Source organism: Phycisphaerae bacterium (assembly GCA_019636475.1).
Classification (GTDB): Bacteria; Planctomycetota; Phycisphaerae; order UBA1845; family UTPLA1; genus JADJRI01.
Genome location: JAHBXN010000016.1, coordinates 1 through 57671 on the forward strand (window position 1 = coordinate 1; position 57671 = coordinate 57671).

A 57671-nucleotide genomic window follows, 5' to 3' on the forward strand; every position below is an offset into this window, starting at 1 on the left:
TACGCCCGCCAATGGCCCGCGACCTCCCAGGGTCCCGGTACGGACGAGGTCGCACCGGCCGTTCGACCCGTCGAACTCCGTGCGCGTCCTGAAGCCAGAGTCGCGGCAGCCAATGCGAGATCCGGCGGCGGCGCCACTTCCTCACACAGCGACTCCGCGTGCTCATCTAGAAAGTGGGTATGCAGTCGACCGGCAACATGGGCCGGATGCGTCACGACGCGGTGCAGGAACTCGATGTTGGTGGTCACACCCAGGACGACATATCGCCGCAACGCCGAAGCAATTCGCGATATCGCCTCGTCGCGTGAGCGGGCCCAGGCCACGAGCTTGGCCAGCATCGGGTCGTAATGAACCGTCACCTCCGAACCCGCCCGCACACCGCTGTCAACGCGAATGCCCGGACCCGTCGGCTCCACATAGTGCTCGATTCGGCCGGTGGAAGGCATGAATTGACGCGACGCATCTTCCGCATAAATACGGCATTCGATCGCATGACCGGTCTGTGTCAGATCATCCTGCGCAAAGGGCAGCCGTCCGCCCGAAGCAACCATGATCTGCGCCCGAACCAGGTCATGCTCGACAACCATCTCCGTGACGGGATGCTCGACCTGCAATCGCGTGTTCACCTCAAGAAAATAAAACGAGCCGGATTCATCCAGAATAAACTCCACGGTGCCGGCATTGACATAGCCGATCGCCTTCGCGGCCCGCACAGCGGCCTCTCCCATCGTTGCGCGCAACGTGTCCGAGAGTGCGGGCGAAGGAGATTCCTCGACGATTTTCTGATGCCGCCGCTGAATGCTGCATTCGCGGTCGAAAAGATGCACGACATTGCCGTGCGAGTCGCCGAAGATCTGAAACTCGATATGCCGGGGCCGTGTCACGTACTTTTCCATGAAGACTCGCGCATCGCCGAACGCGGAGTCGGCCTCCCGCCGCGCAGCATCGATGGATGACTGCAATTCGGCCTCACTGCGCACCACCCGCATGCCTTTGCCGCCACCGCCCGCCGCAGCCTTGATCAATACGGGATACCCGATGCGCGATGCAATCGACTTCAACTCGCCGAGCGTCACATCCGCGGCACCTGACCAGCCTGGCACGACTGGAACGCCGGCCGCACTGAACCGTTCCTTGGCGATGATCTTGTCGCCCATATCGCGAATGACGGATGGAGAAGGCCCGATGAACACGATTCCCGCATCGGCACAAGCCTGCGCGAAATCCTCGTTCTCCGAGAGAAAACCGAATCCGGGATGAATTGCGTCCACATGATGCTTCTTCGCGATGTCAATGATCTTGTCGATGCGAAGGTACGTCTCCGCCGACGCGGCGCCCTCCAGCGGGTACGCCTCATCCGCGCGGGTCACATGCACGCCGTGCCGATCCGGTTCGGAAAACACTGCCACCGCGGCGATTCCCATTTCCTGCACGGTTTGCGCCACGCGAACCGCAATCTCGCCGCGATTAGCGATTAGAATTTTCTTGAACATGAATCCCCTGCGTTCCGGTCGGCTCGAGACCGACACAGCCTCCTGAATTGTCCGATGGGCGCCGCGGTCAGCACGCAATTCAGATTTCGCGATCGCCAGCCGGGCGATTGAAGAGCGATCAATTGACGGAACCTGTGTGTCGAGACGCCCGACCCATCATGCCTCGACTGTCCAGCCCGGCTTGCGCTTTTCGAGAAACGCCTTCAGACCGTCCTGCCCTTCGCTGGACACGCGACGCCGCGAAATGCGCTTGACCGTCAATCGCTGCTTGCCGTCCCAGCTCTTCTTCTCCTGCACCGCCGCAAGCACACGCTTGCACTCTGCCAGCGCTTCCGGGCCGTTGCCCATCAGCGTCCTTGCCGTTTCGTCGATCCAAGCGTCCAGGCCGGACTCGTCCTCCGCCACGTGCGACACCAGTCCCAGCCGATGCGCGTCACCCGCGTCAAACTTCTCCGCGGTCAGCGCATATCGCCTCATGGGCCCCGGCCCCATCTTCTCCATCACATACGGCGAAATCACCGCCGGCAGAATGCCGAGCTTCACCTCGCTCAGGCTGAAAACCACGCCGCGTACTGCCGCGGCGATGTCACATGCCGCAACCAGTCCGACACCGCCGCCGATCGCCGCACCGTGAACGCGGGCAATCACCGGCTTCGGGCATTCGCGAATCGCTCGCAGCATTTCCGCCATCGCCGTGGCATCTGCGACGTTTTCGTCGAACGAATAATCCACCATGCGCTTCATCCAGTGCACATCAGCGCCGGCACAGAAGCTGCGGCCTTCGCCACGCAGCACCACCACGCGCACATCCACGTTGTCACCACTGTCACGCATCGCCGCCGTCAACTCATCAATGACCACCTCGTTGAATGCATTGTGCAGTTCAGGACGATCAATCGTGACTATTGCGATTCGGCCTGCCAGGCTCGTCTTCACAAATTCAGGCATGGTATCCGCCTCCTCGCCTCATCTTAGCACCAGAGCGCCCAATGATGAATACGCAGCCCGCGCGACGGCTCATCGCCCCAACTCGCAACAGGAACGCGCTCCGGGAGCACAAAAGCAGCTCGAATCGATCGACACATCCGCGCGCGACCAGGCCTTCGCAAAGCGGGCCTCGACGTCTGCGGCCTCAGCCGTTTTCCCTTGCGCCTTCAGGCAAACCGCCAGACCGTGCAGCGACCAGCCGTTCTCCGGCCAGATCTTCAGATCCTCGCGGTAAACCTGCTCGGCCTGGGCATATTGCTTCTCAGCCGTCAGAAATGCGCCAAGCGCATGACGCACCGGCTGAATCCATTCCGGCGGTTCCATATAAAGAAGATCATCCTCAATCGCTACCGCTTCGCGAAGCACCGCGAACGCTTCATCCAGCTTCCGCTCGCGATAGAGAATCTCCCCTTCCAGGAATTTATCCGCAATCTGAAGCACTTTCTCCGCAGGATTGATACCCGTCAGCGCGCCGGCCGGAACCTTCTTCACAGCCGCACGCATCGCCTTCTGCTCATTTCTTGCGGAAGCCACACTTCCTTTCGCGGCGTGCGCCACGCCACGGGTGAAGTGATACATCACCATTGATATCGGCAGGCGGCCTCGCGGCTTCGGCTCGCGCAGGATGTCATCCCATCGTCCAAAGCGCTTTTGCACGTCAAACACAATCGACATGAACGGGTCCGCGAAGGCGCCCTGATCGCGAATGAACTCGGGCGGAATGGAATCGATCATCTCTCGCGCGGCCTTGATGGCCAGGGCATATCGCCCCTCCATCATCGATGAAAACGCAAGAAAGTGGCGATTGTGTGCCATGTAAACACTATAGAAGCCCTGCTTCGGAGAAATACGGCGATACCGTTCATCGGCGGCAATGGCCCGTTCGTTCGTGTCCGAAGCCTTCGCCCACTCACCGACCTGGACGTCGATATGCGACGGCATATGAACGAGGTGCCCCGAAATCGGCACCAGATCGCGCAGCCGGTCCGCTGAAGCGATTCCGCGCTCCGGATTCGGCGACGCTTCGACGGCGTGAATGTAGAGATGGTTGGCGCCCGGATGATTCGGATTGATGCGCAGCGCATGCTCCAGAACCGCGATGATCTCTTCGGTCCGCCCCTTCGGCGAACCATCCTTGGCCCACAGATCCCACGGCTGCAGATCCATCAGTGACTCAGCGTAGAGGGTGCCGACATCCGCGTCATTCACATCCAGCTCATACACCTCCTTCATCGCCGATGCGTAGGCTTCATCGAGCGCGCGGCGATCATCAGTGTGTTCCGGGGAATAGCGCGCTGCGACCGCCTTGATGAGCTGCGCCTCGGGGTACGACACGCGGTCGATCAGCGCCAACGCCTTCTGTGCGGCCTGCCAGGCCGCCGTCGATCGGTCGGGCATCATGACAGGATTGTTGATGTGCGGCCCGTTGCACAGTGCGATTCCCCAGTAGGCCATGGCGCAATTCGGATCGAGCCGGGCGGCCTCCGTGAAAGATCGGATCGCCTCGTCATGGTTGAAGGCAAACGCCCAGGTGAGGCCTTGATTAAAATACAACTTGGCCTCGTCCACATCGGTCTGAACCCATCGCGCGTAATGGCCGATGTCTTCAAAGAGCGGAGGCGGCCCGGATGATTCACGCAGGGACTCGCGCGAAGTCGAGCATCCGGTCCAGATCACCACGGAAACAACAGAAACGACAGTGCAAAGTCTCATCAACAATCCTCCAACAGCGGAATTCCCTGCAGGCCGAACGCCCACATGATATCTCGTCTTCTGTCTCATGCGATAAACGGGGGCCAAACTCACGAAGATTCTGGACGCCCTCCGGCGACGGCGGCGCCTCTGTCAGGATCGGGTGCATTTGATTAGACTCCGAAACGTATTTAAAGCCGACTCCCTCCCGGGAGCGAATCCGAAACTGGTTGGAAGTGTGAGCTATGGGTAAAGATGCGGCAAAGATGGAAAAGATCGTCGCCCTCTGCAAGCGACGCGGTTTCATATTCCAGTCGTCGGAAATCTACGGCGGCATCAACGGCTTCTGGGATTACGGGCCGCTGGGCGTCGAACTGAAGCGAAACATCAAGGACGCCTGGTGGAACGATATGGTCCAGCACCCGCCGATCGGGCCGGACGGTAGAGAGATCAGCATGGTCGGCGTCGACTGCTCGATCATCATGAACCCGAAAGTCTGGGTCGCCAGCGGTCACGCGACTGGATTCGCCGATCCAATGGTGGATTGCAAAACCGAAGGCTGCAAGGGTCGTTTCCGAGCCGATCAGATCGCCGATGCCCAGTGTCCGCTCAAGCCGAGCAAGTGTCCGGGCAAGCATGACAAGTGCCAACTAACCGAGGCACGCCAATTCAATCTCATGTTCGAGAGCTACGCCGGCGCCATCCAGGACGAAGCGAACAAGGTCTGGCTTCGCCCCGAGACCGCCCAGGGCATCTTCGCCAATTTCAAAAATGTTCTCGACTCCACGCGCATCAAGATCCCCTTCGGCATCGCCCAGGTCGGCAAGGCCTTTCGCAACGAAATCAACCCGCGCAACTACACCTTCCGCTCACGCGAGTTCGAGCAGATGGAGATCGAATTCTTCTGCCACGACAAGGACAGCATGAAATGGTGGGAGTGGTGGCGCGACACGCGCATCAACTGGTACAAATCGCTGGGACTTGCCGGCGAGAATCTCAAGCCGCGCAACCAGGACGACAAGGAACTGGCCCACTACAGCAAGGCCTGCACCGACATCGAGTATTACTTCCCCTTCGCCGACGAGCCACAGGAACTCGAAGGCGTCGCGCATCGCGGTTGTTTCGACCTGACGCAACACCAGCAACACAGTGGCAAGGACATGAGCTACTTCGACGACGAGACGAAGGAGCGGTTCCTGCCCACCGTCATCGAGCCGTCAGCCGGCGCCGATCGCAGCACGCTCGCATTCATCTGCGAGGCATACACCGTCGACGAATCCCGGCCGTCGCCGGAGTTGATGAAGTTTCACCCGCGCCTCGCGCCGATCAAGGCGGCCGTCTTCCCGCTCGTGAACAAGGACGGCCTCCCCGAAATCGCCGAACCGCTCTACCGCGAGATTCGCAAGCGCTGGCCCGCGCAGTACGACGGAAAGCAGTCGATCGGAAAACGCTATGCACGAATGGACGAAGCTGGCACGCCGTTCTGCTTCACCATCGACGGCCAGACCAAAGAGGACGGCACGGTAACGGTTCGCGACCGGGACACCGGAGGTCAGCAGCGAATCAGCAAGGACAAAGTGGTCGACTTCCTTTCTGATCGTCTGAATGCCCGATAGCCGCGTCGCGACACTTCCGGCTTTGCGCGAATCAGGTTTTACACTCGCTCCGGCGAAGTACCGATAACTCGTTGCAATTGTCCGCCATCCATCGCTGCGATACACTCTCCCGCTCATGTCCGCTCTCATCAGCTCGGATCAAAATTCACGCGCGGTTGCACGCGCCATTCATCGCGCTCGCTTTGCCGCCACATTCACCGCGCTGGCCTGTGCCACGGCCACGGTGCCTGCATGCAATTCGCCTGCGAGGCCGTCCGGTGATGCCGCGGATGTGTCACTTTCCATTAGCGGAGTTCTTCGCCGATGCGAAACGACTTATACGGGACTGAATTCGCTCGAAGCCAGGGGCTGGCTGCGCGATTACCGATCGACAGACCGTCGCGTCGTCCCCATTCGCTGGGAACTCGCCCGTCCGGATCAATGCCGCCTGCAAATCGATATGGACATGGTGCTGGTCAAGGGCCAGAACTGGTGGTCCTACAATAATCAAAGTCAACAGTTCAAATCCCACCGCGAGTTGGGCGGATCACCGATCGAAGCGGCCGCCTATTTTCTCTCCGATGGAATTCCCTTCCTGCTGCCGGCTGCATGGCACCGCCCGAAGGTCGCCTTCGGCTCCGATGAGGCCCGCGGACCATGGCAGCTTGACGGAGTCGCATGGACAGCCAACCGTCCCTGTTATGTCGTGTCGCGTCAGGGCTTAGGCCGTGATTCCGGAAGCCGATGGACACTCTGGATCGATCAGGATCGGTTTCTGATCGTGGCGTGGACGTGGGATGTGATGCGGCCGTCAGACGACGGAACGCCTCTGATGAAAACCGTTTGGGGCTGCACCTACGAAGTCATGGTCGCCAACGCGGAACTGAATCAGGATCGGTTCCGAATCGAAAAGCCGCTGCCGATCGCCCTGCCGCGTGCCGCCCCGTCAGAATTGAAATCGCCGCCCGGCGGGTAATAGCGGGCGCGACGTACATTCGCTGAACTCGCTGATGCGCCTTTGGGAGTACAATACCCACCCATGTCGATGACCAATGCCGAACGCCAGTCACTCAAAGCACGAGCCAACGCGTTAAAGAGCACCATCTTCATCGGACGCGAAGGATTGACGCCCGCGATACTGGACATGATCCGGATCGCGCTTCAGAAGACGGATCTTATTAAGGTCCGCATCCGCGCGGAGGATGCCGAGAGCGCCAACGAACTGGCAAGATCCGCCGCGCAGGCCGTCCCCTGCGAGCTTGTCGCGCTCCGAGGCCGCGTCGCGATTCTGCACCGAATTGCGACTGACTGACGCGCCGGCTCCCCCGATTTTTTCGCCGCCCCTTTCTCTCAAGCACCCTGCCTGCCGCCCCCCCCAAGAACCCCTGTCCTCATGCGGCTTTTGGCCCACCAAGAAAAAAAATGGTAATCGCCAAGGGTTCGCCCGAATTCCGCTGCTTCTCCATTTGATGGGTCGCCTGCGAACGGCGGCATGACCGAGAACTGAAATCACCGCTGGGAGATAAAAATGAAGCAGATGTTTTTGAAGTTCACGCTGGCCGCAGCCATTACATTGATTGCCGCCGTCCAAGCTACCCGCGCCGCCGATATCGGCAGCGGATTTACCTACCAGGGCAGTCTGACGGACAACGGCTCACTGGCCAACGGCCAGTACGACTTCGAGTTCCGACTCTACAACGGCCCCTTCGGCGTCGGAACCATCATTGCAGGGCCGATCGCCGTCGGCGATGTCGACGTCGTGGATGGGCTCTTCACTGTGAAACTCGACTTCGGTGCAGCCATGGGCCACGGCGCTCGCTGGCTCGATATCCGTGTGCGTCCCGGCGCGTCAAACGGCTCGCACATGCTGCTGCTCCCGCGTCAGGAACTAACGCCGACACCATTCGCCGCAGGCCTCGCGCTACCCTACAACGCAAGCTACACGCACAACTCGCCGTTGGTCACACTCAACCAGACCGGCGCGGGCAACGCCCTCTCCCTGAATTCAAGCTCCGCCGATTGCCTCGTCGCCGCAGCCGCCGGAACGGGCGACGCCGTATACGCCAACTCAAGCGGCACCGGAATGGCGATAAACGCATACGCAAACGGGGGCGGACACGCCCTCTACGGTCAGACCACCAACGGCGGCACCGGCGTGTATGGCTATTCTCTCGGCACATCCGGTCGCGCCGGATTCTTCCGAACAGAGCACCTGAACAATGCGTCGAACGCCATCGAAGCGCAAGCCAACGGAACGGGTCACGGAATCAAGGCGACGGCACGCACCGCCAGCGCCGGCTTCTTCGAGAATACTTCGTCGAGCAACTCGGCGTCCACTCTCCGATCGCAGAACTCCGGGTCCGGATCGGCCGTCTGGGGACAGAACATTGGCACCGGTCCGGCCGCCCGCTTCAACATCTCGAATACGAGCAGCAACTCCACCGCGCTCATCGTCCGGAACGACGGCAACGGACTCGCCGCCAGCTTCGAGCGTGGCGATGTGAAAATCCAAGGGCAACTCTATGCCACCATCGGTACGGTCCTGAACCGCGCCACGCCCATCGCATTTGGCCGCTTTGATGCATTCGGAAATCTAATGAGCTCATCCGGAAATGTCACAATCTCCTACCAGCCGAACGGAACATGGCGCGTCTTCGTCGTTGGCGAAGGTGATCCGGACAAGTGGGTCATCACCACGTCGGTCGATTACTATGAAGCGAACACGGACCTCGAATATGTAGCCAAGTCCTCGCGACCGCTGGCCGTTGCGGGACAGCCGGGTAACGGAGTCATTTACATCAAAGACCAGTGCAAGAACGGCTGCAACGAGTTTCAGATCAATCACTACGTCAACTTCGTGATCTACAAGGGCGTCTAATCCGAATTCCGTAACCCGTTTCAGATCCTGATTGAGGAAGGAGAATCCCATGCACAGATTCGGAACGATGCAGCTCACGAAACTTGCCGCGGCGGCCGCAGTCGTCTCTCTCGCCGCACATCACGCCGACGCCCAGTATGAAATCCGATGGAGCACGGTCGACGGCGGCGGAGCCATGTATAGCGTCAACAATCAATTCGCGCTCGGCGGCACCATCGGACAGCCCGACGGCGGCCCCACCTCCGCACTTGGAGGAAAAATGACCGGCGGTCAGTTCACCCTGGTCGGCGGCTTCTGGGCCATGCCCATCCCCACAATCAACTGCAACTGCCCCGGAGATATGAACGGGGACGGCATCAAAAACGGCAACGACATCCAGTTCTTCGTCGATTGCTTCGTGGCCGGCGGCGATTGTACTTGTGCCGATATGAACCAGTCCGGCGGCGTCACAACTGGCGACATTTCCGTTTTCGTTGCGAGCTTACTGCAAAGCGATACCTGCCCCTAGCGGCTGTCAACCTGATACTTCGCAGCGGAGGTTTGGCCGCGGGGCAGTTCATGGCTCCCCGCGGTCCTTCCATTACAATCGGCTCGCACACTTGGTAAGCGACGCGGCGCGGCGGTAGAATCTACCTACGAGGTCGGGAATCGGGACGGTCCGTTCGTCCGACCCGTGGGAGTGATCCATGAAAATCGCCATGACTCGGACGTTTGCGCAATTCGCGGCATGCCTTCTGCTATTCACCGTCGCCACGCCGACACTTCGGACTTTCGCGGATCCCAAGGGTGACAAGAAAAGCGATAAGAAGAAAAAGGACGCCGCCCCGGAAAAGAAGCCCCCCGAAGCGCTCGGATTCAAAGTCGGCCCGCGCGATGCATCAAAATACGAAATAGACGCAGCCGCCGATGACAACGAAGTAACCTTTACTTCCAAGACCGCGAAGGAAACTTTCGTCGGCAAAACCACGCAGATCACCGGCTCGATGGAGTGCAAGCCGCGGGCATTGAAGGACGCCAAAGGCAAGTTCGCCGTTGCATGGACCAACCTAGATACCGGAAAGCCCATGCGCAACCAGCATATGATGGCCGAACCGTGGGTTGATGCCGGCGCCCATCCTGAAATCGTCTTCACCCTCGATAACATCACAAAGATGAAAGCCATCGACAAGCGGTCCACCCGGCTCAAGTGTACGCTCGTCGGCACTTTCGTAATCAACGGTGCTGAAAAGGAACTGAAAATCCCGGCCACCCTCGAATACCGGTTGCCGAAGAAAGCAAACGGAAGCGACACCGACGGACAAAAAGAAGGCGTCCACATCCAGGCCAAGTTTTCGCTCAGCCTCAAGGATTTCGGTATCACCGGACGCGGAGTCGGCGACAAGGTTGCGCCGAAGATGCAGATCGATGTCAGCCTGTTTCTTCCGATCGCCGTGGCCGAGTCACCCGAACCGACACCCCCGCCTCCGTCCGATCCGCCGCGAGGTCGCACGCGACGGCCGGGCCGCTGAGCAATAGATTTTCTGGCAAAATTGCCCCGGACAGGCCGGTTACAGACTGGTCCGGCAATTAGCGCCGCGCGCTCCAGGTCGCACGTCCTTGCTGACGCTTGGAACTCCGCCATCGTCGCCCTATCATCCTCACTGATCAGATTTCGACTCCAGCCCACGAGGAATCATTGATGCAAGACATCCTTCGCAATCTCGGCCTCGAAGCCATCAACCCCGGCGCATTTAACGGTGAGTGGATGGGGAGCGACACCCGGCTCGATTCCATTTCGCCTATCGACGGCTCGCTCATTGGCAGCGTCATGCAGGCGACGCCTGCGGAATACGAGAAAACGGTCGCCGCCGCACAGCGCGCCTTCGAAACATGGCGGCTCATTCCCGCGCCGAAACGCGGCGAGGTGATTCGGCGCCTCGGCAATGCGCTGCGCGACGCAAAACACGATCTCGGCGCACTCGTCACGCTCGAGATGGGGAAGATTCGCGCCGAAGGCGAAGGTGAAGTCCAGGAAATGATCGACATCTGTGATTTCGCCTGCGGACTCTCACGACAGCTCTATGGTCTCACGATGCACTCCGAGCGGCCCGGACATCGAATGTACGAACAGTGGCATCCGCTCGGCGTTATCGGCGTCATCAGCGCATTTAATTTCCCGGTAGCCGTCTGGTCGTGGAACGCCGCGCTCGCCGCCGTCTGCGGAAATGCGACGCTCTGGAAACCCTCCAGCAAAACGCCCCTGACCGCGGTCGCAACCACCCGGATCGCTCAACGCGTCTGCAAGGAATGCGGCGTCGATCCGGCCATCTTCAGCCTCGTCATCGGGCGCGGCGCGACCATCGGCGAGATGCTCATTGCCGATCGGCGCATTCCACAGGTCTCTGCCACCGGCTCCTGCCGCATGGGCTACCATGTCGGCGAAGTCGTCGGAAAACGGCTTGCCCGCACCATTCTCGAGCTTGGCGGAAACAATGCCATCATCGTGACGCCGCACGCCAATCTCGATCTTGCGGCACGAGCCATCGTTTTCGGCGCGGTCGGCACCGCGGGCCAGCGCTGCACCAGCACCCGGCGCATCATCGTCCACGAAAGTGTCCGAAGCGAACTGACCGATCGGCTCGTCAAGGCCTACAGGCAGGTCAGAATCGGTAATCCGCTCAACGAAGGCACCCTGATGGGACCGCTCATCGACACCGGCGCGGTCCAGGACATGATGAACGCCATCAACAAACTTCGCGCTGAAGGCGGCGAACTCCTCTACGGAGGCGACAAGCTCTCCGGGCCTGACTTTCCGGGTGGATGCTATGTCACCCCCGTCATCGCCCACGCGAAAAACGAATTCAGAATTGTGCAGGAAGAGACCTTCGCGCCGATCCTGTATGTCATCTCTTACGGCACTGCACAAGCCGACGCGAAACATCCCGCTCACTCATCTCTCGAAGAGCTGGATGAAGCCATTCGATATCACAATGACGTCCCCCAGGGACTCTCCAGCGCAATCTTCACCGAGAATCTGCTCGAAGCCGAAAAGTTCCTCTCCGCGGCCGGCAGCGACTGCGGAATCGCAAACGTCAACATCGGAACCAGCGGCGCGGAGATCGGCGGTGCCTTTGGTGGCGAAAAGGAAACCGGCGGCGGTCGCGAGAGCGGCAGCGACAGTTGGAAAGCCTACATGCGCCGTCAGACGAACACCATCAACTACACCCGTGAACTGCCCCTGGCGCAGGGGATCCGGTTCGGCGATTAGCCGCCCGTAACCGGAAACCGTCGCAGCGAGTGATGCGCCAAACCGAGTCCCGCCGATCGGGAAAATTTCCACGCGCCCAGACGCCGCGCCCACTCGATGTGTACGCGTAGCTCAAAGCGCCTCAAACCCGCCGCTTGCGCTCCGCGGTGTCCGGCTTCACCTCGGGAAACGGCGTCTCATCTCGACGCGGAGGAGCCTCGTTCACCACGGCCACGATTTCCAGCATCCGAAAGCCGATCAGGAGGTTTACGAGCTGCCCCACAACGAATACGAAATCGTGACGAATCGACGCATAAATCAGCAGAACCAGCGTTCCGAAGATGCCGAGCAGAATGAGCGGCGCCGGCAGAACCATTCGCCCTCGCCTTCGCGTGGCGATCCACTGACCGACAAGGCAGAGCAGGAACAGCCCCTGAGCGCTCAGACCCGCAATCACCCAGGGCAATTCCACGCGCGAGCCCGACGTCACGGACTCGCGGAAGTGCGTCAGATCGAATGACCCGAGCATCACCCCCGTCCCATCCGATACCGCCAGTGCATCAATCATCAAGGTGCCGCACTCCCGACATCCAGCGATTCGGCGGAACGCCGCGCAAACCGACCGGGACGATACGCCTTCAACTGCTCACACACGGCCGATTGCGAATCCGTGTTGAATCCGAAAGAAAGCATTTCTTCCATCGCCCGTTCAACAGGCCAGCCCTGACGCTCGATCCGATACAGGGCGCACAAAAGCCCCGTTCGATGCCGACCCGCCGAACAATGAACCCAGACCGGTCGTCGCGACGAATCGTCCACCGCGCGGAAAAATTGCTCGATCTGCTCATCGGTCACAGGCTGGCGACTCTCAATCGAAATGACCTCGACCGACGCGCCGGCCTCCTCGGCGTGCTGCCGCTCGTCCGGCACACTTCGGCTGGTGCCCTCGCGCGCGATAATGATCGTCTTCACGCCATATTCAGCAACCATGTGCCTGATCTGCGCCGGCTTCGGTTGGGCCGAACGATAGAGAATCCCCGCATCCACGATCGCGAAGCGTTTCGGATCACCGTAATAACGCCGACAGAGGGCGTACCCGCCCACCGTACACGCCGCGACCGCGCAAACCAGCAGCATCAGCGGAATTCGCCGAAGCCGTCGCGCAGCATCCGGCTGTTCATTCGAATTGTTCTCGACAACTTGGCTCATGCTGACCGATCAGGACGCCGGCATGGCGTATATCCGACTGCGATTATGGTACCCGGGTCGCACGCCTTCATCAAAGTTGGCGGCCTCACCGCGCCCGCCGTCGAAGCAGCACGAGAAAAATCGGCACGCCGACCATTGCCGTCACAACACCGGTCGGAAGTGCCGCACTCGATAGCGCACGCCCGCTCGCTGCGCCGATCCAGCCCGGAGCCAGTTGCGCAATCCAGTCGCACACCGCAAGAAACACCGCACCCGCGAGCGCGGCACAGGGAAGCAGGAGACGACAGTCTCTGCCGAGGATCAACACAACAATCTGGGGAACCACCAATCCGACAAATCCGATCGGGCCGCATGTCGCGACCACCGCGCCGGTCGCAAGCGACGCGAACACGATGCATGTCCCCTGCAAATTCGCCACGCTGACACCGCGCGAAGCCGCGATCTCCTCACCCATCATGTATTGATTCAGTGGTCGCGCCAGGCAGATCAGAACAATCCAGGAAGTCACGAGCAGAGGCGCGTTCAAAAGCGCGTCGTAGCTGTCAACGCTCACAACCGACCCCATCATCCACCGCACCATGTCAAACGTCTGGCGTTCGGTCGAAACGTACATCACCACCATCATCATCGCCGAACAGAATAGCCCCATCGTGACGCCCGCCAGAAGCAGTTCGGTTGTCGTCAATCGCGACAGCCCCCGCGCAAAGACAAACACCGCCGCCATAACCGCCGCCGCTCCGGCAAACGCGGAGAGTGCCACACCCGATACACCCAGCGCGCAGGCCGTCCATCCCATCTTGATTGCAATCAACGCGCCGAGCGATCCGCCGCTCGACACCCCCAGCGTGTAGGGCGTTGCCAGCGGATTACGAAACAGAACCTGAAATACCGCTCCACAAAGTCCGAGCGTCGCCCCCGCCTGCAATGCCAGCAACGTTCGCGGAAACCGAAGACCGAAGGCAATGTTGTAAGTCAGCGAATTCGACGCCGGGTCCAGCCACGACCGCCAGGCCGATGACAGACCTACGCCACTTTCCGACATCCCCACGCCGGGGCTGATCAAAAGCACCACGACCACCAGTGCCCCGCATGCCCCGATCCAGCCAAAATAGCGTCGCGGCGTCAATGGCTTCATCGAACAACCGACTCCCCATCTAGTGACTCGGAAATCGGCAACAGAACACGCTCGCCGCTGGAAACTGCCACGGCCAAATCCACTCGAACGTGGTACACCTGTTCGATCTGTGCAGGTGTCAATACCGCGTCAGGTTCGCCCGCCGCAACGCACCGGCCGTCATCCAGCAGCAGGATATGCGTGCAGAACCGGCCCGCAAGATTCAAATCATGCGTAACGACCGCCACCAGCGTTCGCGACTGATCCGCCACATTGCGAATCAGCTCGAAAATCGCCAGTTGATGCTGCCAATCCAGGGAAGCTGTCGGTTCGTCAAGCAGGAGCATCGCCGGTTCCTGGGCCAGGGCGGCAGCCAGATGCACACGCTGAGCCTCTCCACCCGACAACGTCGAAAGTCTTCGGCAGGAAAATGCCCGCGTACGTGTCATATCCATGGCACGATTGGCGACCTCACGATCCGCCGAACTCTCAAACAAGCCGAACTGCCGATGCGGAAATCGCCCCAGGAGCACGACATCCGCGACGGAAAGCGAGAAATCGCTGTCCGGCTGCTGCGGCAATAGCGCGATCCGGCGAGCCCGATCACGCGGACTCACGGCGCGCAGATCCTCGCCGTCAAACAGCAGGCGACCGCCAGTCGGCTTCCGAAGACCCGCCATCAGCCGCAGCAGCGTGCTCTTCCCCGCACCGTTCGGACCGATGATGCCCCAGCACTCGCCCGCGCGAAATTCCGCCCGCAACGGCTGCAAAAAATCCGGCCGCTCCGGAAAACCGTATGCAACGCCGTCCATCCGAAGAAGCGGTGCCGTTGTGTCATTCAAACGACACCTCCGGATGCAACAGTCCGGCCAGTCGCTCAATGGCGTCCGCGATACGAGGCGACGGGATCACCAGTTCGGCATCCGTCAGCACATGGATGCGGCCATTCTCCGCCGCCGGAAGCGAGCCCAGCCTGCGCCACTGCTCCGTCACGCGCCGAGCCAGAGCTTCGTGATCGCCCGACAAAACCGGCATGACTTCCACGATGACCTCCGGCCGCGCAAGCAGAACAGCCTCCAGACTCACTTCGGGATATGCAACCTCCAGCGATCCAAAAATGTTCTCACCGCCGGCGCGGCGGATCATCTCGTCCACAAATGTGCCCTTGCCGCATGTCGTAACCCGCGACAGCGAATCGACCGGTCGATCCGTCGTGAACAGAACGCGAGGCACCGGTCTCCCGGCGACAGTCTGTCGCACGCGCTCAATTCGCAAACGGGTGCGCTCCATCAGCGCCGCCGCCTCACGCTCTCGGCCCAGCATGTCGCCCAGTTCGCCAATCGTGCGAAACACGTCGTCGAAGCTGTTCGTCGGATCGTGGTACACGGAGATACCATGAGCGCGGCACAGACTCTCCACCGGGTCGATCCGTCCCCGAAGAACAACCAGATCCGGTTCGAGCCGCAGAATCAATTCGAGATTCGGATCGATCAGCCCGCCCACGCGCGCCGGTTCGGTGCGACCACTCGATTCCTCCCGTGCTGGCAGCCTGCAGAAATCGCTCACGCCGACGAGCGATTCGCCCGCGCCCAACGCAAAAATCATCTCCGTCGCGTTCGGCGCAATCGCGACAATGCGCGTTGGAACCGTCCTCGGACGGCCGGTCGTATCAAACTCCGAGGAATCGGAACGGCCTTCCGAAGGCCGATCGCATCCGGCGAATTGCAGGCCGAGCACGAGCAGAGCCGCCGCGCCGGCGGACGAACCCAGGCCAGGCGCACGACTTGTCAAACCAACGATCATTCCAGCCAATCTTCGAACCACGTCCATCATCGTGCAGCCATACGGACTCGTCGCGCAAAATCCCGCAGACTCGGCGAGATCGGCAGTCTGGAGCACACCCGCAAAAAAAGATGTGACCTGACCGCCGAATTCTATCACATCCGGCGACTTTCGCTTGTTCCCTGGAAGTCCCCCGGCAGGGTCGGACTGCCCCACCAGCCGGAACATTGAGCAAGCTTAGATAAACGGCGAAATTCGAGGCCCGTATCAGCATGAAACGGTGGAACGTGCCTGACGAATCTGATATTGTAAACAGAGCGGCAGCCGCATTTTGCAGGCCCATGCCGTACATTTCGCGGAACACACGGAGCGGGGAATTATGGACTCAGAAAACATCACACCAAACGCACGCACGCGCCGATCTCAGAAATTCTGGACGCTTACGACGACGCTTCTTGCCATTGCGATGTTGTCCGGACCGGCCGTCGCCGCGCCCAAGATATACTCCGACCGAACCGATCTCGCCCCGACTGCGGCGCTGCCGACCTTGCTCGTCGGCCCGATCGACCAGCAAATCGTCCAGGCCGAGGACGTCGCGGCCGAAGCGGTCGGCATGCCGATGCGCATTGCCGTTCCGTTTCAGGTGGTCATCACACCCGAAAGCGACGGATTCTGGGAAGTTCTCGAAGACGGCACTCAGCTCTGGCGAATGAGAATTGATGCCGCCGGAGCGGTTCACGTCAATCTCGGTTTCACCCGGTATCACATGCCCGCCGGTGGCGAACTCGTGGTGTTCAGTGAGGATCGAACAGAAATCGTCCGGCCCTTCACCGACGCGGACAATCAGGATCATGGCCAGCTTTGGACGCCGCTGATCCGCAGCGACGCCGTAATCATCGAACTGCACCTGCACGCCGGCGCCGATCGAAAAGAGGTCGCCCTCGAGCTCGGTCAGGTCAGCTACGGCTACCGCGGGTTTAATGCCGGTGCTGTCGTGCTGGCTGAACCGCGATCAGGCTCATGCAATGTCGATGTCGTGTGCCCCGAAGGCGCGCCTTGGATCAATGAAATCCGGTCCGTCGGCGTCTATACACTCAACGGCATCTGGACCTGCACCGGCGCAATGATCAACAACACGGCACAGAATCAGATCCCCTACTTCCTCACGGCCGATCACTGCGGCATCAGCAGCGGCAATGCCGCAACGATGGTTGTCTATTGGAACTACCAGAATTCGACTTGCCGCACACCCGGCAGCGCGGCCAGCGGCAACCCGGGCAACGGGTCGCTAAGCCAGTTCACGAGCGGCGCCACCTTCCGCGCCGATTACAGCACGTCGGACATGACGCTCGTGCAGTTGAATAGTTCACCAAACGCCGCATGGGGCGTGACTTTCTCCGGCTGGGATCGATCTGCCGGAAACCAGTCCAGCGCCGTCTGCATTCACCACCCCAACACCGATGAGAAACGCATCAGCTTCGAAAACGACCCGGTCACAACCACCAGCTACGGCGGAACCTCATCACCCGGCAACGGTTCTCATATCCGAGTGGCAGACTGGGATCTCGGCACAACCGAACCCGGATCCTCAGGTTCGCCGCTTTATAGCCCGCAGCGGCGCATCATCGGCCAGCTGCACGGCGGATCCGCCGCCTGCGGCAACAACTTGTCCGACTGGTTCGGTCGATTCAGCGTATCCTGGGCCGGCGGCGGCACCAACGCGACGCGCCTCAGCAACTGGCTGGATCCGTCCGGCACCGGCGCGACGACGCTCGACACCCTCGTGCCCGGCGGCGGCACTCCGGTCTGCGGTAACGGCATCATCGAGGCCGGCGAACAATGCGACGACAACAACACCACCTCCGGCGACGGTTGCAGTTCAACATGCCAGATCGAGGCGTCGGCCGGTGATGAATGCAACACGTGCATCACCATCACCGACGGCACCAGCTCCGGATCGACAGCCAACAACACCGGCGCCGGCAATGACACCAGTTGCGGCGGAACTCTCGATGTGATCGACGAATGGTACTGCTACACGGCCACATGCAACGGAACCGCCACCGCTTCAACCTGCAATCCGGCGACCAACTTCGATACGACGCTCGCGGTCTTCTCATCATGCGGCGGCTCCGAAATCACCTGCAACGACGATGCCGTCGGATCGCCTGCGGCGTGCAGTCTGGCCGGACAGAATCGCAAATCGCTGGTTACCTGGCCCGTCACTTTCGGCGTCACCTATTACATTCGTGTGTCCGGATACAACAGCACATCGGGCACGTTTGATCTGTCCGTGTCATGTTCCGGTGCCAATCCGTGCCCGAACGACACCATCGCGAATCCGATCGTCATTCCGGCACTGCCGTACAACGGATCGGGCAATACCTCCTCCTGCACCGACAATTACAACGAGGCATGCGCCTTCACGGCGACCGGCGGCCGGGATCTGGTCTACTCATACACGCCGCCGGTCAATCAGATCATCAACATCGACATGTGTGCGTCGTCATATGACACCAAGGTCTATATCTATGCCGGTGCCGTGACACCCGGAACGCCCGTCGCCTGTAACGATGACGGCTGCCCGGGGTCCCCGCCGGCCTCGTACCGATCCCAGCTTACAGGCGTCAATCTTGTCGGCAGCACGCAGTACTACATCATCGTCGACGGCTACAGCGCCGCCGATTCCGGCGACTACACGCTCGCCATCACCGGAACCAGCATTGTCCCCAACGACAATTGCGCGAACGCGACACCCATCGGAGACGGCACCTACAATTTCGACACAACCGGCGCGACGACGGACGGGCCGGATGAACCGGCCGCGTGCAGTTTCTTCGGATACTCCCAGGTCGGCTCCGACATCTGGTATCGATACACCGCCAGTTGCACGGGAACAGTCTCCATCGGCCTTTGCGGCAGCGGCTATGACACGAAAGTGGCGGTTTACGGCTCGTCCTGCCCGGTTGCGGAATCGTCCATCGCGTGCAATGACGACGCATGCGGCGATACCACGCGATCCGAGCTTACATTCGACGCGGTCGCTGGAAATCAGTATCTCATCCGCATCGGCGGATTCCAGTCGGCGGTTGGCAGCGGCGTAATGACGATCAGCTGCTCCGCATTCGAATGCACGGTCCCGGGCGACTGCAATGACGGCGACCCATGCACCGCTGATACATGCGTGAATAATCAATGCGTCAACACGCTGATCGATTCCGATAGCGACGGCACGCCGGATTGCGCCGACGGCTGCCCCAATGATCCGGGCAAGACCGATCCGGGCGCCTGCGGCTGCGGCGTCGCCGACACGGACTCAGACGGCGACGGAACGCCCGACTGCAATGACCAGTGTCCGAATGACCCCAACAAGATTGTTCCGGGGACGTGCGGTTGCGGGCAGCCGGAGACGCCGGCTGACGGCGACATGAACGCCGACAGCGCGCTGGACGGTCTCGATGTCGATGAGTTCGTTCATGCCCTGCTGAATGGTGCGACCACATGGCACAATTGCCACGGCGACTTTGACAGCAGCGGCGCGCTGGACCTCGGCGATGTTTCCGGCTTCGTGGCGGCCTTGCTTTCGAATTGACGACCGCTCCGCCGTGACGCGTCAGAACTGAATTTCAATCGGCTTGCTGATGGCGAGCCTGTCGAGACGCGCGGGGTCGACCTCGATTCCCAGTCCCGGCCCGGTGAGCGGCTTCCATCGGCCGCCGCATCCGAACCGCATTGAATGTGCCGTGACATCGTCACTGAGGAGGAATCTGCCAAAACTGCCTTCGGCGAATCGGACGTCCGGCACGAGTTGCAGAAACCAGCGCCCCGCCGCCGAAAGAATGCTGGTTTCGCCCACCATGCAACCAAGCTGGTAGAACAGGTTGTGACGCCGCGCGAGAATCGCCATTCGAATCGCCGGAATCAGGCCGCCATTCTTACTGATGCGGATATTGAACCACCGAACGGCCTTCCGCGCAGCGAGGTCTTCGGCGTCCTCCCAGGTCACCAACGATTCGTCGGCCATCAGCGGAATCGGCGAGGCATCGGCCAGCCGAGGCCAATCGAGCACGGCCGCACGCGGCAGCGGCTGTTCGCAACAGGTGATGGGCAGATCGCGCCAGCCCCCGAGGCGTTCCACGGCCGCGTTGTAATTCCATGCGCTATTGGCGTCGACTCTCAGCGTCGTCCGCCCGGTGCGAAGGCTCCTGCCAAGCACATCGACCGTTCTGCGAAGCCGCACATCGTCGGCCTCGTCGCCGACCTTCATCTTGAAATCGCGGATCAACCCCCATCGAACCTTCCGCACAAATCGAGCTGCACGGTCCGGATCCATGCTCGACACGACGACGCTGTATCGCGTGATTGATCGGCAACCCGGCGCGCCGAGCCACGGCTCCTCCAGATAGCCTGCGATGCCATCCAGCGAGCGACCGAACGCACGGCCATATCCATCCAGCAGCGCAAGCTCGACGGCAGCGCGGGCGGCGGTGATGGGGCGGCCGCCGTCGACCATCGGAAGATCAGCGGCGGCCTCGATCAGTTCGCCGAAGCTGGTCGGTCGCAGGTTGACAAGGATCGGCACGAAGATGCGCTGAATGGAGTTGATCACGTCCAGCGGTGACTCGCCCGTGACATAGGTTCTCGGGTGCGTCTCGCCGTGCCCCACTGAACCGTCCGCCATCTCGATTCGCACGACGATCGGTTCGGCGCAGACGCGCTCCGCCGCGGCATGGGAGAACTTCCGACGCATCGGAATTGCGAGCGAGTAGATCGAGAGGCGAGTAATTGGCAAAGGCAGCGACATCACCAGGATTGTACGGGCGAGTCGAATGCCCGACAGCAGGCCGGATCGCGTGGCATTGGCCTCTGATTTCCCTGACGGCTCAGCGCGGCGACCCGGCTTCCCTGCACCGACTTACTCGCACAAAGTCGTCGTGGAGTGAGCATCCTCGCATGTCGCTCCGCCGTTTCGACCGTCGGCGAGCAGTTTCTCCGGGACAGGCTTCACATCCCAGACGAATCCGACCAGTTCAAAGAGTTTGAGCAGATAATAGGTGGCGTCCACTTCCCACCAGTAGAAGCCCTGCCGAGCAGACGACGGATAACGGTGATGGTTGTTGTGCCAGCCTTCGCCCATCGTGACGACCGCGATGAAGAAGTTGTTTCGGCTGTCATCCTTCGTCTTGAAACGGCGCGTGCCCATCGTATGCGCGAGCGAATTCACCAGGCAGGTCGCATGAAACAGAACGACCGTCGAGACGAAGAATCCCCAGACGAGCATCTGCCAGCCGTTGGTGCCCAGACCGGGCGCCCAGAGGGCAAGCGCTTCGCCGAATCCGAAGAGCGTGACCGCGAGCATCAGCGGAACCAGGCCGTCAAAACGGTCGAGAAACACCAGTTCGCGATACTTTGCAAGATCGGGCACGAGCCTGAGATCGGTCGGATAGTTTGCGGAGTCCGTGAGCCAGCCGAAATGGCTCCAGTAAAAACCGTGCTGGAGCGGAGAATGGGCATCATCCTCCTCGTCGGAAGTGCTGTGATGCTTCCGATGCTGCGATGCCCACCAGAGCGGTCCGCGCTGGGCTGCGCTGTTGCCCCAGACCGCGAAGACGAACTGCCCGAAGCGCGACGTGCGAAACGTGCGATGCGAAAAGTACCGGTGGTAAAAGCCCGTGATTGCGAACATCCGCAGCACATAAAGCACGGCGGCGGTGATCAAGGCTGTCCAACTGAATCCGACCCAGAAAAGTCCGATCAGACCCGAGTGAAGGATGATGTAAGGGATCCATCGAACCGGATCGCTCCGCATCCTGCGACCGGCGTGGGTTTCCGGCTTGATTCGATGGGTGTCAATGAGTTCGATAAGACGATGAAGCGGACGTACAATCGAGGTCACTGTGTATTCCTATCTAAGCGTGCTTCGTCAGATCAACCGGATCGACGATTCGCCCGCACGAGATCAAAGAGGGCGAATTGGGTTAAAGAGTTTGTGTAACCACATAACAGGACTGCTATCCAGGCTGTCCTGGACAACCCCCATACGGAGGTCCGAGACCGTCCACGGCGACCGACCGCGCTGACGTTTCCGATTCACCCAGATGCCCCGGAGGCAGGCAGCCTGACGACCCCACGCCCGGTGGATACAAAGCGCGGCCGTTTCGCAGCGGCAGCTTACCGTGAGGTATCACGTTCTGGATGGATGGAAAGGGGCACGCCTCCCTGCGGCCAAACGCCGTTGATGGGTCCCGCCAATCCATTCGTGCGGTCGAATCGCGCGGGTCGCGCGACCAACATTCGTGAAGTAGAGTCTAGCGCGGCCGGGAAGGCAAGGCCCATTCATGGCGGCAGATCCTGATTCTGAGGGATCGCGTCGCGACGACCTGGCAAACTCGAAAAAAGCGCGATCGCGATCACACAACCGCGAAATTTGCGCGAAGCGAATTCAGCCACCCTCTCCTTTCGAAATATCGCTTCATCCCAATGGGCACACCCCATTTTTTATCGGAAGAACTTCCGCGTCTTATAACTTCCAGGGGTCGAAATTCGCCAGGTAAATTGCGCTAGATCGAAGGCCGATATTTCGAGGAGCGAGTATTGCGTGCGTCGCAGGCCCCGCGACCGCTCGGTTTCGCCGACCGACGCTCTGATCCGGAGCGTCAACACGGGAGGATCACCGATGAATCACCGCCGCATTCTGACCGCGAGCTTTGTTTTCGCGGCCGTCCTGATCACGAGCACGACTCCGACACATGCCCAATGGGGCGCGCTGCAGCGAACACTCTTTCGCGATCTGAACTACGGCCTGAGCCCGAATATCATCTCGTTCCCGCAGAATGGGCCCCTATTTGACTTCAACAATTTCACGCAGCGCGTGGAATATGACCGCGTCGGTGATGGTTACGCGTACGAATTCTACCGATTCTTCGGGCCGGACTCGTTCGGCGAGCCGAGTTTTCTAGATCTGGGCGGACTCAAACTCGAGCTGGGGCCGAACCCCGCGCTGGGTCAGTCACAGTACACCGGCGTTCACGGACGATTCGGTTTCAAGACCCGGCTGATTCCCGAAGTGTTCTTCCTGACGGAATCCGGTCAGCGAAACTTCAACCAGTTCAGCGGCGTCTCGAATTTCAACAACGAGCCGATCTCCTACACGGCAACGCTCAACACCGGCATCCAGGATCTCGAATGGGCCGGCAATATACAGTTCGATGCCTCCGGCAAAATCAACATTCTCGGCTTTTACGATTTTGACGCGCGAATCGTTAACGTCGGCAGCTTCACGGCCGACGGCGTGGCTCTCAAGGATGAGCAAGTGACGGACTTCGACACGGGCCCGATCAATCTGTCAGGCCACATCGGCATGGACCTGCTGGCCAGCATATTTCAGGCAAACGGATCCGAACTGGCCGGTGCAGTGCCTCGCATTTTCTCCGCGGCAGCAGGCAAGGAGCGGACCGCGGATGAACTTGTCGACGCCATGCGCGGCGGCGAAAAGCTGAGTGACGAAGAAGTGCAATTCATGATTGAGCAGTTGTTCATTCAGGCATTCAAGAACGACCCGCTCGGCTTCATCATGAATGGACCGCCTTCGACGCTGCCGGGCTTTGAAGGTCTCGGACTGGTCCTGACGCCGGGATCGTCGGACGACGGAAATGGCAATTATGTGACGGATCGCTCCGAAGTGCCGGAGCCCGGAACGCTGCTGCTGCTGGGCGCTTTGGCAGCCATCGGTCTGCAAATCCGGAAGCGCGGCGGCCTAATGAATCGACCGTTGGCGACACATTGAGCGGACGCGCCGACGCCTGACGGTGGCGCATCGCGAGCGTCCTGCCGTCGCGGAAATCGGAATCACACGCCTCGGCGTGACGCCATCACCTTTACATGAAATGAGACCCCGCTTCGTTCGCATACGAAGCGGGGTTTTTAATTTCTAATTGCGCGGCGACCATGGAATGATCCAAAGAACACTTCGCATCACCGCATAAGAAGGCCCGATCGTCGAGGACGGGAAACGGCCGCAGGCGGCTCGATGACTCGAAACCGCCCGCGGGGTGCGTCTACAATGTCTGAGATCGATCATTGACTTCGCACGGGCACCGGATTCCTTGGTGAGTCACTCGCCGTGTGCCGCACGCTCAGGGCCAATGGTCTGTCACTACTTTCGGCGTCGCTTCGGACCTGCGGCGCCCACTCCAATGAGTCCCGCAAGCGAAGCCATCATGAAACTGGCTCCGCCGGCTCCACACGTCACCGGCATTTCCACCACCGGGCCCGGATTCGGAGTGGGTGCCGGTGAAGGAAACGGACTCGGTGTCGGCGCGGGCGACGGAAAGGGAGTGGGAGTCGGACCTGGATTCGGCGTCGGCGCGGGTTCCGGTGTCCTTCCCGTGTCACCTGAGATGGCCAGGGTGTAACCGGCTGTCATTCCATCGTACGGATAGACGAGGATATACACCCGGCCCGCACCGACCTCGACCTGAACCGATTCGTAGGAACCTTCCGATTCACCGGAGCCGAGGAGATTTCCAGCTGCATCGAAGACATAGAGGTCCAGGTCGCCGCCGTCGCCGATCACTTCCACGGGAAGCCGGCCACCCTGGACGATGTCGAGGAAAAACCAGTCGTCATCGTTGCAAACGAGCCCGCTCGCACCGGCGAAGAGTTGCGCGGCCTGTTCGGGTGAATCGTTGTCCTCGAACTGATCGTCCGCGCCGTTCGGTATCGGATTGGGCGTCGGATTAGGCACCGGTGAACCGTTGCCGAAAATCTGAACGGTGTCGAACGCTCGAGCCGTCGCCTGCGATTGCATCGATCCCGCGCCGAAGATCTCGTCGGCGGCGAGGATGCAGGCGAGTCGGCAATCGACGAACTGCGAATTCTGCGTCAGATGATTCGTGTTGGCCCGATAGAAGATGGCCGCTGCGTTGTTGATGCCGATCGAATCCTGCATGCCTTGTGCGAGCAGGTAGAAGCAGTGGTTGATGATGCTGCTGTTGAGATGAACGCCGCCGTTGTCTTCGCTGGTGTTGATGTACTGGCTCATGTTTGCCGGGTTTGGGATTCCGTTGAACTGGGATACGCTATTCGGATTGGCGTAGTCCTGCATGACGGAATTCATATCCGCACCCTTCTTCCAATCACACTGGCCGCGAACATAGGCCTCTACCACTTCACCAAAGATGTCGGACATGGCTTCGTTGAGCGCGCCCGATTGCTGCTGATAGACCAGGTCGGATTCGTTCGACGTCACGCCGTGCGTCAGTTCGTGTGCGATGACGTCGAGTGCCCCGGCGAACGGCAGGCCATCACCGAAGACCATCACATTCGCCTGCGGATTCCAGAAGGCGTTTTGAAACCCCTGGCCATAGCGAACGATCGCCCTCATTGAGCCGCCCCGTCCATCAAGAGCATTGCGATTGAAAGCCGCGAGATAGTAGTCGTAGGTCTGCGAAAGGCCGGCCGCCGCACTGACCGCGTCCGGGATCGTCCAACTGTCTGGGGTATTCGAGGTGACGTGGACGAGCCGGCCGCCCTGATCGTACCAGGTGTTCTGGCTATCGAGGATGATGATCGCGCCGCGAGCGTTGTTGACGTCAGTCGGACTTACGGAGCCGTCGAACATCGGCTTTGACGAGTTGATCATGTAATAGGCGCCGTTTTCCTGCCAGCAGCCGAACTGCTGTGTCTGCCCGCGAAGGTCGAGTCCTGAGCCGTTGACGTGAGCCGTGCAGACAGTGTTGAACGCGGAAATCGCTGCGCCGGTGTGCGCGTCGATCACAACAACCATGTGCCGTGACAGCGAGGCGTGCAGTTCCAACTTGTAGGCCAGGCGTGCACCGTCGTCGCCGTTGTAGATGATCAGTTCGCTGGACTCGAGTTCCGCGTCATCCGCGGCGACGGCGATGCGCGCCAAAGCCTCGGCTTTTTCCGAGCCGAGCGTCGGCGTTGTACTCAGTTGATCAGGGGTTCTGGTGAACGCACCACTCAGCGCCTCGACATTGCCGTCGGTGTCGAGATTGACGATCAACTCTGCCGGCCAAACCGCAAGACCGTCGAACCGCTGGGCGTATCGCATGCTTGTTCGTCCGTCTTCATTCGATTTCCGGGTCTTAAGCATCAATTCGGATGTGGGGTCGGACAGGCCCAGTATCTCCTTGTGAGCCTCAAGAAAGGCAGCGGCGGTGGCGGCAGTGACATCGCCGCGAGCGTGTGCGGAGCCGGCGGCCGCACTCATCAGAACTCCGTTGGATACGCGAATCTGGCGCGGTGTCCCTGCTTGTTCGCGAACGCTAACCTCCACCTGGCCGGTCGAGCGCTGCTCCAACTCACGCAGAGCGGCTCGCTGCGATTCGGAAAATCCCGGGTGAGCCAGAACCACCGCGGCCGTGGTGAAAAATGCAGCGGCGGCGATGGCGAGTTCCATTGCCCGTCGAGCTGATTTTCGGTCCTGATGACTCATTAATCGCAGATTCATTGTCGAGTCTCCCATTTCGCTAAGGTCTCTCCGGTCAGACGCCGGTTTCGAAATGAGGTACCCATGGGACGCTTGAATCTGCCCCGCGGACCGCGAAAAACACGAGATAGATATAACTAGCTTTAATAAATAGACTTACATCGCTTCAGCATGGGATCATTCGGTTCGAGCCCGGAGATTAATTTTCGTGAGGATTTGAAAGCTATTTTAGAATGATTATTCTTAAATAGAGCCGCGATGGAGATCCGCCCAGAATGCCGCGAAAGAAAGAGTTTAATCCGCAGATCGCAATTGAACGGGCGACACACCTTTTCTGGCGTCGCGGCTATCACGCTGCGTCGATGGACGACCTCGTTAAAGCGATGGGAGTCAGCCGTCAAAGCCTGTACGACACATTCGGCGACAAACGCCGGCTTTTCCGTGCAGCACTCGCCCGCTACAGCGAGTCCGAACTGGCGAAAGAGCTGTCGCTGTTAGGACCTCGAATCGATGCGTTTGACGGGCTTGCCAAGCTGTTCGCCAACTGGACGGGATCGGCTCGGTCAGCCCCCGATCTGCCCGCCGGGTGCCTTCTCACGAACAGCCTGATCGAACTGGGCGACCTCGAGCCGGAATCGCACGCCATCGCCACTGAACTTATCAAACGCCTGGAGTCTGCGATCCGTTTCGCCCTCGAGCGAGCCGATGAGGAGGGTCGAATATCCCTTGAAGACGGCGATTTCGCCGACTTTGCCGGGCGACTCATGCTGACCCGGCACGGGCTGATGGTCGCTCGGCGCGCTGGCGTCGCTGATGGTGTTTTCCGCTCCAAGATGCGGGAGTTGATGGCCATGTTGCATCGAAGCCGCCGATTATAGAACGATCGATCTTTTATACTCAGCGTGAATCATAATTGATTATCCCGATTGACGTTGTTACGTTTCAACGCCTTGGAGGATACGCGGCCGATGTGCCCTGTGTGCAACGAACCCATGCTGGCGGTCGAACTCGACGGGATCGAGATCGATCATTGTCTGGCCTGCCTGGGCACGTGGCTTGATGCGGGGGAGGTTGCCTCCATTGCCGAGCGGGCGGGTGCGAACCCCGATGAGATCAGCGGGCTGCTCGGACATGACCAGCGAATCAGCAGCGCGAAATCGAAGCGCCGCTGTCCCCGTTGCACACGTCAATTGCGAGCCATCAAGCTCGGCCAATCGCCGGACCACCTGACGATCGATGTCTGTCCACGCGGGCACGGTGAATGGTTCGATCAGGGCGAGATATTCAAGCTGGTTTCTCTCGCTCCGTCCGGCGTTACGGGCGCGGTGGCGAGTTTTTTTGCTGAACTTTTCAAGAGCGAGTTGGAGTCTTTCAAACCGAAAGGAGCCTGACATGCCGGGTTTGGGCTGGGTCTTCGTCGGAGTCGGTGTTGTATTGATCCTGTGGGTGATCGCGGCCTTCAACGGCCTCGTGGCCGGGCGCAACCAGGTCCGGAACGCGTGGTCTCAAATTGACGTGCAACTCAAACGGCGTCACGACCTGATCCCCAATCTGGTCGAAACGGTGAAGGGATATGCCGGTCATGAAAAGGAAACGCTGGACCGCGTCATTCAGGCACGATCGCGGGCGGTCGATGCGCACGGCACCGCGGCGATTTCTGCCGCGGAAGGCGAGCTGAGCCAAGCCCTGGGGCGTCTGATGATGCTGTCCGAGGCCTATCCCAACTTGAAGGCGAATACGAATTTCCTGTCGCTCCAGGAGGAGCTCACGTCGACCGAGAACAAGATCGGCTTCGCGCGGCAGTTTTACAACGACAGCGTCATGAAATTCAACACGCGACTTGAGTCGTTTCCGACAAATATCATCGGCGGCATGTTCAATTTCGAGAAGGAAGAGTTCTTCGAGTTGACCGATTCCGCACAGCGCGAAGCCCCCAAGGTGAGCTTTTCGTGAGGCTCGTGGCGTGAATGTGGGAAGCGATCGAAAGAAATAAACGCCGTTCATGGATGCTCCTCGCGTTGATGGGGGTCATCCTACTCACGCTCGGCTATGTGATTGGTGCGGCCATCCACGTCCAGTTTGTCGCAGTCGATCACGTCCGAGGCGGTTTCCACGACTACGGCCACATGCTCGATCAGATCGGCCGGGCGGAGGATCCGGGTGACGGGCCTCGCTTCTTCGGCTGGACTCGCAACCCCCGAGTGCTCCTTAACGCAGGCGGCCTGATCGGCACCGGCGTTGCGATGGTCGTGTGGATCACGCTCGCCGGGGTCGCGTTTTTCGGGGGCGACCGGGCCATACTCTGGGCGGCGGGCGGACACGAAATCAGCCGGGAGGCTGCGCCGCGGGTCTGGAATGTGGTTGAGGAAATGACGATCGCCGCCGGCCTTCCGAAGCCGCCGCGTGTGTTCCTGATTGACGATGACGGCATGAATGCATTCGCAGTGGGTTTGTCGCCGGATCACGCCGCAGTCGCCGTCACGGCCGGCCTTGTGAAACGCATGAATCGCGATGAACTCCAGGGCGTGGTCGCGCACGAGATCGCACACATTCACAATTATGACATTCGGTTCATGACGCTCGCATCGATCATGGTCGGGAGTATTGTGATTGTGTCGGAGACCTTCCTGCGATCGGTGTGGTACTCGACTCCGCGCCGTTCGTCCAGTTCCGGCAAGAACTCCGGCGGACAGGCTCTCCTGCTGATCGTCGCGGTGATTTTCGCCGTACTTGCTCCGGTCGCGGCCCACATTCTGTATTTCGCCTGCTCGCGAAAACGAGAGTACCTTGCCGATGCCTGCGCGGCCCGCTTCACCCGCTATCCGCCGGGGCTCGCATCGGCCCTGGAGAAAATCGGACGGGCCGGCCCCACGGCGGTCGACGTGAGCAAGAGCCTTGTGCCGCTTTACATCGCTAACCCGAAGCAGCCGATGTCGGCAAGCAGCGTTTTTGCGACGCACCCGCCGTTGAAAAAGCGAATTGCGATTCTCCGGTCGATGTCGGGCGCGGGCTATGTGGACTATGAAAACGCCTTCCGCAACGCCATGGCTTCGAGCAAGGCTCTGCTGAACGAGGAATTCCTCCGCAATGAGGCGAGCGTGCCTGTGCGCAGCGCATCGGTCGAAACGTCGCAGCAAGATGAAGCGATGGAGCGGTCGCGCGAGGCGCACGATGCGCTCGATCGGGCAGCGGACTACGCCATCATTCCCTGCGCGTGCGGCGTTCGGCTGAGGCTGCCGCCGGGCATGCACCGCGATGCGGTGTCGTGTCCGCGGTGCGGCCGCGAAAATGCTGTTCCCCGCGCGCGGAGTGCATCGGCGGGCGAAACCGCCACGAAGATGACGGAGTCGACCTATCAGCGAACAACCACCGGCTGGGAATCATTTCGGTGCGTCTGCGGCAAGACGATTCAATTGAGCCCGAGTTTCTCGGCAGCCCGGGCCAGTTGCCGATCGTGCGGGCGGCATGTGAAGATATCGAGCTTGGAGAACGGATAACAGTCCACATCGTGGACCGTTGATCCAGTTCGCCCCATCCTGGCTCGTACTGAATGCCGTCGGTGGACGCACGCCCTACGGAGATCCGCCGGAGTCAACCCCGCGGACGGCGGCAACGAACCGTGCAATCTTGTCCGCCGATTTCACGCCCGGAGCATCCTCGACGCCGCTGCTGACATCGACTCCCCAGGGGCGCAGAATTCCGATGCACTCGGCCACATTCGTCGGCGTCAACCCACCCGCAACGATCAATGGCACATTGTGCCCCACGGCGCCCGACTCGCGAGCGCGGGCCAGAAGCTCCCAATCGAACAGCAAACCGGTGCCTCCGGCGGCGCGATCGGAGAACGCGTCCAGCAGAACCGCAACGGCGCCGGCATCGGCATACCGCATCACCGGATCGAGTGATGCGGCATCCCGAACACGCAGGGACTTGACCACGCGCCAACGGCGGAGTTCCCCCACAGACTGAGGCGGCTCGTCGCCGTGCAATTGAACCTCACCCAGACCAAGCGCCTCGGCGATCCGAATGACCGAAGCGGCCGGTTCGTTGACGAATACACCGACCGCCAGAACGTGCGGCGGCAGATCTTCAACGATTGCAGCAGCCTGTTCGAGGGAGACGCGGCGCGGCGACCGGGCAAAAACGAGGCCGATCGCATCGGCGCCGGCTTCGGCCGCCAAGCGAGCGTCGCGCGGCGTGGTGATTCCACAGACCTTGATGCGTGTCATGCAACAACCCCAATGTTTCCCAAGTTGAGCGGGATGCACGCTGATCTTAACATGCGCGGTGCCGTTCGCACCGGCCATGATCTCACCGCCGACGCAGCGGAGATTTGGAGATCGACCTTCAGCCTTTTCATTAAGGAAGCCACATGCCCAAGGATTGGGTCATTGCACCGCCGTGGGAAGCGCGGGACCGACTGGCGATGGCGCTGCGGGTTTCGCCCATCGTCGCGCAGGTTCTTTACAACCGCGGCATCTGCGACGAAGCAGCAGCCCGTCAGTTCCTGTCCCCCAAAATGGGTGATATGGCCGCACCGGAAACACTGCCCGGCGCGATCGAGGCGGCTGACCGGATTACATCGGCCATCGAGGCCGGCCGCAAGATTGTCATCTATGGCGATTACGACGTGGATGGCATCACGGGGGTTGCAATACTGTGGCATTGCCTGAAGCTGGCGGGCGCGAACGTCGAGTTCTATGTTCCGCGCCGGCTGGAAGAAGGGTACGGCGTAAATGCGGAGGCGATCGAGTCCATCGCCGATGATGGCGCGGGAATGATCGTCACGGTGGACTGTGGCGTGACAGCCATCGAACCGGCGGCCCGGGCGCGTGAGCTCGGCGTCGAGTTCATCATCACCGATCATCACAATGCGCACACGGACGAGAATGGCGTCGTGCAACTTCCCGATGCGATAATCGTTCATCCGGCGCTGGCAAGGAACGGCGCGAGTTCCTATCCGAATCCGAACCTCTCGGGGGCGGGGGTCGCCCTGAAGCTGGCGTGGGCCATCGCGCAGAAACTGTCGAACTCCCAAAAAGTATCGCCGGCGTATCGTGATTTTTTGATCGATGCCATGGGACTGGCAGCACTCGGTACAATAGCCGACGTGGTGCCGTTGCTCGGCGAGAATCGGGTCATCGCCCAGAACGGGCTGCGCGGCCTGCCTTCGAGCCGGCTGGCGGGAATCAAAGCGCTGATTCAATCGGCCAATCTGACGGGGCAGACTCTCGGCGGCTACGAAATCGGCTTCAAGCTTGCGCCTCGGCTCAATGCCATCGGTCGCATGGGACATGCACTGCTCGCCGTAGAGATGCTCACTCGGGCGGATGAGGCGGAGGCTGTCCGGATTGCGAAAAACCTCAATCAGCACAACGCCGATCGCCAGCGCGTGCAATCGCGCATCGCCCGGGAAGCGCGCGACATGGTGATTGCGGAAGGTCAGAATGCGGACGGCGTGCGGGGCATCGTGCTGGCGTCCGGCGAATGGCATGCCGGCGTGATCGGCATCGTCGCGAGCAAGGTCATGGAGGAGTTCGGCCGCCCCACGGTGATGATCGCACTGGAAAACGGGGTCGGCCAGGGTTCGGGTCGAAGCATCCGGAACTTCGCGCTGCACGAGGCATTCGCACATTGTCGCGAGCATCTCATTTCGTATGGCGGACACGCAATGGCCGCCGGTTTGCGAATCGAGTCCAGCAAGGTTGAAGAATTTCGCGCCGCGTTTCAGAATCGCGCGGGGCAGTTGCTGACCCCCGGCGATCTGCGGGCCAGACTGATGATTGACGACGTGGTCAGCCTGGCTGATCTGACAGAGCAGTTGCTTGCGGACTTCAATCGAATGGAGCCGTTCGGCGCGGGCAACGCGGCGCCGCGCCTTGCGACGGACTGGCTGCACCTCGCCGCCGAACCCAAAACGGTCGGCGCGAGCGGCACGCACTTACAAGTGCAACTGACGGATGGGCATCAAACCTGTCGCGGCATCGGCTTTGGAATGGGTAGACACGCGGATGACCTTCGAAACCACCGGCGCTGTCGCGTCGCATTTCAGCCGAAGGTGAACGAGTGGATGGGCAAGCGCTCGGTCGAGATGCAGATCCTGGACTTCCGGTTTCCGGATTGAGGATCGCCCTTTGCATCGGAGTCACTCTCCACGCAAATCCGAAATCTCCCTCGTTCCGCGAATCGCCGTCTCAAGCGCCGCGAATGCCCAATCATCGCACGCTGCTCAGGGCAATCACCCCATTGTCAAGACAAAAGTTCGCCTGAGGAGACGGGGCGCCGTGAACCCTCATCCTATCCAAGCGCGATTCTAACATCGCGTCCGTTTCCAATTTTATCATATCTTCACGCGACCCTGCCCGGACTCTGAACCTTCGACGAATAACCTCGACGCCGTTCCCGCGGTTCGCGAGGTGTCGCTCCTATCGTGCTCAAGATGAACCTGGACACTCACTGAGTGCGTCGCCGAGCGAGCGTCATGCGTCCCGCCGCTCTCATCAAGAAGGTCCAAGGCGGTGCGATGTATTCGCGCTGAGACGCGACGCACCAAATAAAGGATCGAGCCTGAATCGCCGCTGACTGGAGATTGTCGATGAAGAGAGTTTCGCCCGACCGTTTCGCCGCTCGTACAAGTGCCACCGCGTTTACACTCATTGAGCTGCTGGTTGTCATCTCGATCATCACGCTGCTGCTCGTGGTGCTGCTGCCGGCGCTGTCCAACGCTCGCAAGAGCGGCCAGGCCACGAAGTGCGCCGCCAATCTGCATTCTGTGGGTCAGGCCGTTTCGACCTATCTAAGCGAAAACAACGGCGTCTTTCCGCCCAGCTATGTGTATCCGGATGCCGACGGTAACTGGGGAATGGACACTCAGTTGCCGAGCAATCCGTACGGTTACATCCACTGGTCCTGGTTTCTATATTCCGGCGGTCAGGCGCCGGAGACCGCGTTCCAGTGCCCGACGATCCCGAACGGAGGCCACCCCCGAACCAATCCCGGGCGCGCGGGGTGGGAGGACGGGCAGGCCGATCAGAACGGTCAGACCAGTCCGAATCAACTGGAGGATCGACAGGCGATCCGAATGGCATACACCGCCAACGCCGCGATCATGCCGCGAAACAAGTTTACGCAGACGCTGTCCGGCGGCCAGCGCGTGAATATGCTCGTAAACGAGTCCAGGATTCATGACGGCGGTAGGACGATTCTCCTGACGGAGTTCAATAAGAACTGGAAATCGACCGGTGTCGATGCCGGCGGAGGTGTCGTGGTGAAGTCGCATCGCCCCGTCAATCCGTTCTTCCACATCAGCAGCGGATCGAATGAGTATGCCGCTGGCATTGATACGCCGGGCTTCACCTACGGCGACGAGCCTTACTTCGGCCTGCTTCCGGCGAAGCAGGTCGAGAATGCAACCGCGCTAATCGACAATCCGGGCTTGTCAGAAATCAACTCCGTCGGGCGTCATCATCCCGGCGGCGATGTCTATACCGGTGGGACGGCAAACTTCCTGTACGCCGACATGCACGTAGACAAGAAGTCGGTCCTTACAACGATGCAAACGCGTGAATGGGGACTCCGCTACTACGGACTCGACGGTTACAACCGGGTCGGTCCGCCGTGGCCAAGTCAAAACTGAACCAGCCGCAGCGCTTCGCTGGTGCGATATTCGTTGTAGCACCTCGATCATTCGGGCAGAGCCCAGAGGACGGAAGCGGTGCGCGCGCCGCGATTGGGAGGATCATTTTTCAATGGAAAGGAGGCTCAGAGCGAAGGAGGGGAAAGAAGCAACCAATCCTTCGCAGCGACCCGGACGAACGGACCACACACAACATCGTCGAAGGAAAAACTGACACCGAATCGTCGATTGACCTGTTTCGACTTTTTTCCCAGGAGGATTGCATATCGTGAGATACAACATGCTAAAAAACTGCACCCTGGTTGCCGTCATGGCGACAGTGACGACCTGCGCGACACGTACCGCCTTCGGCTCCGGCGCGTGCCTGCGAGTCAGCACCCTGACGGGTACGCCAACCTGCGTGGTCGTGGCCGACGAAGCGACATGCACGTCGGTGCCGAACAGCGTGTACTTTGGTGACGGAACGACCTGCGCGGATGTGCCGGAGGTGTATTACCATCCCGGTGGCGGCCAGATCAATATCAGCGGTGCGACGCTTTTCGCCAACTTCTTCGAATTTCCCGCGGCGACCAATGACGTGATCAACGTCGATGGCGATATCATCCCGTGCAATGGCCAGCCGTTCGTCGGATTTGCCAATCTCGACTGCGATCCGATGAATTCGCCGGACGGCATTGACCAACTGGCGCCCGGTTTCACCTGCGGTCAGAAATGGCACGGTCACTGGATTGTGCAGTATCGATCCGTCGGCTCGGGAAACGGTCTCGCGGAATTCGTGGATTATCAACTGGCCGGCATTTTGCCGTCGCGCATTCCGACTGAACTGGGAGTACTCAACGCACGACGATGGGCCGGACCCGGCATCAAGCAGGGACCGCTCTCCGGCTGCGAGGCCAACTGCTTTCCGCCACTGAATTCGGCCGACATGGACTGCAACGGCATCATCGACGGGGCCGACCTCCGAGGCTTCATCGATGCAATGCTGTCCGGCGTTGGCTGTGACATCAATCGGGCCGACCTCAACGACGACTTCATCATCGACCTGCTGGATCTGCCGCGATTCGTGAGCTGCGTTCTCGACGGCGGTCTGAATTGCGGCCGAGCGATCAATGTGAGCAACCCACCCAACTCCGCGGACACGAACGAGAGCGGCTCGCCCATCTGCCCGACAAGCGTCGACATCGCCAATATGGACGTACCGACCAAGTGGTTCGTGCTGGCGCCGGGCGGCTCGGGGTCATGGAACCGCAAGCCGACCTTTGCAGGATACGGCGACAATCCAAACGGTTCCTCTGACACCGGCTTCTCCAACAAGCTCAAGCCGCTCTCACGATCGAACAAGTCCGGTCAGCTCGTGACTCTGAACGTGGATACGGCGAACCCGGATTCGAACACTGTGTTCGACACGACGATCGCGTACTCCCCTGTCGTACCCATTGCGAACCGGGGAACGGGCCTTGAAAACGTGACGTTCAGCGAGCTTCAGTATGCCTTCGTTACCGGCCGAATGCCGAACGGTGAGAACCTGATCGTAAACTGTCGCGATGTCGGCTCCGGAACACGCAACGCCTGGAGCAACTCGATCGGCATCGATCCGAGCTGGGCCTCGGGTGACAACATCGGCAACCAGACGACGTCGTCAAGCAACACAAACCTCGGGCCCAATACACGAGCGACGCAGTGCGGCAGTTCCAGCCACTCAGAGAATGCCGCCCAGCAGCGCCGTCTCTGCCTCGGATACACCGGAATCTTCGGTGCGGATCGAGCCGCGGCCGATGCGATCGGCGGCCTGTACGAAATCCTGAATGTCCGAAAGGACGTGGCCGGCGGAACGCAGTACGTTCGATGCGACGTTGACAGTGTTCTCGACAACTCGGACGTGAATACCGGTTGGCAGATCGGAGGTTCACAGACACTCGCGACCCGTGGCGATTACCGAAGCGGCATTGATGGGAACACCAATCCTCCGATGAACAACCCGGCGGCGCGCGACTACATGATGAACCTGACGGTCAGCATTTCGAACTACGTCAATTCCGGCGCGGCGCCGGAGTTCAATTCGCCCGCCGAAATCCTTGTGAAGCAGTTCATTCTCGACGTCGGCGTGGACGCCACGCCGGAACTGACGGATCCGATGAACTACCTTCCGACCACCGGATTCGATCAGGCCATTCAGGACGACGTTCGAGCGATCAACGTGACGACCGTTCCCGCATTCGGCTCGGTCTTCCCGGGAGACGGTGGTCGGGTTCCGGTTCGCAACAACAACCCAGGCCTTTATAGCGACGGCAGTACGGCCGCATACCTTGACGGCAACGGCGCCCCGACGATCACAAGCGGTCAGCGCGTCTTTCCGCGGATGAAGATTCAGGGCGACTTCGAGGCGGACGGCGATCGCGATATTGACGACATCGCACCGATGCTCGCGGCGCTGTCCAATCCGCGCGCCTTCTCGGCGGCCGACGCGGCGAACCATCCGGGTAATTACATCATCCCGGAGATTCTGGGCGACTTTGACGGCGATGGAAACTTCAACCACATGGACATCCGCTACTTCGCGGACGGCCTGGCATTGGTCAACGGCAGCGTCAATCGCAAGGCCGGTTTCATTGAAGTGGATGAAGCCTGGGAGGCCGCGACCGCCGCAGGTAACTTCTTCTTCACGGACACGACAAAAGTCCCGACGACCACGGTCCTCATCACCGGCACTTATGACGCGGGCGATGCCCGAGGCGATGTGGCCGGCAACACCCCGTGGCGAGGCGCCCAGCCGCACGGCCATGACTTCGTGGTTAATCACGCGGACATCGAGTATGTGCGCGCGAACATCTATGCCGGCGTCTGGGGAACGAACCTCGACAACCACTTCGACAAGGACCTGAGTTGTGACATGAACGGCGACCTGCTGGTCGATTGTGCCGACGTGGTGGAGATCGTCGAGAAAATCCTTGACACGAAGATGGGCGACCTCGACCTGAACGGCGTCGTCGATTGTGGCGATATCACGACGTTGCAGGGTAACATCGGCGTGGTCACCAGCGGTGCGACCTACGCTCAAGGCGATTTGGACTGCGACGGCGACGTCGATGCCGACGACCTGGCCATCGCTTGCGGCAACTGCCCCGGCTGCGCCGGCACCTGCTGCCCTTGACGGACGATCAACCGGGCCGGTCAGAGTCGATTATTCAGGAGCGGGTCGGCGCGCTTGCCGGCCCGCTTCTTTTTTTGAAGCGCACCCTTCTTGCACCATCGACCTAATCAGAATATGAGTGTTGCCTCATGGAACACGATGTGGATCAGCGCGCAGTAACCAATAGCGCGGACTTGCTGAAGGGGTGACACGAGATGAAGGCGGTGCGGTTTCATCAACCAGGCTCGATCGAGGTGCTTCGGTATGAAGAAGTGCCGACGCCGACGCCCGGCGCGGGCGACGTGCTCGTTCGCGTCAGGGCCGCGGCTCTGAATCGCATGGACATCTTTCTGCGTTCCGGCGTGGCGACCATGCCCGGATTTTCCCTGCCTCACACCGGTGGGTTCGACATTGCGGGCGAGGTCGCGGCTGTCGGGGCGGACGTGTCGGCCGATCTTGTCGGCCGCGAAGTCGTGGTGAAGCCGCGAGTCACGGGTCCGGCTTCGCGCGGATTGCTGGACATCATCGGCACGGCGCGACCGGGCGGTTTCGCAGAGTTCGTACTCGCGCCGGCGCACTGCATCGCGCCGAAACCAACAGGATATTCATTCGAAGAGGCGGCGGCGTTTGGCTGCGTGTACCTCACGGCGTTCTACGGACTGAACTGGATCGCGAAGCTCAGGCCCGGCGAAACAGTGCTCGTGCATGCGGCCAGCAGCGGTGCGGGCGCTGCGGCGATCCAAGTCGCCAAGGCCTGCGGCGCGACGGTTATCACAACAGCCGGCAATGATGAGAAATGCGTCAAGGCCAAGGTCATGCTCGGCGCGGACCATACCGTGAATTACCGATCCGCGGACTTTCGGGATACCGTGCGCGACGTGACATGCGGCCGGGGCGTTGATGTCGTCTTTGATCCGGTTTGGGGAGATTCGGCCGCCAGAACCCAGGATGCCATCGCCCGGTATGGTCGATGGATCGTGCTGGGAATGGTCGGCGGACCGACGGGATCGATCACCGCAGCCAAGCTCATGTTCCAGGAGGTGACGATCCGAGGCATCGTAGAGTTCTACAGCGACGACCGAATTATCGACGCAGCATGGGCGCTTGCGCACCGCGGAATCGTCAGGCCGCTTATTGACCGTGTGTGGCCGCTCGAAGAACTGGCAGCTGCACAGAAGCAAATGGAGGACGGCACATTCTTCGGAAAGATCGTGGTCAGACCATGATCTCGCGACGAGATCAGTCCGCATCACCCGAGGGCGTGCCGGCGAAAGCCGATGATACCGAAGGCGGCTCGGCCACGTTGCGCAGAGTCGGGTTGTCCGCGAGAAACCGGCCCTCGAACTCAGGCTGCCAACCGAAGCTGCCGCGGCGCGACGGCAGTGCCCAGATGTTGTCACTGACCAGCGGTGCAACCCGCCGCGCCCCGAGGGCACGCCAGGGATGGGCGTGCGCCGTTCGCATCGACGATTGCTCAGTCGTCGCAGGCAGCGGAGCAAAGAGACCGTTGCCGGCCGTCGGATCGTATGCCGTGAACGAATCGAGCGGCGTCTCCATAACTTGACCTGCGACGCGATCGTATGTGAACGGCTCAACAAGCGTCATGTCATCAGCTGGCGAGATCGGCTGCATGGCTCCGGCTGTTGCTTCCGGCGCGCCGTCGGGTGTCGCGTCCCCCGTTGAATCGACAAGACCTCTCGATGCGGCAGTCGCGAATGGCAATCCGGCCGACGCCGATTCGCCCTTGATTTCTCCGCCGCTCAGGACGCTTGCGACGGATCCGTCAACGAAATCGCTGTTCGGCTGCTCCTCGCAATCGACGACGAGCGCGAAGGCGGTTGAGGCGGCGCGCTCTGCGTCGGTGACTTCTCGCGATTCATCATCGCAAGGATCAATGACGATCGCCGAATTCGCCGGCAGGACAGCCGACTCTTCGCGACCAAATCGAGGCGGACCGTCGTAAACCGCACTTCTTTCGGCACGGCGCGAGACTTCGGTGAATCGTCGAGCCCAATCAGCCAGCAACGCCTGGTAATCGTCGGCCGCCTGCTCCCACAAAAGGGAAACTTCCTCCGGCGTCATCGTGACGACATCCGATTCGTCCTGACCGTCGCAGGGATCGGCGGCGCCCCATTCGGCGCCAAACTCCGACTCACTCGCATCCAACTGCTCCGACGAATTCGACGCGGAATCTTCGGTACCGATGTAACTGAGCCAGTCCGAATCCACTCCGGCGTCCGCCAGCGTATGATCCACAACCTGAAGGGCGTAGGTGCAGGCCAGTCCGACATTCCCGGCACGGTCAACCGCCTCAACACGGAACCAAATTTCGTGATCAAATGCGTATCCCGGCAGTTCAAACGTGAATGAGCCGACGTCCGGGAGGTCCCGCTGTAACTCGATCATGCGACTCTCGTCCGATGAGAAATCGAGTAACAGGCCGATTCGCACAGGAGATTCGACGAGATGCGGATCGACCGCACGCCACGTGATCGTCACAGGTTCGCCGACCTGATACCACGTCTGCTGAGGCTCGAGCCAGACCTCCAGTGCGGGTGCGGAAGTGTCCACGTGATAGACACGCACCGGGTATGCGGGCGTATGTTCGGCGGGGTCCTGGCCCGGTCCAACGAATCGAACGCCGTAGTCGCCGTCGCAACTCGCTTCGAACGCGAAGTACGATTGGCCGCGGCCGAAATACCCTTCCCGCTGCCAGTTCCGCCCGTTGTCGTTGGTCCACCAGAGGGCGATACGCGGCGTCTCCTCGGATTCATACCCTCCCGGTTGTCGCACCATGACGAGCTTCTGATTAACAAAATAGTGCGCCGGATCGCCCGGACGCGCCATCGGTTCCGGCGCGGGTTCTTCGATCGGCCGAGTGTATTCGGGCTGGTCGTATGCCCAATCGGGATAGGTTCGTTGCGGATTGAAAGCGGCCTGATCACTGTGGGAGCCGCGGGTCGCAACCGGGACAGACTTGGCAGACGATCCGCATCCAGCGATCGCCATTCCAAGAAAAGCGGCAGACGACAGGCTTGTGAGCGTTTTCATCCGTGATTTGTTGTGCATGGCATGCATCCTTGCAATGCGGCTGTCCCCAGCTCTTGGAATTCTATTGGCGATACTATCGGACGCAACGGCTTCCGATAGATGTGCCCATATCGACACTCGCACGCGAGGCGCTTGATGCGATCTATCGCCCCAACAGAGATTCTGGAAATGGTGACTAGGAGCTGAGGCGCTTGACGGCCGTCCGGAACATTCGCAAGCCGTCCGGCTCGGATTGATCGCCCATATCAGTATTGCGACCGCCGATTCCGGCTGGCACGTGGGTCGCAAAGATACACCGCTCCGGGTGCGGCATGAGGCCAAACACACGGCCAGTGCTGTCAATGAGGCCGGCGATGTTATCAGTGCTGCCGTTCGGGTTCGACGGAAACGTCAATCCTTCACACTCGCCCGCTTGAGAAGGCTGCCGGTTTGAGGCCGACCCGGCGGGCAGGGCGTCATCGGCGGCGTAACGAAGTGCGATGCGGTCGTTCGAAGCCAAAGCTTTCGCACCTTCGCTTCCACCCGCGACGACAACCCGACCCTCACCATGCGCCACGGGCAACCGATAGATCTGCCCCTTTTCGAGAAACGCGCACCGGTCGGTCTGGGCACGCAGGGAGACCCACCGATCCTCGTATCGCCCCGACTCATTCAGCGCCAGCGTCACCCGAACGCCAATATCCGCGCCGGGGACGATTCCCATCCGCACGAGCACCTGAAACCCGTTGCAGATACCGACGACGAGGCCACCCCGATCGATAAAGGCCGCCAATTCGTCGGGCAGGTGGTTCGTGATCTGATTCGCAAGGATTCGCCCACTGGCGATGTCGTCGCCGTAGGAGAATCCACCGGGAATGGTCAGAACCTGAAACCCGCCAAGGAGCGCGGGATTCTCGCAAAGGTGGTTGATGTGAACCCGATCTGGGTTCGCCCCGACTGATTTCCATGCGTACGCGGTCTCCTCGTCGCAGTTGATTCCGGGGGCACGAAGTATGAGTACGCGCGGGGACGCCATGTCCGGAGCATAAGGCGTCCGGCCGCTGACGGTCAAAGACGATCCACGCTCGGAACGAGGTTTGCCCGGCGATCGGCGCGGCGCACGATGATCCCGTCCCCGGCATGGCGATAATCGCGCCGAGATCCCCGTTTACGGACGCGCGGCCGCTTGTTGCTTTTCGACAACACAACGGACCAGACGGCCCGACGAAAACTGCAACCGCCAGGCTGCGCGAGCAATCCATAAGTAATTCATCCCACTGGAATTATGACAAGTCTCGGAAAACCGGACGCGGCGATGATGCGCCTTGTCACCGCGTTTGCCCTTTTTCCGAATGTCATGATCGAGAAGACGGCGGACAGTGTGATTGCTTTTTTGAAGCCGAGGGCGAAAATCCTGATCCTCGCCTTTTTCACCTATCTCGCGCTGTGTTGAAGCCTGACTTCCGAGACAGACTCTTGGCACTAAACGTGATGGGACAGGCCTTCACGCAACTCTCGCACAATCCCAGAATCTGAAAACGATGCGAAAGGGCATGGAATCGATGCTGCGACGCGAGGATCGTGCGCAACTTCGATACCTCGGAGGCGCTGAACTCGATGATGCGACCGCAGCGGCGACACACCATGTGATCGTGAGGGTCCTGGCCGTAGGTGTGCTCGTAGTGGACCTGCTTGTTGGAGAAGTGCACCTCGCGAACAATGCCGCATTCAACGAGGAGTTTAAGAGTTCGGTAAACGGTCGCCTTGCCGACACGCCGCGCGGACTGGCGCATGATGAGCAGCAGTTGCTCGGCCTCAAAATGTTCCTCCATGCGCATCGCGGCGCGGAGGATGTCGCCACGCTCGCTCGTGTACTTCAGTCCACGGTCGCGGCAATACTCGCGAAAAACGTTCTCCGCTGTGTCGATTGTTTCAGTCGCGACGGCTCGGGGCATGTCTGATAGCAGAACCCGTCGCGATTCAATTGTCAAAACCGCCGATGCAATTCGGACGCGACGATCCGATTCGGGACGCCGCATGTCGCCGGACACGATCGCTTTCCCGCGGCCGCAAACGTGATTAGCATTCTGAGCATGTTGGTGCTTCATTCCACACGAGCCGTCATGGAGTCCGCACAGCACGTCTCCATCGACGACTCCGCCATCAGGACCTGGGCCGAAAAGCTGCGGCCCGGCGCGCTGGTTCCGTCGGGCCACGGCCTACTCGATCACGTTCCAGGTACGCGCGAGCAAATCGCAAACTTCATCCTGCTCGTGGACGCTCTGAACTTCTGCTTCTGGTCGCCAGACCCCATCCGGATCATCTGGCGAGGTACAACCTACGAGCGATACAATGCCATGTTTGTGTCGCTCATGCTGGCGGCCCGGAGCGACCCCCGCTGGTTTGATCCCCGATACTGGCAAGTTGTCCCGACCGAGGAAATACGACAGGTACTCAGCGGGAGCGGCCAACTGCTCCTGCTGCCGCAGCGGGAGCGAATCATTCGCGATACCGGGCGCGTGTTGCTCGACCGTTTCGACGGGCAGTTCTCAGCGGCCGTCGCATCCGTCGGAGAGCGGGCCTGGCCGCTGGCCGTGCTGCTGATGACCAACTTCGATTCCTTCCGCGACGTGGCGAATTATCGAGGCAAGCCCGTCTACTTCATGAAGCGGGCCCAGATCTGCGCGCTGGACCTGTCATCGACATGGGAGCGCAAAGGGCACGGCCCGCTGGACGGCCTTGAAGAACTGACGGCGTTCGCGGATTACCGCGTGCCCCAGGCGTTGCGGCATCTGGGCATTCTACGACTGAATGATGACCTGGCGCGGATCATCGATCAGAACGAGAGCGAACTGGATGAAAACTGCGAGCAGGAAATTGAAATCCGGGCCGCTACCATTCAAGCGGTGGACCGCATGGTCACGGCGGTGAATCGCGGTGGCGGTCGCACAACGGCGTGGGAAATCGATTGGTATCTATGGGAACTGTCGCACCATGAATCAGTGACAGCTCGCCATCATCGAACGCGGACCATCTACTACTGACAACCGGCATCCCAGCAGCGCGGCGCGCGGACATCGCCGGTGTGCAGGCTGAATCGACGGAGTCACAAATTGCATATCCGAAACCGACGCACAAATATCCCGATTGCGACCCTGCTGGCCGCGACCCTCTGCGCCGCCGGTTGCGGCGCGCCTATGGCCGGCGGCGTCAAGGAAATGGAAGAACCGCCAAAGGGGTCCGAAGAAGAAATCAAGGCGATCACCGCGGATCCGGTGATCTACATGAACAAATGCCTGACCGAAGCAAGAAGGGTAAAGTCGGCTCGGATTCAGTTCGAACGGCAGGAAAGGCTCGGACTGGTTCCCGAATTGCGTCCGGCCGAAAAGATGCGCTGCGAATTCCGCGAAGAGCCATTCAGCGTTCGCTTCACCTGGACCGACGAAAAACCGGAGTATCTGCAAGCGGTATATGTCGAAGGCCAAAACGGCAACAAAGTGTCCCTGCTGCCGCGCGTCGGCCTGTTCGGAACCAGGCCAAACGTGGTCGCCTACCCCGCTGATTTTGCGGTGACGTTCGGCAAATCCAAAAAGCCCATCACTGACTTCGGACCTCGGCTGATGCTGGAACGCCTTTTCGACCGCATCGAAAAGGCCAAACAGTTCGGCGGGGCAAAGATTCGATACACCGGACTGGCGGTCGTCGGGCCGGGCAATGAGAAGTGCCATCATATTGAGCTGCTGTTTCCCAAGCCGGACGAATTTCCCTGCAAGCTGCTCGATCTGTACATCAATATCGATACGAGACTACCGGTGGCGGTCTATTTGTGGCTGACCGAGGAGGATCGTGTTCGAACCAACAAAACCCTTGACGCCATGTATATCTACGGCCTGCTCGAACCCAATGTCCCGCTCTCGGATGATGATTTCGTGATCGATGTGGATCCGCGGGGCAAGTAGAAAACTGAGGAAAGGCATGGGGCTGACCGGTCGATCCGCGGCGAACCGGACCGCCGACTCGAACACCGGGCGAGCGTCGAAAAATATTTGCATGCTACAATCATATATCCTCTGAAAGCTTTGCGTCGCAGGGCAGCAGGGTACTCACATGACGGCATGCCGCGTCCGGAGGGCCAAAGATGCGTCTCGACTTTTTCATCCATTTCCGTCGGTACATTCCGCTTGTCACGCTGGCCGTTCTCGTCGCCAGCCCCGCCTGTGATCCGGCTGCCGTCGAGAATGCAAAGCGAGAAGCGGCTAAAAAAGCGGAGGAGGCTCGAATCGCCGCGTCACAGGCCGTGGAAGCGGCCAAGCACACCGCCAAACCGCTGATCGACCAGGGTGTTGAAAAAGCCCGGGAGTACCTTGAAGAAGGCAAACAGGTCGCCGCGGAAATAAAGGAAAAGGCAAAGCCCTACGTTGAAGAGGCGAAATCGGCGACAACACAGGCCGCCGAACGAATCGCCGGTGCAACCACCCAGGCGGCTGAAAAAGTAAAGGAACTGACGACCCGTGCGGCCGAATCAATCAAGTCGACCGCTACCCAAGCCGCGGAAGATGTGAAAGAAGCTGTCGGTTCCGGCGATAAGAACACACCGAACTGAACGTAGGTTCCAGCGATAACCCATTCATGGCTGAACACACCCGATTTCGGAGCAATCCGAATCGGATTACCAGACTCACCGCCGCTCCGAGCTCGACGTTCGCCGAATTAAACGTATCGAATCCGAGGCAGAATCAGCTACAATACGAATGGGATCTCGTGAATCGTCGCCAGCGTGCCAATCGGCTTGTGGGGGGGGGGCGCCATCCCATTATCACCGGCCAAGGCAGCGGCCAGTGTACCGTCGCGGCATCTCAGGCAGGAGTCGGCTCTGTGTCGCATGAACTCGCGATGACCAACATGAAAACGGCGCCCCGCGCTTGGGGTCGTTCCTTCGTGCTGGCATCACTTCTTCATGGCACCGTCGCGGCGTGGATGCTGTGGCGAATCGGCGTCGCATCGCCATTGATGCAACTCTCGGCTCGCACCGAGCCGCTTGTTCAGAGCGAATTCGTCACGGACGATTCGTCGCAAATCGCAGCATCGACCATTCCAGAGCCATTGGTTTCTCCTGACCGCGATACCGCAATCGAGCCGGGATTTGATTACATACGCCAGGCGGCGCAATCCATACTCACGGCCGCGCGGAAGCCGGCCGGTCCGAGCGCGCTGAGCGAGCTGGAACGCCGCGCTTCGCAGCTTGAACAGCTCAGCACTCCCGCGGAGATTGAACGAATCTCTGAGAGCATTCGGAATGCACTCGGCGTACCACCCATAGCTGTGCCGATTCACTCCGAACCGGCCACCCCGGGATTCGATTTTGATCACTGCGTCGTCACTGACTCACAGCGATTTGAGTCGCCGAAAGGCGTGGAGATCCGCGAGACGCTTCGCGATCACGACGGACGAATGCTGGTGATCGTCTATGCCCGGCGCGTGAACGAACGCACCGGCGAGGTTCAGTACACGCAGCGCGAATTCGCATCGAACAACGATCCATCACTCGAGTTCCGAATCACCCAAGAGGAATTCGAGGAGGCCGAGGCGAGGCAGCGTCCGTACCAGATCATCAATCGGTTCGGCCTGTTACGGAAGATTCACGACGAGGCGGTTCTGCCGCTTCTGGACAAATGGGGCAACGAATCGCCGTCGGCCCCGAATGTTCCCAATTCAGCGATTCCCTCGCCCGTCGATGGGCGCTGAACACGGCCCTCGGAAGGGCCGCAATCCGTGATACGGAGATCGCACTTTCAAATGCCGACTGCATCTCTCTTTGCCGATCGCATCGTCGAAGCCATTCGTTCAAGGAATTGTCCGGGGGTCATCAACCTTGATCCGGTATGCGCGTCCCTGCCCCGCCGATTCGCGGCCGCGCATGCGCCTGCCCATTGTTTCGACGAGCGTGCGGCCCTTGGCGAGGTGATTGAATACTGCCGCCGGGTTCTTCAGATCGTCGCGCCGATTGTTCCCGTGGTGAAGCTGAATATCGCGTATTTCGAGTGTTTTCGGAGTGCCGGCGTTGATGCATACTACTCGCTCATTGCCGAGGCGCATCGGCTTGGGCTGCTTGTGATCGGCGATGTGAAGCGCGGCGACGTCGGCCACACGGCAGCAATGTACGCCAGTGCCCACCTGGCGGCATTCGCTCCTGAAAGTGCCGACCGCGCTGCACCGGACGCCGTCACGATCAGCGGCTACTTCGGCTGGGACGGCGTCAAACCCTTCGTCGATGTTGCCCGGCGAGAAAACAAAGGTGTCTTCGTTCTGGTTCGGACATCGAATGAATCGGCCGCCAGCGTGCAGGATGTCCCGACGCGCGACGGTCCGCCTGTCCATGCGGTCGTGGCGGACCTGGTGACAAAGTGGTCGCACGAGTCCGGAACCATCGGCAGCGCGGGCTATGGCGCGATCGGAGCCGTCGTCGCGACGCGCGACCCGGCCGATGCCGCAGCCCTGCGCAAGTCGATGCCGCATTCCATCTTTCTCGTGCCCGGCTATGGCGCGCAAGGCGGCCGCGCGGAGGATTTCGCGCCGTATGTCGATACTTTCGGTCTGGGTGCGTTAATCGCGGCGGGCCGATCGGTGATCTTCGCGCATGAACGGCCCGCGCTGAAAGAGCGGTTCGGAGACGACTGGGAAGCCTGTGTGCAGTACGCCGCACACGAGTTCACGGCCGACCTGCGGCGCGTGCTGCCCGTTCGCTGAGCGGCCGCAATCAGTGGTTACAGTCTTTTTACATCCGCTCATCAATTGACCCGAATCGCGTGAACCGGCCGGAGAGTCGTCCTCCGGGAATAGCCGGCCGACCGCAGCCGGTTTGACACGGGAAAATCCACGGCTTATCGTCCGTTCAGCTTTCCACGCGCGCCCGTGGTCGGGCGCCTGTCAGGTCTTTTTCGTCCGAGGTGATTTCGATGAAGCTGTATTTCCTGCTGGGTTGCCTAGCTCTCGCCCTGCTCGTTTCGAACCTGTCATTCGCGACCGCGGATGACAAGACGCCGGCATCCGGTGACAAGCCGAAAATCCCAGACATGGTCTATGTCAGGATGACAACCAGCCTGGGTGATATCGTCATTGAATTGAACAACCTCAAGGCGCCGATGACCGTCGCGAATTTCCTCGAGTATGTTGACGGCAAGTTCTACGAAGGGACGATGTTCCACCGCGTCATCAAGGGCTTCATGATCCAGGGCGGCGGAATGGACACCGAGTACAAGAGTAAGCCCACGCGAAGCCCGATCAAGAATGAAGCCACCAACGGCTTGTCGAACCTCAAGTACACGATTGCGATGGCTCGCACGGGCGACCCGCATTCGGCAACCAGCCAGTTCTTCATCAACACCGTAGACAATGACGGTTCTTCGCAGCCGCGCCGGATCAACCTCAACCACTCGTCTCCGAGTGGAAACGGCTGGGGCTACTGCGTTTTCGGAAAGGTCATCGGCGGCATGGACGTGGTCGACAAAATCGAATCCACGCCGGTGAAGAAGGATGATCGGGCCGACCCCAGTACCCCGGCAGCGCCGGAGACGCCCGTGGTCATCAAGAAGGTCGAGCGGGTGAATCCGGATTCGATCAAGGAACTCATTGCCGCGGCCCGAGCTGCGGAGAAAGCAGAGCAACAGAAAATGCTGGACCTCATCAAGAGCAAGGGCGGCGACATGGACAAGGCGATGAAGACCTCGTCCGGTCTTCAGATCATCCATGTGGTCGAAGGAACGGGTGCTTCGCCGAAACCGACCGAGCGCGTCCGCGTTCATTACACCGGCTGGCTCACGAACGGAAGCAAGTTTGACTCGTCCGTGGATCGCGGGCAGCCATCGGAGTTCGGCCTCAACCAGGTCATCCGCGGCTGGACCGAAGGACTTGGTCTGATGAAGGTCGGCGGCAAGTCTTTGTTGATTATTCCCGCCGATCTGGCCTACGGCGCATCCGGACGTCCGGGCATTCCACCGAATTCAACTTTGATCTTCGAGGTCGAACTACTCGACATCCTGTAGTAAACGCGGCCGGTTCATTTCGCGGTCTGAATAATCGACCCGCAATCTCAAGTAATCTGGAAGGGGCAGAGCTTCGGCTTTGCCCCTTTTTTATTTGCCGCGGCGATTTGACTCCAACGGGGCTCCACTTTCCGCTTGCTGCGCTCATGTACACCGGGTTAGGCTTCCTGCCTGGGTCCCTGCAATGGAATGCGAGGATTGCTTTCATGCCCGAATTGCATCGATTTCCCCTCGGAAGACGTCGACGCCGAACCGATGAGTCCCACGCCTGTCACGCAATCGTTCACGACTCCGCCGCGAGCGCCAGCATCGCCGTCGCTCACGAAATGGCGGAGCTGATTCGCGAAAAATCCGATCAAGGCCGCTTCGCCGTGCTCGGCCTGGCGACCGGCTCGACGCCTGTGGGCGTCTATGAAGAGCTCGTGCGACTGCACCGCAACGAGGGCCTGTCATTTCGAAACGTCATCACATTCAACTTGGATGAGTACTGGCCCATGCGGCCGGAGGCACTCCAGAGTTACCGCCGCTATATGTCAGAATGCCTCTTCGACCTTGTCGATATCGACCCCGAAAACGTTCATGTCCCCGACGGAACCTTGGCGTTCGACCAGGTTGCAATGGAATGCGAACGATATGAGCGGCAAATCGCCGAAGCCGGCGGAATCGATCTTCAAATACTGGGCATCGGACGCACCGGCCACATTGGCTTCAACGAGCCCGGCTCCGGCCGCGAAAGTCGCACCCGGCTGATCACGCTCGACAAAGTCACGCGCATGGATGCCGCATCCGATTTCTTTGGCGAGTGGAACGTGCCTCGCCGCGCCATCACGATGGGAGTCGGCACGATACTTAATTCCCACCGCGTCATTCTCCTCGCTTTCGGCGAAGGCAAGGCGAACATCGTGCGGCTGGCGGTCGAGGGTGATGTATCGGATGCCGTCGCCGCGAGCTTCCTGCAGGACCATCCAAACGCGTGCTTCGTCCTGGATCCCGCTGCTGCCGGCGAATTGACCCCCATCAAAACGCCGTGGCTGCTCGGTCCCTTGGCGACGAGCCGCCAATCATGGGACGGCTTCACGACGCGCCGGGCCGTGATCTGGCTCGCAACGAAGCTCGGTAAGCCGATCTTGAAACTGGTTGAGGAAGACTACAACGAACACGGTCTTCAGGACCTCCTTTCGGCACGCGGATCGGCATACGACGTTAATATCGACGTCTTCAAATCGCTCCAGCGAACAATCACCGGCTGGCCGGGCGGCAAATCGACGGCGGAACGCGTTGCGGCGGACACACGGGGCGACCATGGGCCGTCGACTCCGCTACAAACCTTGCCGCCCTCTGACGGCGTCATCACGGTCGGAGCTCCGTCGACGCCGGAACCATTTCCGAAGCGCGTCGTGGTCTTCAGTCCCCATCCGGACGACGACGTCATTTCGATGGGCGGCACGCTGATTCGCCTGTGCGAGCAGGGACACGAAGTCCACGTCGCCTATCAGACGTCCGGCAACATCGCCGTATTCGACGAAAAGGCCGTTCGTCACGCGGACTTCGTCGCTGAGTTCGCACGAACCTTCGGCCTGTTCAGCGAACGTGAAATCGAGCGGATCGAGGTGGCGGTCGAGAACTTTGTCGCTTCAAAACGTCCTGGCGACGTCGATAGTCCCGTGCTGAGGCAGATCAAGGGCATCATCCGCCGAAGTGAAGCGCGAGCCGCTGCCCGTTATGCCGGCGTCTCAGGCGATCGCATTCACTTTCTTGACCTGCCCTTCTACGAAACCGGTCGCGTTCGAAAGCAGCCGCTCGGCGAAGAAGATATTGCCATCGTCATGGCACTGCTCGATCAGGTACAGCCGCATCAGATTTATGCCGCGGGCGATCTTTCCGATCCACACGGCACCCATCGCGTCTGCCTCGCCGCGATTCAATCGGCCGTTGGGCGGCTGGCCGAGCGGAACTGGATGAAGGCGTGCCGAGTCTGGCTTTATCGTGGCGCCTGGCAGGAGTGGGAGCCGCATCAGATCGAGATGGCCGTCCCCCTGTCGCCCGATGAAGTGGACCGAAAGCGCATGGCGATTTTTCATCATGAGTCGCAGAAAGACAAGGCCCTGTTCCCCGGCCCGAGCGATCCGCGAGAATTCTGGCAGCGTGCCGAAGACCGCAACGCGGCGACCGCCGCAATCTTCGACCGCCTCGGCTTGCCGGAATACCAGGCGATCGAAGCCTTTGTCGAATGGCGCCCGGAAAGAGGCTGAACCGGTTCCGGCGACGAGCCGCGCGATCTCCGTCTCGGCGTTGCAATCACCACACCGCAAGGCTAGCATTTGAAGACTTCGCTAGGGGCGCCCACAAGGGCTGAGAGCCGGCCGCCGAGCCGGGACCCTTGGAACCTGATCACCGAAGTTCGCACGAGGCGGAACGAGGTGCGGAGGGAAGCGAGCCATGTCGCACCACACCGCTCTCTATCGGGTCAGACGGCCTCGCCGGTGAGTCGCTTTCAGACGATCGCGCGCTTCGGCGCGCCGTGAGCATCATTCGAATGAAGTTCGATGTCGAACAAGCGATCGAACCGCTGTCGCGCACACCCTCGGTGATGCGGGCCATGCTGGCCGGCCTGAGCGCGCAATGGATCTACACCGATTACGGCGAAAACACGTTCAGCCCGTTCGACATTCTGGGGCATCTCATTCATGGCGAGCGAGCGGATTGGATTCCGCGAATGCGGATCATTCTCGAAGCCGGGACCGAACGGCCGTTCGACAAGTACGACCGTTACGCCCAGTTCGAGGAATGCGCCGGCAAATCGCTGAATCAGTTGCTCGATGAATTCGAACAGTGCCGAAACACCAGCATCTCGTCACTTCGAGCAGCCGCACTGACACCCGATTTGCTGGCAAAGCGCGGAATGCACCCGGCGCTCGGCGAGGTCACTCTGGAGAATCTGCTGGCCACGTGGGTGGCGCACGATTTGAATCACATCGCCCAGATCGCCCGCTGCATGGCCGCGCAATACAACGACGCCGTCGGACCCTGGCGGCAATACCTTTCCATTCTCAAGTCGCCCCCCATCGCGATGGACGCGGACGGTGCCGCAAGGAAACGCGCTGCTCAACTCATCACAAAACAGGACGAGCAGTCGCCGATTCGATAGGAGTTTATTCATGACCCAGCTACAGGCCGCCCGAAAGGGCCTCATCACACCCGAAATGGTCCGTGTGGCCTTGCGAGAGAATGCCACGCCCGAATTCATTCGTGACGAGGTCGCCAGGGGCCGGCTCGTAATACCGGCAAACATCCGCCATTTGGCCGGCAGCGGCGGCGCGGATCCCAGAATGCGTACGATCGGCCACAACGGCACGTCGCATCCGATCGTCGATGTCGCGCATCTGACCACGACGACCGGCCATCCCGGCCATCGCGGCGACGCACGGCTCTGGGTCAATCAGACCGTGAGCCAGCGGTGGTCCGTCGTGAACGATCCGAACATGCTCAAGGGTCAATCCACGCCAAAACGACTTGATCCGATGGGCATTGGCCGAATGGTCACGACCAAGATCAATGCCAACATCGGGGCATCACCGGTCAGCAGCAGTACCCGCGAAGAAGTCGACAAGCTGATGTGGGCGCAGAAATACGGAGCCGACACGCTGATGGACCTGTCCACCGGCGGAAAGCTCGATGAGTGCCGTCAGGCGATCATCGATCACAGCACCATTCCAATCGGCACCGTCCCCATTTACAGCATGATCATCGGCAGGAGCATTGAGGACCTCGATTACGACACAATCCTCAAGACCGTGGAGCGGCAGGCGAAACAGGGTGTGGACTACTTCACCATCCATGCCGGCGTGCTGAAGGAGAACCTTCACCTCATCAAAAATCGCATCACGGGGCTCGTGTCCCGAGGCGGATCGCTGCTGGCAAAGTGGATGATCGTCCACAACAAACAGAACCCCATGTACGAACTGTTTGATGAAATCAGCGCGATCATGCGAGAATATGACGTGACCTATTCCCTCGGCGACGGCGTGCGGCCCGGCTGCCTGCGGGATGCCGGCGACGCGGCACAGATCGCGGAGCTCGAAGTCCTGGGCGAACTGACGCAGCGTGCCCGCGAGGCCGGAGTGCAGGTGATGGTCGAAGGACCCGGTCATGTCCCGCTGCATGAAATCGCATGGAACATGCAGGTCCAGCAAAGAATCTGCGACGACGCGCCCTTCTATGTCCTCGGGCCGCTCGTGACGGATGTCTTTCCCGGATACGATCACATAACCAGTTGCATCGGCGCAACCGAGGCCGCACGGGCCGGCGCCGCGATGCTCTGCTATGTCACGCCCAAGGAACATGTCGGCCTTCCCAAGGCGCAGGACGTGAAGGAAGGCTGCATCGCATACAAGATCGCCGCGCATGCCGGAGATGTGGCACGTCAGATCCCGGGCGCTCGACAGTGGGACGACGACATGTCAAAGGCGAGAGCCGCACTGAACTGGCCGATGCAGTTCGAGATCGCATTCGACGGCGAAACCGCCCGCGCCCTTCACGACGAAGACCTCGATGTGGATACCGACTTCTGCGCCATGTGCGGCCACGACTGGTGCAGCATGCGTATCAGCAAGGAGATTCAGGAATTCGCAAGCGGAAAAGATGAGCAGTTCCAGCCGACAAAGAAGAGCATGAAAAGTCCGGGGCTCACACAGGAACAGGTGATGATGCTCGCCCATCGCGGCAAAAAGCACGACTGCCACAGCGACAATGTGACCGACGCGGAGGAAGCAAAACGCGTCCAGAAACGATACGTGCAAATCGGTGGAGCCGAAGGATAGGTGAAATGCAAGGCGCCGGGCAGGACCTCGCAAATCGAAGAATTGCATGGGAGAATCTGGCGACCCTTTTCCTCGATACGGATTTCACCGAGGAACAACTCGCTCAGATTGCCCATTCACTACGCACCACCGGCTACTCCATCGCCGACATGGAGCACATCCTGGAGGTCGAGCTTGCGCCGCTACTCTATGTGAATCGGTGCTCACCGGCTGGCGAATGGAGCGGCTTCGACACGCCGTGGATCGAAAACGCCGTTCAGAACGGCCGCCATCGCGAAATTCACAAGTGGTATCGATGGTTGGATCGGCTCCGTTTTCGCCGCGCGCTACAGTCGGTGAAGGAAGAGTACTGGCATCTCGTTGCATCGTACCTCAGCCGGTCGTGACGATCATCAGATCCCGTGCATAACACCGATTCCACCAGGTCAAAAATCCGGTTCAGGCCTGCAAGATGCACGACAGGTCATCGGCACACCATCGGATCCGATCGAGCCAACAGGCGCGTATCAGCGATGCGCTTGCCTCGGGGCGCGATCACGGAGGTCGTGAAATCCTCTTGCAACCCGATTAGTATTAGCCGGACGCTTTACACCCCGAACATGAACTGGGAGCTACAGAATGATCACCCTCAATGACGCACGCAGGATCATCGCCGCCGCAGAAAAAAAAGCCGCCGAGATCGGCCAGCCCATGAACATCGCCATCGCCGATGCGGGTGGGAATCTTGTTGCGCATGTCCGCATGGACGGCGCGTGGCTCGGCAGCATTGATATTTCCATCAAGAAAGCCTACACCGCGCGAGCCTTCGATATCTCCACCAAAGACCTCGCCGCACACTGCCAGTCCGGCGGACAGTTTTTCGGTATCCATGCCTCCAACGACGGCCGCATCATGATCTTCGCCGGTGGTATCCCGCTGAAACACGGCGGAAAAGTCGTCGGCGCGATTGGCGTGTCGGGCGGATCCGGCGAACAGGATCATGCCGTCGCCGATGCCGGCGCGGCGGCATTTCATTGATATCCGCCGGGCGTCGCGCTCCACACGCACGATCCGCCGGTGTGCCGCGGTCATGGCGTCGCCCGAATCGGTTCCGACTATGCCACCTCGACAAACTTGCGGATCGAATCCACGAGTTCATCGGTCGATTTCGGCTTTGAAAGATCGAACGGCAGAAACGTCCCGTGGTTGTGATTGCTCGCGAGGATGATGATTCGATCCAGCACGCGGGCAAAACCCATCTCCTGCGGCTGGTGGCCCACGATGAACGTGTCCACCTGTAATGCCGTTGCCAGCGATTCGATCTGCTCCCGTGTCTGACGCCGACCCCATACCAGATTGAACACGGTTCGATTAGTGTGCAGGTCGTCCGATGTCAATTCACGATCAAAGACTGACGCGTCGAACTCATCCATGTCATGCGCATTCGGAAGAGAATGCGACATCCACACGCGGTTTGGCGTGCGAATGGCGATCGGAAATGACGCGATGAACTCGTTAATCGCTTCGAGAACCTCGTCGCCCCGCTGCGCCCCATACGCATCCCGAACGGCATGATTGAATTCCTCGATTACCACGCGGCCGTTCTTGGCGATGAGATAGCCGGTCAGTTGAGCCAGTTCATGATTCGACTGAAGGAAATGGACCTGCTCCGGAAATTCGCACTTGTACTTCGCGGCCTTGAACAGTAATGCGTGAGAGGTATCGATATCGGTCCGGGCGATCAGATCCAGATGCACCATTTCATGCAGGACGACATGGCGCGCCTGCACGCGATCCAGCATGGCGTAGCGTTGCAGTTTCTCGAAATTTCTGTCGTTCCCGTGTAGATCGCCCGTCATGACCACCTGGCCGTAGGGCGGCAGGTGCAGCATCGAGCCTCGTCGAAACGGGTCCTCGCGATTCGCCTGTGCCGCCTGCCGGTACGTCGCGACGGCTTCGTCGGCATCGCAGAGTTTTCGGCTGCTGAAAATCGACATTACCTGGTTCCCCGCGAATGACGCTCGACCACATGCTGAATCAGCTCGAGGCGATGAATGACTTCCTTCATCGTGCGAGGCCGATCGTTCCGATCATGCTCGCAGCAATCCATGATCAACTTCGAAAGACCGGGCGGCACTTCCGGATTCAATACGATCGGCGCGGGCGCGTCGACCGGGGCGGTGGACCCTTCCACTTTCTTGCTGGTGCGGGACATTACGGTCGGAAACGTCTTGCCGGTTGTGGCCCAGTATAACGTCGCGCCGAAATTGTAAACGTCCGTTTGCGGTGTCAGGTGTGATCGCTCGACCTGCTCCGGTGCAATGTAATCCGGCGTGCCCTGAATCCGCTCTTTCTGATGACCTATCTCGCAGCATTGTCCGAAATCAATTATTCGCACCGAGCCATCACGGGCAATGAGGACATTATTCGGCTTGATATCCGCATGAAGATAACCCTTTTCATGCATGGCGCGCAAACCGCCCGCGACACAGAGAAAAATCTCAAGAATCCGATCGATGCGCGTTGGACGGGCCTTGTCGAGGCTGGTCCCGTCCACAAATTCCATGATGACCTGAACCTCAACCAGCCGAAGCAACTTGCGGATGCGCTTGAGTTCGAAGACCTTGCGCAGGTTGGGATGCGAGAAGCTGCCCGCTATCTGGAACTCGTTGATGGCCTGATCCAGGTACCGTGAGTCCTCCGCTGGATCGCGAATCACTCGCTTCAATGCGAAGATCTCACCCGTTTCCGGCCGAACCACGCGATAGACTTGCGACCGCGCGCCGTCCCCCAGCTTGGAGATGATGCTGTAACCGGAGACGTTGTCGGCCACGGGCAGTTGACCAGGAGGCGTGCAGCGGGCACGACCGTCGGATTATTGTGATTGGCAAACATCGGACGTAGCGCTACGGCGACTCGTCGCAGTTTAGAAAAGCGGTTAAAACGGGTCAAGGCGGCGGACTCGTCCCACGTGTCGAGAAGAAACGAACGATCGGGTGAAGATGGATGAAATCGCCCCAAAATCAGGCGACGAGACTGTCCACGCAAGTGAGAATACCGGCATTACCGGAACCGGCGGACGAAGCCCGTCCGCATTGCAGTGATGAAATTGCTAGAATTTGAAGACATGTCCCCGAGCGCTGCCTTGGTCGAATCATGCGTTTTGCATTGATCTTGTGCTGGCTTTCCATCGCATCCGCAACCTCGGGCGTTGCCGCCCATCCGGCACGCGCCCAGTTCTTCAACGCGATTTCTGGATCGCCCCACGACGGGTCCCCGCCGGCCACATCCCAGCCGACAACCCGCCCGGACGACGAAGTTGCCTTCGAGCCATCCGCCGACCTGACCCCTTCGGAGTGCGCAGCAATTGCCGAAAAGCTGCTTGATCGCGACGAATTTGAGCGTGCGTCCCTGTGGTATCAAGCAGCGCGGGATCGCACGACGGACGCGGCACTGATTCGGCGGATCAGTGAGCAAGTATCAAAGTTGGAGCTTCTGGGCAGGACCGCCCCGCGACTGAGCACCGACGAATGGCTGCAGGGCTCGATGCCGCCCGGCAGCCAACTGCAGAACAAGGTGATTGTGATACTGTTTTTTGAAATGATTGAGCCGGAGATCAAACACGAGATCGATGCAATGAACGACCTGATGCAACGTCTCGCGCCTGGCGAGCTGGAGATCATCGGCGTTGCGTCAGTCCTCGGAGATAGCGAGCACCAGCAGCGGGATGATATTCGCGCCTATCTCACGGACCAGCGTGTCGCATTTCGCGTCGGCCTCGATGCCGGTGGAGTCATGTCACTGAACACTTACCGCGGGCAGGGCACGCCCCATTATGCTGTCATTGACCGCGCCGGCCGCGTGCGCTACCTCGGCGCGGGTCCCGCGGCGGACGTTGAGTACCGCGTTCGCCGGCTACTCGCGGAGCGCCGCGACAAAGCCCTGCCCGGCCGCAGGCTGGTCATGCCGATGAGTCGCACGGGGCGCGAATTGATCGACACACGGGCTCCGAGGTTGGTGAGCCGGTCATGGGCGAATACGCCAAACGAAAATCCGCCGGAACTGGCCGGACGGGTGCGCCTCATACGTTTCTTCACCGACGACTGTCCGTCGTGCCGTGCCACGTTACCGACACTGTCCCGCATTTATCGTGACTACTCCGAGGAGGGACTGTCCGTTGTGGGCATCTACTATCCGAAGTCAGGTCCGCGAGTGGTGAACGACGACGAATTTCGCTCGACGATTCGCAGGCTGGAGTTGGAGTTCCCTTGCATGCCGGACGCCGACTGGTCATTTCTAGATCGAATCTGGCTCAAGTCAGGCGATGCCGCCCGAAGCGAGCCGCGGGAACACAAATGCGCGACTTTTCTGCTGGACAGACGCGGGCGCATCCGTTTCATACACCCCGGACCGGACTTTTATCCCAGCAGTCGGCCGGCCGAAAAACGGCAGGATGAGGATTATCGTGCCGTTCGCGCGGCAATCGAGAAGTTGCTCGCCGAGTAGTCGATTGTGTGGATTCAGGGGCCAAGGCGCTACATGCACATGTCCAACGATCAATCCGAGACGCGACTGACGATCGTGGCTGCCTTCGGTATCGCCGTG

Annotated in this window: 47 protein-coding genes, 2 pseudogenes and 1 riboswitch (1 of these 50 running past the window's edge); of the genes and pseudogenes, 32 read left to right on the top strand and 17 right to left on the bottom strand. The window is 60.2% G+C overall.

Annotation, left to right across the window (positions count from 1 at the left end; all coding sequences use genetic code 11):
* From KF841_16775 to KF841_16785, 3 genes are all read right to left on the bottom strand, one after another.
* A partial coding sequence (locus KF841_16775) for an acetyl-CoA carboxylase biotin carboxylase subunit (protein MBX3397011.1) occupies positions 1–1493 on the bottom strand: 1493 nt, incomplete at its 3' end.
* 156 nt (positions 1494–1649) lie between these two features.
* On the bottom strand, positions 1650–2441 hold the full coding sequence (locus tag KF841_16780) for an enoyl-CoA hydratase/isomerase family protein (GenBank protein ID MBX3397012.1): 792 nt from the start codon (positions 2439–2441) through the stop codon (positions 1650–1652).
* Positions 2442–2510: 69 nt separating this feature from the next.
* Positions 2511–4193, bottom strand: a complete 1683-nt coding sequence (locus tag KF841_16785) for a hypothetical protein (GenBank protein MBX3397013.1) — start codon at positions 4191–4193, stop codon at positions 2511–2513.
* A gap of 245 nt (positions 4194–4438) precedes the next feature.
* Between KF841_16785 and KF841_16790 the strand changes: the two genes are divergently transcribed.
* The 7 genes from KF841_16790 to KF841_16820 all read left to right on the top strand — a co-directional run bounded on the left by KF841_16790 (position 4439) and on the right by KF841_16820 (position 11892).
* Positions 4439–5788, top strand: coding sequence for a glycine--tRNA ligase (locus tag KF841_16790; GenBank protein MBX3397014.1), 1350 nt, complete (start codon positions 4439–4441; stop codon positions 5786–5788).
* A 115-nt stretch (positions 5789–5903) separates the two neighbouring features.
* Complete coding sequence (locus KF841_16795) at positions 5904–6743, top strand: hypothetical protein (protein MBX3397015.1); 840 nt, start codon at positions 5904–5906, stop codon at positions 6741–6743.
* A 63-nt stretch (positions 6744–6806) separates the two neighbouring features.
* Positions 6807–7079: a YhbY family RNA-binding protein gene (locus KF841_16800; protein MBX3397016.1), complete on the top strand. Its 273-nt coding sequence runs from the start codon at positions 6807–6809 to the stop codon at positions 7077–7079.
* A 216-nt stretch (positions 7080–7295) separates the two neighbouring features.
* Positions 7296–8645, top strand: a complete 1350-nt coding sequence (locus KF841_16805; protein ID MBX3397017.1) for a hypothetical protein — start codon at positions 7296–7298, stop codon at positions 8643–8645.
* A gap of 49 nt (positions 8646–8694) precedes the next feature.
* Entirely contained in the window at positions 8695–9153 is a 459-nt protein-coding gene (locus KF841_16810; protein ID MBX3397018.1) for a hypothetical protein, read from the top strand.
* A gap of 178 nt (positions 9154–9331) precedes the next feature.
* Positions 9332–10153: a YceI family protein gene (locus tag KF841_16815; protein MBX3397019.1), complete on the top strand. Its 822-nt coding sequence runs from the start codon at positions 9332–9334 to the stop codon at positions 10151–10153.
* Between the two features lie 170 nt (positions 10154–10323).
* The gene (locus KF841_16820; protein MBX3397020.1) at positions 10324–11892 is read left to right on the top strand and encodes an aldehyde dehydrogenase family protein; all 1569 of its coding nucleotides are present in this window, start codon (positions 10324–10326) and stop codon (positions 11890–11892) included.
* A gap of 121 nt (positions 11893–12013) precedes the next feature.
* On the opposite strand, the gene KF841_16825 is transcribed toward KF841_16820, so the two are convergent.
* From KF841_16825 to KF841_16845, 5 genes are all read right to left on the bottom strand, one after another.
* On the bottom strand, positions 12014–12442 hold the full coding sequence (locus KF841_16825) for a lipid-A-disaccharide synthase N-terminal domain-containing protein (protein MBX3397021.1): 429 nt from the start codon (positions 12440–12442) through the stop codon (positions 12014–12016).
* Complete coding sequence (locus tag KF841_16830) at positions 12439–13080, bottom strand: tyrosine-protein phosphatase (GenBank protein MBX3397022.1); 642 nt, start codon at positions 13078–13080, stop codon at positions 12439–12441. The genes KF841_16825 and KF841_16830 overlap by 4 nt, the downstream gene beginning before the upstream one ends.
* 85 nt (positions 13081–13165) lie before the next feature.
* Positions 13166–14215, bottom strand: a complete 1050-nt coding sequence (locus tag KF841_16835; protein MBX3397023.1) for an iron ABC transporter permease — start codon at positions 14213–14215, stop codon at positions 13166–13168.
* The gene (locus tag KF841_16840; protein ID MBX3397024.1) at positions 14212–15036 is read right to left on the bottom strand and encodes an ABC transporter ATP-binding protein; all 825 of its coding nucleotides are present in this window, start codon (positions 15034–15036) and stop codon (positions 14212–14214) included. The genes KF841_16835 and KF841_16840 overlap by 4 nt, the downstream gene beginning before the upstream one ends.
* Positions 15029–16204: an ABC transporter substrate-binding protein gene (locus tag KF841_16845; protein ID MBX3397025.1), complete on the bottom strand. Its 1176-nt coding sequence runs from the start codon at positions 16202–16204 to the stop codon at positions 15029–15031. Before KF841_16845 ends, KF841_16840 begins: the two co-directional genes overlap by 8 nt.
* Before the next feature lie 151 nt (positions 16205–16355).
* Here KF841_16845 and KF841_16850 point away from each other — a divergent pair, with 151 nt between their 5' ends.
* Positions 16356–19568 carry a DUF4215 domain-containing protein gene (locus tag KF841_16850; protein ID MBX3397026.1) on the top strand — a complete coding sequence of 1071 codons (3213 nt, stop codon included), beginning with the start codon at positions 16356–16358 and terminating at the stop codon, positions 19566–19568.
* 21 nt (positions 19569–19589) lie between these two features.
* Here the strand turns inward: KF841_16850 and KF841_16855 are convergent, their stop codons facing one another.
* On the bottom strand, positions 19590–20780 hold the full coding sequence (locus KF841_16855; protein ID MBX3397027.1) for a hypothetical protein: 1191 nt from the start codon (positions 20778–20780) through the stop codon (positions 19590–19592).
* Between the two features lie 111 nt (positions 20781–20891).
* The gene (locus tag KF841_16860) at positions 20892–21785 is read right to left on the bottom strand and encodes an acyl-CoA desaturase (protein MBX3397028.1); all 894 of its coding nucleotides are present in this window, start codon (positions 21783–21785) and stop codon (positions 20892–20894) included.
* Between the two features lie 867 nt (positions 21786–22652).
* Here KF841_16860 and KF841_16865 point away from each other — a divergent pair.
* Complete coding sequence (locus KF841_16865) at positions 22653–23762, top strand: PEP-CTERM sorting domain-containing protein (protein ID MBX3397029.1); 1110 nt, start codon at positions 22653–22655, stop codon at positions 23760–23762.
* A 369-nt stretch (positions 23763–24131) separates the two neighbouring features.
* Here the strand turns inward: KF841_16865 and KF841_16870 are convergent, their stop codons facing one another.
* Positions 24132–26450, bottom strand: coding sequence for a M4 family metallopeptidase (locus KF841_16870; protein MBX3397030.1), 2319 nt, complete (start codon positions 26448–26450; stop codon positions 24132–24134).
* Positions 26451–26704: 254 nt separating this feature from the next.
* Between KF841_16870 and KF841_16875 the strand changes: the two genes are divergently transcribed.
* From KF841_16875 to KF841_16890, 4 genes are all read left to right on the top strand, one after another.
* Positions 26705–27307: a helix-turn-helix transcriptional regulator gene (locus KF841_16875; protein MBX3397031.1), complete on the top strand. Its 603-nt coding sequence runs from the start codon at positions 26705–26707 to the stop codon at positions 27305–27307.
* A 90-nt stretch (positions 27308–27397) separates the two neighbouring features.
* Positions 27398–27820, top strand: coding sequence for a zf-TFIIB domain-containing protein (locus KF841_16880; GenBank protein MBX3397032.1), 423 nt, complete (start codon positions 27398–27400; stop codon positions 27818–27820).
* A gap of 1 nt (position 27821) precedes the next feature.
* Positions 27822–28382, top strand: a complete 561-nt coding sequence (locus tag KF841_16885; protein MBX3397033.1) for a LemA family protein — start codon at positions 27822–27824, stop codon at positions 28380–28382.
* A gap of 68 nt (positions 28383–28450) precedes the next feature.
* Positions 28451–29926: a M48 family metallopeptidase gene (locus KF841_16890; GenBank protein MBX3397034.1), complete on the top strand. Its 1476-nt coding sequence runs from the start codon at positions 28451–28453 to the stop codon at positions 29924–29926.
* 75 nt (positions 29927–30001) lie between these two features.
* Here the strand turns inward: KF841_16890 and KF841_16895 are convergent, their stop codons facing one another.
* Entirely contained in the window at positions 30002–30658 is a 657-nt protein-coding gene (locus tag KF841_16895) for a phosphoribosylanthranilate isomerase (GenBank protein ID MBX3397035.1), read from the bottom strand.
* 143 nt (positions 30659–30801) lie between these two features.
* Between KF841_16895 and recJ the strand changes: the two genes are divergently transcribed.
* The 4 genes from recJ to KF841_16915 all read left to right on the top strand — a co-directional run bounded on the left by recJ (position 30802) and on the right by KF841_16915 (position 38421).
* Positions 30802–32553, top strand: a complete 1752-nt coding sequence (gene recJ, locus KF841_16900) for a single-stranded-DNA-specific exonuclease RecJ (protein MBX3397036.1) — start codon at positions 30802–30804, stop codon at positions 32551–32553.
* A 471-nt stretch (positions 32554–33024) separates the two neighbouring features.
* On the top strand, positions 33025–34065 hold the full coding sequence (locus KF841_16905) for a type II secretion system protein (protein MBX3397037.1): 1041 nt from the start codon (positions 33025–33027) through the stop codon (positions 34063–34065).
* Positions 34066–34333: 268 nt separating this feature from the next.
* The gene (locus tag KF841_16910) at positions 34334–37216 is read left to right on the top strand and encodes a hypothetical protein (GenBank protein ID MBX3397038.1); all 2883 of its coding nucleotides are present in this window, start codon (positions 34334–34336) and stop codon (positions 37214–37216) included.
* A gap of 203 nt (positions 37217–37419) precedes the next feature.
* Positions 37420–38421 (top strand): zinc-binding dehydrogenase, encoded by a 1002-nt coding sequence (locus tag KF841_16915; protein ID MBX3397039.1) that lies wholly within the window; start codon positions 37420–37422, stop codon positions 38419–38421.
* A gap of 13 nt (positions 38422–38434) precedes the next feature.
* Here KF841_16915 and KF841_16920 read toward each other — a convergent pair whose 3' ends face one another.
* From KF841_16920 to KF841_16930, 3 genes are all read right to left on the bottom strand, one after another.
* Entirely contained in the window at positions 38435–40264 is a 1830-nt protein-coding gene (locus tag KF841_16920; GenBank protein MBX3397040.1) for a hypothetical protein, read from the bottom strand.
* A gap of 157 nt (positions 40265–40421) precedes the next feature.
* Positions 40422–41261 carry a phosphoribosylformylglycinamidine synthase subunit PurQ gene (locus KF841_16925; GenBank protein MBX3397041.1) on the bottom strand — a complete coding sequence of 280 codons (840 nt, stop codon included), beginning with the start codon at positions 41259–41261 and terminating at the stop codon, positions 40422–40424.
* A 394-nt stretch (positions 41262–41655) separates the two neighbouring features.
* Positions 41656–42333, bottom strand: a complete 678-nt coding sequence (locus tag KF841_16930) for a transcriptional repressor (GenBank protein ID MBX3397042.1) — start codon at positions 42331–42333, stop codon at positions 41656–41658.
* Here KF841_16930 and KF841_16935 point away from each other — a divergent pair.
* From KF841_16935 to KF841_16995, 13 genes and pseudogenes are all read left to right on the top strand, one after another.
* Complete coding sequence (locus KF841_16935) at positions 42319–43269, top strand: queuosine salvage family protein (GenBank protein MBX3397043.1); 951 nt, start codon at positions 42319–42321, stop codon at positions 43267–43269. The two genes, KF841_16930 and KF841_16935, sit on opposite strands and share 15 nt — an antisense overlap.
* A gap of 69 nt (positions 43270–43338) precedes the next feature.
* Complete coding sequence (locus tag KF841_16940; protein ID MBX3397044.1) at positions 43339–44184, top strand: DUF1571 domain-containing protein; 846 nt, start codon at positions 43339–43341, stop codon at positions 44182–44184.
* A 179-nt stretch (positions 44185–44363) separates the two neighbouring features.
* Positions 44364–44828, top strand: a complete 465-nt coding sequence (locus KF841_16945; GenBank protein ID MBX3397045.1) for a hypothetical protein — start codon at positions 44364–44366, stop codon at positions 44826–44828.
* Positions 44829–44854: 26 nt separating this feature from the next.
* Positions 44855–45970 carry a hypothetical protein gene (locus KF841_16950; GenBank protein MBX3397046.1) on the top strand — a complete coding sequence of 372 codons (1116 nt, stop codon included), beginning with the start codon at positions 44855–44857 and terminating at the stop codon, positions 45968–45970.
* A 51-nt stretch (positions 45971–46021) separates the two neighbouring features.
* Complete coding sequence (gene pyrF, locus KF841_16955) at positions 46022–46972, top strand: orotidine-5'-phosphate decarboxylase (GenBank protein MBX3397047.1); 951 nt, start codon at positions 46022–46024, stop codon at positions 46970–46972.
* Positions 46973–47181: 209 nt separating this feature from the next.
* Positions 47182–47736 (top strand): annotated as a pseudogene (locus KF841_16960) (peptidylprolyl isomerase).
* Positions 47716–48267: an FKBP-type peptidyl-prolyl cis-trans isomerase gene (locus KF841_16965; GenBank protein ID MBX3397048.1), complete on the top strand. Its 552-nt coding sequence runs from the start codon at positions 47716–47718 to the stop codon at positions 48265–48267. The pseudogene KF841_16960 and the gene KF841_16965 overlap by 21 nt, the downstream one beginning before the upstream one ends.
* 206 nt (positions 48268–48473) lie before the next feature.
* The gene (gene nagB, locus KF841_16970) at positions 48474–50519 is read left to right on the top strand and encodes a glucosamine-6-phosphate deaminase (protein ID MBX3397049.1); all 2046 of its coding nucleotides are present in this window, start codon (positions 48474–48476) and stop codon (positions 50517–50519) included.
* Positions 50520–50592: 73 nt separating this feature from the next.
* A riboswitch (TPP riboswitch) is annotated at positions 50593–50715 on the top strand.
* A gap of 88 nt (positions 50716–50803) precedes the next feature.
* The gene (locus tag KF841_16975) at positions 50804–51415 is read left to right on the top strand and encodes a DinB family protein (GenBank protein ID MBX3397050.1); all 612 of its coding nucleotides are present in this window, start codon (positions 50804–50806) and stop codon (positions 51413–51415) included.
* 10 nt (positions 51416–51425) lie between these two features.
* Positions 51426–51569 (top strand): annotated as a pseudogene (locus tag KF841_16980) (phosphomethylpyrimidine synthase ThiC).
* 27 nt (positions 51570–51596) lie between these two features.
* Positions 51597–53087 (top strand): phosphomethylpyrimidine synthase ThiC, encoded by a 1491-nt coding sequence (gene thiC / locus KF841_16985; GenBank protein MBX3397051.1) that lies wholly within the window; start codon positions 51597–51599, stop codon positions 53085–53087.
* 5 nt (positions 53088–53092) lie between these two features.
* Entirely contained in the window at positions 53093–53473 is a 381-nt protein-coding gene (locus KF841_16990; GenBank protein ID MBX3397052.1) for a hypothetical protein, read from the top strand.
* A gap of 232 nt (positions 53474–53705) precedes the next feature.
* A complete protein-coding gene (locus tag KF841_16995; protein ID MBX3397053.1) occupies positions 53706–54104 on the top strand; it encodes a heme-binding protein in 399 nt (132 codons plus the stop codon).
* A 77-nt stretch (positions 54105–54181) separates the two neighbouring features.
* Here the strand turns inward: KF841_16995 and KF841_17000 are convergent, their stop codons facing one another.
* Positions 54182–55063 carry a hypothetical protein gene (locus KF841_17000; protein ID MBX3397054.1) on the bottom strand — a complete coding sequence of 294 codons (882 nt, stop codon included), beginning with the start codon at positions 55061–55063 and terminating at the stop codon, positions 54182–54184.
* Complete coding sequence (locus tag KF841_17005) at positions 55063–55899, bottom strand: serine/threonine protein kinase (GenBank protein ID MBX3397055.1); 837 nt, start codon at positions 55897–55899, stop codon at positions 55063–55065. Before KF841_17005 ends, KF841_17000 begins: the two co-directional genes overlap by 1 nt.
* Before the next feature lie 323 nt (positions 55900–56222).
* Here KF841_17005 and KF841_17010 point away from each other — a divergent pair, with 323 nt between their 5' ends.
* Together KF841_17010 and KF841_17015 are read left to right on the top strand one after the other, a co-directional pair.
* Positions 56223–57572, top strand: coding sequence for a TlpA family protein disulfide reductase (locus KF841_17010; protein ID MBX3397056.1), 1350 nt, complete (start codon positions 56223–56225; stop codon positions 57570–57572).
* Positions 57573–57611: 39 nt separating this feature from the next.
* Positions 57612–57671: the 5' end (the start) of a hypothetical protein gene (locus KF841_17015; protein ID MBX3397057.1), read on the top strand. The gene runs 2193 nt beyond the window's last position; only the first 60 of its 2253 coding nucleotides appear in the window; its start codon is at positions 57612–57614; its stop codon lies off the right edge, out of view.

What these genes read in the sequence shown, in the direction of transcription:
- KF841_16780 (MBX3397012.1), bottom strand. Translation starts at nt 2,441, where the DNA reads ATGCCTGAATTTGTGAAGACGAGCCTGGCAGGCCGAATCGCAATAGTC.
- KF841_16785 (MBX3397013.1), bottom strand. Translation starts at nt 4,193, where the DNA reads ATGAGACTTTGCACTGTCGTTTCTGTTGTTTCCGTGGTGATCTGGACC.
- KF841_16790 (MBX3397014.1), top strand. Translation starts at nt 4,439, where the DNA reads ATGGAAAAGATCGTCGCCCTCTGCAAGCGACGCGGTTTCATATTCCAG.
- KF841_16795 (MBX3397015.1), top strand. Translation starts at nt 5,904, where the DNA reads ATGTCCGCTCTCATCAGCTCGGATCAAAATTCACGCGCGGTTGCACGC.
- KF841_16800 (MBX3397016.1), top strand. Translation starts at nt 6,807, where the DNA reads ATGTCGATGACCAATGCCGAACGCCAGTCACTCAAAGCACGAGCCAAC.
- KF841_16805 (MBX3397017.1), top strand. Translation starts at nt 7,296, where the DNA reads ATGAAGCAGATGTTTTTGAAGTTCACGCTGGCCGCAGCCATTACATTG.
- KF841_16810 (MBX3397018.1), top strand. Translation starts at nt 8,695, where the DNA reads ATGCACAGATTCGGAACGATGCAGCTCACGAAACTTGCCGCGGCGGCC.
- KF841_16815 (MBX3397019.1), top strand. Translation starts at nt 9,332, where the DNA reads ATGAAAATCGCCATGACTCGGACGTTTGCGCAATTCGCGGCATGCCTT.
- KF841_16820 (MBX3397020.1), top strand. Translation starts at nt 10,324, where the DNA reads ATGCAAGACATCCTTCGCAATCTCGGCCTCGAAGCCATCAACCCCGGC.
- KF841_16830 (MBX3397022.1), bottom strand. Translation starts at nt 13,080, where the DNA reads ATGAGCCAAGTTGTCGAGAACAATTCGAATGAACAGCCGGATGCTGCG.
- KF841_16835 (MBX3397023.1), bottom strand. Translation starts at nt 14,215, where the DNA reads ATGAAGCCATTGACGCCGCGACGCTATTTTGGCTGGATCGGGGCATGC.
- KF841_16845 (MBX3397025.1), bottom strand. Translation starts at nt 16,204, where the DNA reads ATGTTCCGGCTGGTGGGGCAGTCCGACCCTGCCGGGGGACTTCCAGGG.
- KF841_16850 (MBX3397026.1), top strand. Translation starts at nt 16,356, where the DNA reads ATGGACTCAGAAAACATCACACCAAACGCACGCACGCGCCGATCTCAG.
- KF841_16855 (MBX3397027.1), bottom strand. Translation starts at nt 20,780, where the DNA reads ATGTCGCTGCCTTTGCCAATTACTCGCCTCTCGATCTACTCGCTCGCA.
- KF841_16860 (MBX3397028.1), bottom strand. Translation starts at nt 21,785, where the DNA reads ATGCGGAGCGATCCGGTTCGATGGATCCCTTACATCATCCTTCACTCG.
- KF841_16865 (MBX3397029.1), top strand. Translation starts at nt 22,653, where the DNA reads ATGAATCACCGCCGCATTCTGACCGCGAGCTTTGTTTTCGCGGCCGTC.
- KF841_16870 (MBX3397030.1), bottom strand. Translation starts at nt 26,450, where the DNA reads ATGAATCTGCGATTAATGAGTCATCAGGACCGAAAATCAGCTCGACGG.
- KF841_16875 (MBX3397031.1), top strand. Translation starts at nt 26,705, where the DNA reads ATGCCGCGAAAGAAAGAGTTTAATCCGCAGATCGCAATTGAACGGGCG.
- KF841_16880 (MBX3397032.1), top strand. Translation starts at nt 27,398, where the DNA reads ATGTGCCCTGTGTGCAACGAACCCATGCTGGCGGTCGAACTCGACGGG.
- KF841_16885 (MBX3397033.1), top strand. Translation starts at nt 27,822, where the DNA reads ATGCCGGGTTTGGGCTGGGTCTTCGTCGGAGTCGGTGTTGTATTGATC.
- KF841_16890 (MBX3397034.1), top strand. Translation starts at nt 28,451, where the DNA reads ATGGGGGTCATCCTACTCACGCTCGGCTATGTGATTGGTGCGGCCATC.
- KF841_16895 (MBX3397035.1), bottom strand. Translation starts at nt 30,658, where the DNA reads ATGACACGCATCAAGGTCTGTGGAATCACCACGCCGCGCGACGCTCGC.
- recJ (MBX3397036.1), top strand. Translation starts at nt 30,802, where the DNA reads ATGCCCAAGGATTGGGTCATTGCACCGCCGTGGGAAGCGCGGGACCGA.
- KF841_16905 (MBX3397037.1), top strand. Translation starts at nt 33,025, where the DNA reads ATGAAGAGAGTTTCGCCCGACCGTTTCGCCGCTCGTACAAGTGCCACC.
- KF841_16920 (MBX3397040.1), bottom strand. Translation starts at nt 40,264, where the DNA reads ATGCACAACAAATCACGGATGAAAACGCTCACAAGCCTGTCGTCTGCC.
- KF841_16925 (MBX3397041.1), bottom strand. Translation starts at nt 41,261, where the DNA reads ATGGCGTCCCCGCGCGTACTCATACTTCGTGCCCCCGGAATCAACTGC.
- KF841_16935 (MBX3397043.1), top strand. Translation starts at nt 42,319, where the DNA reads ATGTTGGTGCTTCATTCCACACGAGCCGTCATGGAGTCCGCACAGCAC.
- KF841_16930 (MBX3397042.1), bottom strand. Translation starts at nt 42,333, where the DNA reads ATGAAGCACCAACATGCTCAGAATGCTAATCACGTTTGCGGCCGCGGG.
- KF841_16945 (MBX3397045.1), top strand. Translation starts at nt 44,364, where the DNA reads ATGCGTCTCGACTTTTTCATCCATTTCCGTCGGTACATTCCGCTTGTC.
- KF841_16950 (MBX3397046.1), top strand. Translation starts at nt 44,855, where the DNA reads ATGGCTGAACACACCCGATTTCGGAGCAATCCGAATCGGATTACCAGA.
- pyrF (MBX3397047.1), top strand. Translation starts at nt 46,022, where the DNA reads ATGCCGACTGCATCTCTCTTTGCCGATCGCATCGTCGAAGCCATTCGT.
- KF841_16965 (MBX3397048.1), top strand. Translation starts at nt 47,716, where the DNA reads ATGGACGTGGTCGACAAAATCGAATCCACGCCGGTGAAGAAGGATGAT.
- nagB (MBX3397049.1), top strand. Translation starts at nt 48,474, where the DNA reads ATGCCCGAATTGCATCGATTTCCCCTCGGAAGACGTCGACGCCGAACC.
- KF841_16975 (MBX3397050.1), top strand. Translation starts at nt 50,804, where the DNA reads ATGAAGTTCGATGTCGAACAAGCGATCGAACCGCTGTCGCGCACACCC.
- thiC (MBX3397051.1), top strand. Translation starts at nt 51,597, where the DNA reads ATGCGTACGATCGGCCACAACGGCACGTCGCATCCGATCGTCGATGTC.
- KF841_16990 (MBX3397052.1), top strand. Translation starts at nt 53,093, where the DNA reads ATGCAAGGCGCCGGGCAGGACCTCGCAAATCGAAGAATTGCATGGGAG.
- KF841_16995 (MBX3397053.1), top strand. Translation starts at nt 53,706, where the DNA reads ATGATCACCCTCAATGACGCACGCAGGATCATCGCCGCCGCAGAAAAA.
- KF841_17000 (MBX3397054.1), bottom strand. Translation starts at nt 55,063, where the DNA reads ATGTCGATTTTCAGCAGCCGAAAACTCTGCGATGCCGACGAAGCCGTC.
- KF841_17010 (MBX3397056.1), top strand. Translation starts at nt 56,223, where the DNA reads ATGCGTTTTGCATTGATCTTGTGCTGGCTTTCCATCGCATCCGCAACC.